We start from the raw sequence: 57,671 nt of genomic DNA, 5'->3' as shown, positions 1-57,671 counted from the left end.
CTATGATCATCGACCATGGCTATGGTGTGAGCTCGAGTTTTTTGCATTTGAGTAAGCTCTATGTCCAAGCGGGTGACACCGTAAAACAAGGTCAAGCCCTTGCTGAAGTGGGGGCGACGGGACGCGCCAATGGGCCACATTTAGATTGGCGGGTAAACTGGTATCAAATGCGCCTCGACCCAACGACCCTAGTACCACCCATGGCGACTGTGCTCGCTAAAGAAAAAGCCGCTAAAGCAGCCGTCAGCCCAAAGTAATGGGATACAAATTGAGTAACCTAAGCTGTAGGAGAGGAATAAAGTTTCATACTAAACAGTCAAGTAACCCTGTTCGTACCGTTTTAGATTAGACGTGACCAGAAATATAGATTCATACTGATTGCTACAAGCAAGTCTACATAGAGCTATAACTTAGCATTAAAGTATCATACTGGTTGTATCTCATTTGGGAACAAAAGAGCGTTAAATATTGAAAGACAAATATCATTGCTTGGTTATTGAATGCAGACCATATTTAAGGGCGAGCCATGGCATTTGCTCAACGACACGCAGCAAGTCCTCCTTGGATGCTCGACCGCCCCGTCCATGGGGCGGACGGTCGTCTCGCTAATCACCATGGCTCACCTGTTTAGCATTGTCGTAGCCTGTTGGCTTAATAATCTTACTCAGCACGCTTTGGGACAAAAGCGAGCTAGGTTTTCTATTCTAATCCGTGGAGTTCGGATTAAAATTTCTATGGATTAATGCCGCCTATAGCCGCCTAGCGCAGCGAGGTCAAGCGCGCAAAGATGCTTGGCTTTGTTATATGTGTGATAGAAGGTAAGAACCATATTCATCTTGAACAACGCCTTGGTTTACAAAATTGAGCGAACTTATACCCAACTCTTTAGTCGCATTCTCGATATTTTCAGAATGTACCACTTTGACCGGCTCATAGTACTCACCTGTTGGAGAGTCAAAGGTATAGATATCTAGGTAATCTTCTGAACCTTGGTCATAAACTTCCCAAAGACTACCGCTAATACCTTTCTCCGTCTTTGCAAACGAAGCCCAACGAATGCACCTTTCATCATTGAGAGTGAACCCTCCGATGAATATCTCAACTAACTTTCCGCGATGCAATGCGGAATTCGCTTCTTCAATGGTGAGGTATCTACGAGTCATAATTTATCCAAAATTGAATTGCCACTGTTACTTTAGTCACTTTGAAGTATTACTAAAATTTGTTTAACTTGCGGATTACTTGCAAAGTGCTGATGTGGCACAAAAATCATTTTGGGGCATGTGCGCTCTCACGAAGGTAGTTCTATATGAATGGCTTCAGCCTTTTAGCCATTAGGCGTCAAAGAGATGCTTACCACTACATTAATTTTCCACCCAAAACTCGCGTTCAAATTTATCCAACTCGTTGAGGCGTTCAGTGATAAATTGCATGATTTCATCTTCAGTCATTGCTCCAACTTTAGTTCGATAACCACGATAACAACCTTTTCCTTCAACCCAACGCTCCACCTTACAATCGGTGAGGATAATCGAATCGGCTCTATGTTCCCCAAAATCACCTTCTAAGTGAGCATAAACATTAATCGATGATTCGCCCTTGTCACCAGATAGAAACAGCACTACATCAGACTCGGTATCTTTCCAACTGGATAAAGCAAATCGCAGTGCTGGATATCCTTTCCAATGGTGCAGACGGATCACAACATCTTTACCTAACTCTTTTTGGATGGCGGATTGTAAACGTTGATGGTATTCGTCAACCACTTGCTTTTTGGTCTCCTGAATATCATTGATTGTAGAAAGATTATTTAAGATAAAGTCGATGGTATTCTGATTAACGGAAGGTTGAGACATAAGACTCTCCAAATGCAAGATGAACTCACGCAAAAGTAAAGTCCATTTATTGATAGGTTGGGAAAGGAATTGCTCTGTTAGCTCATATTTTAAAGCCGTAATGAGGTCGGGGTAACTGATACCGTGCCATCTAGGTGGTAAAACGTCTCCAGAGGGGGAAAGCACAACAAAAATAATCTGTTTGCCATCAAACCGAGCTTGATTTCGCTCTTCTTGGATAAAACACTCGTAGTCATCAAACGGATTATTTTGCTGATGGTAGATTTTATTTTCTAACACCATTACCCAATCATTACTCTCCAACAGCAAATCGATCCGCTTTCCTGCTTCAGTTTTTACTTCACGTTCTGGCGTTTCAATTAGTGAGTTATCCAATGAGTGATATTCCTCGGGAAGGCAATGAAGTAACGCCTTTAGTGCTGTATCGCCAAGTTGATGTCGCCCATTGCAATCGCAAAAGAATGCCAATATGTCTGTGGTAGGGTTTTCATAATAGCCTTTACTACCAATGCTAAAAATGGATGGTTCTGCCACCACTACAGGCTCAAGTTGATTGAACTCAGCCAGCAGTTGTTCAAACCTTGTTAGTTGTGTATCCATACCAACCTTGCATATTTTTATATGTTGAAACCGCTATTGCTCTAATCAGCAATCGGTAAGCCCCTAGTTCCCTAAAAACTTTGTATCATTACTAAAATTTGGTCAACTTATTACTGCCACACTGAGTTTGTTCAGTGGTGAGTAACAAGGAAAGGGGCATAAACCTTTTAGAAATGGCAGCGTACCTATGTGATCGCTGCCATTTCAGTATGAAACTTTAATACTTAGTATGAGACTTTATTACTCTCCCACATAAGCAGATAGATAATGGCACCTAAGGTGCCATTATTGTTGATGAGGTGGCGTTAACTGGGCTTACATGGCTATTTGAGTAAAGGGTGATCGGCGGGCAGTTGACGGCTGATCCACAGGATCAACTTGTGCTTCATATTGGGGCCATCTTCTTTGTCCTTGGCTAAGGGCTGGATGAGGTTATCCGTCACTAGAAGACGATAAATGCACTCCACTTTATCTTTGGGTGAGACACCGCGATCAAACTCATCAAATCCGCGTTTTTTGGCATAACCTACACCGATTTCGAGGGCAAATTTTAACAATTGCGCTTCATTTTTATGTGGCTTCATATTCAGCTTCCTTTTTTGCATGGGCATCTTTGATGCTGTGCTGTGCAATAAAACCCAACTCGCTATATGGTATCAACTTGTTCACTGGCGATCACTGCCTTAATGCCATGGGGATGAACCTTGATACAGACATCTTGGTATTTAAAGGCAATCGTAGGATTAGCTAAACGCTCTTTCTCTCCCTTGGGCGAACTCATCTTGATGTGAACCGGCTCGCTCGGATCTGATAATGGCTCGCCAGATAACAGTGGCGTGAGCCTTGGACACAAAAGCCTAAGATCTTGGCTTAGGATCTCGCAGTCCTGTGCCTGCGATGGGATAACCAGCTCAATATGCTCCCAGCCTTCTTGAGGATAAAGTTTATCGCTTGGATAGGGTAATTCAACACAGGGGATGGAAAACTCACCTAAGGTCAAAGGGGTGTTCAATTCGATGATAAGAATACAGCGACCATTGATTTGGTTATCGGAGATGATGTGGCCAAGCTGACAAAACGCTTGGCGCAGAGCATCGGCACTGGCAACGGAATTCACCCTTAGGGCAACATGATCGCACTCGAGTTTCTTGTCCGCGAGATCTAACTTTGCCAGTAAGCTTAAGATCTTAGCTTCAAATTGGGGCCAAGAGTGCAGTAAATCCATATAACTTAGGTTGGGTTGAGTTGGGCTTGTGCCTAGCATCTTTGATGATGGCATAGGGACTCCTTTGGAATAGTAAACTTAGACGGAGAAATAAAAACGCCCATTTAACTGGGCGTGAGGGCTTAAGCTAGGTATCACTTAGGGCCAGATTTCAATCGGGGTGCCTTCATCAACGGCTTTCCACACTTCGTCCATTTCAGCATTAGTAATGGCGATGCAGCCATCGGTCCAATTGTATTGCTGAGCCTGCTCGGGTGGCAGGGGGGATCTAGGATTTTGGCCATGGATCATGATCATCCCGCCGGGTTTAATGCCAAGGGCCTTTGCCCTAAGCTTATCCTCTTCATTTGGATAGGATATATGAATCGATTTGTAATAGGCGCTATCGGATTTTTTATAATCGAGAATATAGCGGCCCTGGGGCGTGCGCTGATCACCTTCTTTGAGTTTATGCCCTGCGGGTAAGTCGCCCATGGCAATCCGGTATTGTTTGAGAATTTTGCCATCGCGCAGCAATGCCATATTAGATTCTGATTTAGTAATCACTACTAAGTCGACTTTGCCCATACTCGATGACGCAAACACTTGGGGTGAAGCGAATACCGCGAGGGTCACTGCGAGTGATGTCAGTGTGGAGAGTAAGGTAACGCGCATGTCGTCCTCTAAAAAATTAACAGATGATTATCTTTTTCGCGCATCATACCGCAAATTTCACTCTCTGTGACTAGATAATTTTGAGCTAGTTGCAATTGCGTGTCAGACTTGTTGAAATTCGATGATTGCGAATATTAACCCATCTAGTGAGGATGTTTTAAGCCCTATGTCTGAAAAAATCCCCGAGAAAGTTGACTTAGAAACTCCATTAAAGCGCCAACTACGTATCATTATTTTTGGTACAGATACCCCAGCGGGTCGTTACTTCGATATCGGTTTGATGATTTGTATTGTCCTCAGTGTGGCGCTGGTGTTTCTCGATACTGTGGAGTCGTTCCACCACGACTATGGTGAGGTGATCCGTGTGCTTGAATGGGTCTTCACCCTAATTTTCACCCTCGAGTATGGCCTGCGACTCTATTGTGCAACCCATCCAGTGCTCTATGCCCGTAGCTTCTATGGTCTGGTGGATCTCCTCTCTGTGCTACCGACTTATTTAGCTTTATTTATTCCAGGGGCGAATTTTACGTTAGTGATCCGGATACTGCGGCTCTTTAGAATCTTTCGCGTGCTGAAATTACTGCGCTACTTAAGTGAAGGCAATTTGCTGCTCAGGGCCATGATGCAGTCTAGCCGTAAGGTCTTTTTATTCTTTTTCTCGGTCAGTCTGATCATTATGGTGCTCAGTGCTGTGATGTATGTTGTCGAAGGACCCGAAAATGGTTTTAGCTCTATTCCAAAGTCGGTCTATTGGACAATCGTCACCATCACCACGGTTGGGTATGGTGATATCACGCCTAAAACCGGATTAGGCCAAGCAATTGCGGCTTTTACCATGTTGTTGGGTTACTCCATCATTGCGATACCAACCGGGATCTTGACGGCGGAAATATCCCAAGAAGTGGGGCGCCACCGGGATTTACGCTCATGTAATCAATGCCATAAATTAGGCCATGATCTGGATGCCATGTACTGCAGTCGCTGTGGCTGTGAACTCGACAGGATTGAGCATCCCAGATCAAAGGGAGATAAATAGTTAAAAACAGATAGTTAGCTTGCAACCGCTTGGACAGGCTCTGGGGTGTCTTGCTTTGCATCCACGCCCTTGTCACCGTTTGTCCCTAGGTTAGACACGAGTTGTAGCGTCATCCCTAAGCTAGACATTTGTTTTTGTTCTCGCTGTAAATCTTTCATAAATAGGCTGATTTTTCGTTTATGGCTGGGGATAAACAATATCAACCCGCCTTCGACCACTTGGATCTTGTCCAAGGTCAGTGTTTTGGCAATGCGGCCAAGATTAAGCAGTACAGCGAGACGCAATAGGCAAAGTAAGCGGATCAGCGCCAGTTTATGATGAGGTTCTACTTCGGTCTGCAGCAACTCGGTGGGCTTCTTTCTATGGTTGGCGATAAGCCTAGCTAAATCCTGTTGTAGCGCCTCACTAAATCCAGGCATGTCGCTGTTACTAATGATATAAGCGCCATGTTTATGCAATGCCTTTGAATTGATGTGTAGCCCTATTTCGTGCAGGGTGGCCGCGTAGGCGAGCAGACGGGCATGGGGTCTTAATGCCCACTCATCGGCGACTTGTTCAAACAATGCCATGGCGGTATCTCGTACTTTCGTGGCATGGGGTATATCGACGTGGTAAAGCTGGGCAATACTATCGACGGTACGATGACGGATATCTTGATATTGCCCGATTTTTGCAAGTTCATAGAGCACACCCTCACGCAGTGCGCCAGGGCTAAACTCTAACTGCTGAATAGGTAAGCGTCTAAAAAAAACTGATTAAAATGGCAAGCCCGGCAGGGACAAGAGGGATGCGTTTATCATCCACATTCGCAAACTGGATCTGGTTGATATGGCCGTATCGAATGAGTGTTAGCTTGAGTTGCTTTAGCCGTGGCAAGGTGATGGTTTCATCGCCGTGTTGTTCTTGAATCGCCTCGCAAATGGCTTTGACTGTGCCAGAGCTACCTAGGACTAAGTCCCAATCCCCACTAAAGTATTCTTTTGATAATGAAGCAAATTGCTTATCGGCGGCGCTTTGGGCGGCGCGGAAGGAGGCGGGGGTGATTTGCCCATCGATAAAGAAGCGCTCGTTAAAACTGACGCAACCACAACGCAGGCTAGATAAATGGGTTGGGGTATTTTTCTGCCCGAGAACGACCTCGGTTGAACCGCCACCAATATCAATAACAATATTTCGTTTACCTAGCACTTGGCTCTGGGCGATACCATTGTAGATAAGACGGGCTTCTTCGTGGCCAGAGATGACCTCGACGGGATAGGGCATAATGTTTAAGGCCGCCTCGATAAACTGCTCACGATTCTTGGCCACTCTGAGGGTATGGGTGGCAACTAGCCGGACTTGGGCTTGATCTAGATTTGAGAATCGCTGGTTAAAATCTCGCAGACAGTTGAGGCCACGCTCCATCGCTTCTTGGCTTAACATATTCTGGGCATTTAGCCCTATAGCGAGTTGAACCTGTTGTTTTTCCTTGTGTAATATCTGCAAACTACCGTCTTGTTCACGGGCAATGACGAGGTGAAAACTGTTCGAGCCCATGTCGATGGCGACAAAGTGTCGCGGCTGTGAATGTGTGGCAACCAATCGGATTATCCTTAGGCAATCAAGACGATAATAAAGCCAGCGCGATCAACTGGCTTTGGCCTGTAACTCGGGCGTAAACCTTGCGGCCAGTGTGCCTGAGGTTTGCTCTGCCTCAACCTTTGCGGCTTCAAGTAAGGCATTAAATTCTTGCTGTTGGCGCTTCTCATAATTAATCAGATATTGATAAATGGCAATTTGAGAACGCACTTTTCGCTTGTTTCCCCGGTTTCTATAGGGGTTACTCTGCTCCTTATTGATGATGCGAGCCTTAGTATTGTCATTGAATTGTAAAGATAAAATGTCCATTATCATCTGTTTTAGGTTGAGATCATAGATAGGCGTACTGACTTCAACACGATTATCAATATTGCGGCTCATCCAGTCGGCTGAGCAAATAAAGAGCTTATTTTCCCCACCCGCATGGAACAACATAACGCGGGAATGTTCAAGGAACCTATCGACAATACTGTAGACTTCGATATTGTCACTGATCCCTGGAATTTGGGGGATAAGTGAACACATTCCGCGAATAAGTAACTTGATTTTGACCCCAGCGGCTGAGGCTTCGTAGAGTTTCTGAACTAAAGAATCATCGAGTAAGTTATTGAGTTTCAGGGTAATAGCCGCTTTGATATGACTCTTAGCATTGACAATTTCCTGATCGATCAAATGGGCTAGCTTTTGCCTAGCATCGTAGGGGGAGACTATCAGGTGCTGGAAGTTGTCACGGCGATAAGGATGTTCGATTAAGTCAAATACTTGTTCAACTTCGCGCGCGATTTCTTGATTCGCCGTGAACAGTGACAAATCGGTGTAGACCCGCGCAGTTCCTTCGTTAAAGTTGCCCGAACCCACATGGCAGTATAGCTTCATCTCGCCTTGTTCTTCACGACCAATTAGGCATAGTTTAGAGTGCACTTTAAGGCTAGTGATCCCATGGTGAACCTTCACACCAGCCTCGGCTAAGATACGTGTCCACTCGATATTGGATTGCTCATCGAATCTGGCCCGCAGCTCAATGACTGCGGTCACTTGTTTGCCGTTCTTCACTGCATCGATAAGCGATTGCATAACATGGGATTTTTTAGCCACACGGTATAAATTAATCCGGATAAAACGCACCGCAGGATCATAGGCCGCTTGGCGAACCATTTCGGTGAAATGTGAGAATTTATGGTACGGATAATTGAGCATAATATCGCCCATCTTGATCGCGTCAAAACTGTTGGCACAGCGGCCAAAACCGGCGCTATTGAGTGCGGGGAGCTTTTCATTCTCGAGATAATCGCGGCTCGGATTCGGAAAATCGATAAAGTCCTTAAAGCTGTGATAGCGACCCCCAGGAATTAAACATTCGGTGGAGCTGATATTCAAATTCTCTTTAAGCATCACTAGCATGTGTTCAGGCATTTCTTTGTCATAAACTAAACGCACGGGTTCGGCGGTGAGGCGTTTTTTTAACCCTTTGGTCATTTTTTCGAGCTGGGTTTGTTCTAACTCGTCTGTGATGTCGAAGTCGGCATCACGGGTGAGTTTCATCGAGTAAACCTCAATGGCGTCGTACTCAAAAAAGGGGCCAAAGAGCTCATTAACACAATGACGAATAATATTATCCAACAAAATCAGGTGTTTTTTGGCTTTACTTTTTTCAGCGGGCAACTCGATAAAGCGGGGCACATTTTTCGTGGGGACTTCGACTAGGGCATACTGGCGGCGCGCTTTAGTGTATAGGCAAACACATAAATAGGTGGCATCGTCGTTAATATGCTTAACAAGATCGCTGTTATTATTGACGATAAGTGGGGCGATATGGCGCTTAAAATGATCCCTAAAGTGCTTTTTAAGCCAATTACTGTGGAACTCGCTTAATTGTTTCTCGTTGATTAATAAAATATTACGGCGAACCAGTTCACGCATCAGATCCGTATAAATGTTATCGAAACGCTCCTGCAGGGCCATCACTTTAGATTGGATTTTGGCCATAAGATGGCGGCTATTGCTCCGTCCTTCCTGCAGTGAGGACAGTAAAATCGAGCGTCTGACGGCCGCCACCCGTACGCGGAAAAACTCATCCATGTTGTTGGAGAAAATGCCAAGGAAACGTACCCGCTCGACTAAGGGGACATTGGGATCACAGGCCTCTTGCAACACCCGCTCATTAAATGACAACCAAGAAAGTTCTTTATCGATCGAAAGTTTATCGGTATTCGGGGACACTGCACAGCTCCTTTAAGCAAGCGTCATGGCGCAATATACAATAGCATTCATCCACCGTTGTGCAATCAGATTTACTGCCGACAAGTGAAGGAATTTAAATGATAAATATTGCATGTATGTAAAAATCTGCCAAAGATTTATCAATTTATGTGGAACTAAAGATACGAGGGAAATATGTCAGATTGATGACGAGTGTGACAGAAATATGACCCTAAGATGAAAGTCCGAAGGAGTGGTCCACTTTCCTCGCTGCGAATTGTCATCCAGTCCATGCTTACGCTTTGACACTCATCTATAAAATAAGAGGCAACCCCATTAACGCCTTGGGCATTATGGCAAACTATGTTACCTTGCTCGGCTTTTTATCGCGGGAGTAAAGGTATGTTTGTCGGATTTGATTATGGTAGTGCCAACTGCGCCGTTGGAATGATGCAGGGGGAGAGTGTCCAACTATTACCCTTATCAGAGGATTCTACTTATTTACCTTCGACACTCTATGCGATGGACAGGGAGCTTATCGCCGAGGCCGTATATCAAGCACTTCCCCTCGAATGTAAAGCGGATTATGCCAAGAAACGTGCCGCACAATTGAGCCGTGCCCGCATGGTTCGCCATGAACTCGATCTCGATCCCGATACCCAAGCCGTATTTGTGGGCGAACAAGCGGTGAAAGCCTATCTAGAAACACCCGAAGAAGGTTTTTATGTCCGTTCGCCAAAATCCTTTTTAGGTGCAACGGGACTCAGGCCCGAGCAAATTGCCCTGTTTGAAGATATTGTCACCCTGATGATGCAGTACATTAAGGTGCGGGCCGAATCGATACTGGCCCAAAGGGGCCTGTTTGATTCAGGCGCTAAGGCCATCACCCATGCGGTGATTGGCCGCCCAGTAAACTTCCAAGGTATCGGTGGCGAGGAGAGTAATCGTCAGGCTGAAGCCATTCTTTCCCTCGCGGCAACCCGGGCCGGTTTTTTAGAGGTCGCCTTTTTGTTTGAACCCCTCGCGGCTGGCATGGATTATGAGGCGAGCCTTAAGGAAGATAAAACCGTGCTGGTGGTCGATGTGGGCGGTGGTACGACAGATTGCTCCGTGGTTAAGATGGGACCCTCCCATAAAATGGCACAGGATCGCGCCGCCGATTGCCTAGGCCACAGCGGCCAGCGGATCGGGGGTAATGATTTGGATATCGCCCTTGCGATGAATGCGTTTATGCCGCATTTTGGTTTAGGCTCATTGATGATCAATGGTAAGCCTATGCCGAGCAATCCCTTTTGGAATGCGGTGGCCGTCAATGATATCAGTGCACAACGTGAGTTTGCGACCCTAAGTACACGTAAGTTGATCGATGAATTGATAAAAGAAGCCGAGCAGCCACAGTTACTGCTCCGTCTGTTAAAAGTGCAGCGTCAGCAATTGAGTTACCAGTTAGTCCGTTTGGCTGAACGCGCCAAAATTGCCCTATCGGATCACAATAGGACCGATATTGAACTCGATTTTATCGAGGCAGCCCTTCGAGCGGCGGTAAGCAGGCAGTTGTTTGAAAATGCCATCGAGCCTTCGCTAACAAAAGTAGAAGCCCTGATGCACCAAGCACTTAGCCAAGCGGCTAAGACGTTAGCAGAGCTAAGCTTATCCCCTGATGCCTTGTCTAGTGATGCTGCTCAGGTAGAATGTCTACCCGATGTTATTTATGTCACTGGTGGTACGGCACGAAGCCCAGCCATTTACGACAAAATTGCCGGGATCTACCCCAATATTCCGGTCGTGGTTGGCGACCACTTTGGTTCAGTCACCGCAGGGCTGACCCGTTGGGCCCAAAAGCTATTTATTAAACAATGAGCTATACCCAAACAACCTGAAGCTGAAGATACAGGATTCAGCGGGAATTTAACGCACTTTAGGCAAGGCGGTTATTTGCAGACCTAGCGGGCTAAGTTAAAAATAAGTATATAAGGATGTGAAATGAGAACTCTGTTAAAAATGGCAATGGCCACCACTCTGGTGTTATTTGTGGCTGGTTGTGGTGATGATGTGGGCAAGGTCAGCTTGGGGTTGTTTACGACTAAGGATGTGATTATCGATGCTAAGCAGGATCCTAAAATACCCGGGGTGACTTGCCATATTAGCCGTATCGAAGCGAATTTGGACTTTGCTGATCCCTCCGATATGGGGATCAGTTGCCGCCAAACCGGGCCTATTACACCAGCCGATATCGCCAAGATAGATATGGGAAAACAGGGGGAAGTGGTTTTCACTGAGTCCTTGAGCATTCTCTTTAAGTCATTAAAAGTGCGCCGGATTTATGATGCGCAAAACCAAACTTTGCTGTATTTGTCCTATTCGACCAAAGAGACTAATGGCAGCCATAAACATGCGCTCTCAACTGTGCCGCTCTATGGCTCGCAGGCTTGGGCCGATCCTGCACTCAGTATGGGAACGAAAGCGAATTAATCGCCGTAGAGTTTATAGCTGTGCAGTGTTTTTGCTGTAAGTGTTGATAAGCGAAAGGGGCGGAATAACTATTCCGCCCCTTTTTGTTTTTATAGGCTGCTAGCTCTTAGCCGCTAATGGCATAACTCAATAAATTTGAGCCATCTAATATCCTAGCTTTATCAATCATTATCGCTACTTAGCTTTGGCCGCCAGTACTGCATTAAAGCGTTCAAAACCTGCGCTGAGATCGGCGATTAAATCCGCGGGATCTTCCAAACCAATATGCAAACGAATTAACGGTTTGCTTGCATCCCATTTGGTCGCCGAGCGGATTTTTTCAATACCGAAAATGCCGAGGATTAAACTCTCGTAGCCGCCCCAAGAGAAGCCCATCTTAAAGTGACTCATATTTTCAACCAATGCGGTGACCGCATCGGCATCACCTTGTTTTAACACGAAGGAGAACAAGCCATTTGAAGCGCTAAAGTCGCGTTTAAAGAACTCGTGACCGGGGCATGTATCGAACGCTGGGTGGCGTAGATGGTCTACTTCCGGACGCGCCTTTAACCAGTTGGCGACCTCGAGGGCATTTTTTTCATGTTGCGCCATACGCACGCCTAAGGTACGCAGGCCTCGGGCGGCAAGATAAACATCATCGGGGGAGGTGGTTTGTCCCATCAAATAGCTGTGTTCACGCAATTGTGGCCAGTATTTTTCATTGGCTGTGGCCGTGCCTATCATCACATCCGAGTGACCGACGATATATTTGGTCGCCGCCTGAATCGAAATATCCACGCCCATGTCAAAGGGTTTGCTATTGATGGGTGAGGCCCAAGTATTGTCGAGTATAGTGATCAGCCCATGCTCGTGGGCGATACGGCAAAGTGTCGGCACATCCTGCACTTCCATGGTGATGGAACCGGGAGACTCTAAAAACAACACCTTTGTATTGGGGCGAATAAGGTCGCGAATACCTGCGCCAATTAGCGGATCATAGTAAGTGGTTTCGATACCAAAGCCACCCAAGATATGGGTACAGAGATCCCGTGTGGGTTCATATACGCTATCGACCATTAGCAAATGATCGCCCGCCTTTAAAAATGACAACAGTGCCGCGCTTATCGCCGCAGCGCCAGAGGGATAAAGTGCGGTGCCTACACCACCTTCAAGCTCGGCAATCGCGGCCTGAAAGGCAAAATGGGTTGGGGTGCCGCGGCGGCCATAAAACATCTCACCATTGGTTTTATTTTTCGCGGCGTGGCGCATGTCTTCCATAGTCTCAAACACTATGGTCGATGCGCGAAACACGGGTGGATTGATCACGCCTTTAGTCCACTTTTTGTCTCGACCTAAGCTGACGATTTGGGTGGCGAGCTGGTGTTTATCTGTCATAGGGAATTACCTTGGCGAGTCAGTTTTTGGGTTTAAAATTCATTGTGATGGCGGTCATCTTAGCATCTGTTAGCCAAAATGGCAGGAGGATGAATATGAGTTTGACTCATGTTCATCCAGCCTTATTCTTGAGCCTGTTTTACACTATGTTGCCGTATTTTTTAGCTTATGGGCTGTGTCACTCTTAGCTCAAAGGCAGCGTTACTAGGATATCTACCCCTTTATGATCGCTGCGGTTATGGGCAAGGATTTTACCTTGGTGAAACTCAGCGATCAGCCGTGCAATGTATAAGCCTAGCCCTAAATGGGGTTTATCTTGGGCTTGGTTTATCCGTACTGAGACCATAGAATCAAAAATCTGCTCTGACATGTCGACAGGTAATTCTGGCCCTAAATTACTGATAAGTAAGGTTGCTTGTTTGCCTATAGGGGTAAGCGTGACTTCGATGGCGCTACCCGTGTCACAGAACTCCAGCGCATTGGCAATAAGTTTATCCATTAATTGGGCGATATACTCGGGGACCCCTTGCATCATCAGCGGCTGTTCGGGCACTTTAACGCTAAAGTGTTGTTCTGGATAGGTCATTTGATAGCCTTGCATACAACCGCTCACCACCTGAGACAGCGGAAATTGCGTGAGTTCCGCCTGTGTTAAGCTTTGTTCTAGGCGAGTCGCCTCACTCATATTATTTAAGATCATGCTTAGGCGGCTGACACCTTCCTGGGCGCGATCAACGTATTTTTGAGTGTCTTTATCTAAGGTTTGCAGATTTAAGTGCTCGAGGGACGAGCGCACCACGGCGACGGGTGTGCGTAGCTCGTGGGATAGGCGCGACGACATATTCTCAAGGTAATGGGTGTACTGACCTAGGCGCCCGACAATGCTGGAGAAACTGCGGGAGAGATCGCCAATTTCATCCCGCGCTTTAGAGGGCTTAAGGTTATTACGGACTCGACCTTGGCTATCGATGGCATTTTCTGCCTCGTCCCGCAGTTTGCGGATGCGGTTAGAGATACTCGAGGCGAAGAAAAACAGTGCCAGAGTGCCCATGCTCATAATGGTTAGGATGACATTAAACAACTTTTCCAGAGCACGGTTGCGTAGGGTTCGAATGCCGTGGGTGGTTTCTTCGGCAACGACGGCCCCCATCACATTGTTATCAATCCAAATAGGGCTAGCGGCGGCGAGCACCACAGCCTTATTATCTGGGGTCAACCGCCATGTCGAACTTTGCTGCCCCGCGAGGGCCTTACGAATATGGCTGCCGTCGAGTTCGGTGGAGTCCTGTAGTGAGTCGATAAAATCCTTTGGTGGCTTAGTCAGAATTTTATAGTAAAGCGGATGCAGGTAATTGCGCTTGAAACTCTCCCACAGGGAGTTTGATGCCTCATCTTCTAAGGTGCGGGTCCAGACGCTACTATTGGCACGAATATCCCCGGATTTTGCCAGTACACGGCCGTGTTTATCCACCACCCAAACCCGCGAGCTGTAATGGCTCATCCCTTTGATAATATTTTCAATCTCTGGTGATGGCACTAGGACAGTTCCCAGTTTATCGACAGTGTCTAAGGCGGAGGTGCCCACAATGGCGCTGACATCGCGGTATTTACTGTCATTCACATCATTGATGGCAAAGCCGAGTTTGCTCCCCACCATGTCGAGGGGGATCCGCAGTTCAATATTGTAGCCCACATCCGTCGCGGCCCATTGCCCTTGAATGCGTACCTCTGGGGTGACGGGCACCGTCTGCTTAGGGTTGGCGGGCAGTTCGAAGGCGCTGATCCAGCCGGGTTGGGTCGTAGCGACAATATAGCGCTTGAATTGATTGTCGGGGGCGAGGGTGGCGATGGAAAGATGATCGTTTCTATCGACGCTCAGCGCATTTTTTCCTCGATAAACTAAAGTGGGATCGACGACTTGAAAGAAGGCATACAGATAACCATCGTACTGGCCCACCATATGGGTAAAACTTAAGGTCAGTGGTATGTTGGGATCGGCTCGCATGATCAGGTTTGTTTGGCCATATTGAATAAACCTATGCTGGTATTCCTGCCATTCATTGAGTTTTCCATCGAGCAAAATGGCCCCCGCCAGCGGGTAGGCATAGAGATCGCGGCTTTTTTCCACCTGTTTTAAGAAACTTGCTTGGCCATCGAACAATTTGGGACGTTCGTGCAGGGCGGTGGCCAATGCTTGGGTCGTGCCTTCTAGGGTGCGCTCCTGGCCGTGGCGTAGGTATTTTTCCATCTCCCACACATATTGATACCCCAGCCAAGGTAGGCAGAGTAAAAACAGGCTGAGGCCAATGACTTTGGTACGAAGACCGAAGGGGAAACGTGTCATAAATTCGAGGTTAACATCCCATAGCAGCTTGATTAAGCAAGGCTCATGTTAAGCGAGGCTATCCCAGCGATAGCCCATGCCGTAGACGGTATCGATACAGTCAAACTCAGGTGCCGCTGCCATAAATTTTTTACGGATACGCTTTACATGGGAGGTTATGGTGCTGTCATCGACGAAAATTTTTGCCTCCTGCATTAGTTCGTGGCGACTGCGCACATGGCCAGGGTGTTTGGCGAGGGCATGCACCATCCAAAATTCGGTGACAGTCAGTTCGATGGGGTGTTGATCCCAATATACCTGCATGCGGTTAGCATCGATCGTCAGTGGACCGCGTTCGAGTAGGTTTTCCTTCGGTGTTTGGCTGGCTGCCAATTCCGAGCGGCGAAACAGGGCGGCTAAACGGGCGGTTAAATGGGGGAAACTGACTTCTTTGCTTAAATAATCATCGGCGCCTAAGCGCAGGCCGCAGACTGTATCGAAGTCACTGTCGCGGGCGGTTAGAAAGATGATGGGCAAGGTATTGGACATGGCCCGCAGGGATTGGCACAGCATAAAACCCCCGTCGATCTCGTTGCCTAAGCCTATGTCAATAATGGCCAAATCCGGTAAACGCGTGTTAAAAGCCAGCATGGCCGAGGGTCTGTCGGCATAGGTTTGTACGCTGTAGCCGTGCTGTTGCAGCACATCCTTATAATTTTCGCGAATGGCGGCCTCATCTTCCACTATGGCGATACGTTTCATAGAACCCGATTCCTATTGACTGCTGGGATTAAGTTTTCGTGACTATACAGGATTTTACCTGAGAAAAAAGGCCTCAAATGCCATTGCCATTTTGTTGCCACAATTGATACTCGCATTGCCATTTTCCATCCCCTGCGATGCCATTTCACTTGTGTTTAATAGCCTCATTCAATGTTTCCCTAATGAAATCATGTTGCCAAGTAGCCGTTATCACATTTTTCATTGGGATAGCACTGTATTTAACATCAGTGTATTCAACATCAGTGTATTCAACATCAGCGTATTTAAGATCAGGGAGTCTTTGTGATGACCACAGGGAAAAGAGTTAGAGAAGTCAGTGAGGCCGTTGCAACGTTAGTGATAGCCGTCGCTATTTGTTGGTGTTTACCCTTTGTGGTGCTGGCTTCACCCAATAGCCCCGGGGCTATTGGCGTAGGGACTGTTAGCACTGGGATGACGTCAATGCTGGATGGGCTACAACAGCCATCGATGTTCGATTACCAGGATGTGACTCAAGGCATCTTGGTATACCACAAACCAAACGGTGTCTTAGTGCCTTCCTTACCCTTAGACACACAAGTGTCGATGCATGTATCAGGCCTCAGTAATAGGGTGAGTGTTAAGCAGGTTTTTCACAACAACAGCGAATTTGTGCTCAATGGTCAATATCTGTTTCCTCTGCCGAATGAGGCGGCGGTGGATTCGCTCCGGCTGCATATAGGTCAGCGTATTATCGAAGGCCAAATTCACCCAAGGGCCGAGGCAAAACAACGCTTTGAGCAAGCCAAAGCCGAAGGGAAGCGTGCGAGCTTAGTGAGTCAGGAGCGGCCAAATATGTTCACGACGGAAGTGGCTAATCTTGCGCCTGATGAGCAATTAGTGGTCGAAATCAGTTATCAAGAAGCCATTAAATATGAAGATGGTTTGTTTAGTCTACGGTTTCCCTTAGTCGTGGCACCGCGTTATATCCCCGGAAATACGGCTGATAACGGAGCCAATAATGACCGGGTGACCAGTGCCCAAGTGTTTGATGCCGAGCGAATTGTCGCCCCTATTCGAGGGACCGACGAGGGGGATTCCCCTGAGCTTAAGGTCGATATTTGGGTCGAACTGGGGGAGGGGGTCGATACCCGTGCGGTTGAAAGCCCGTACCATCAAATCAAACTCAGTGAGAAGAGGGGTTCAACGATGGTGTCACTCGCCAATTCTGTGCCTGCAAACCGTGATTTTGTCCTGCAGTGGCGCTTAAAACAAGGCAATAGTCCACTCGCTTGGGTGTTCAATCAAAGGGGGAAAACCCACCAGAATGAGAGTGATGTTTTATCCCAAGAGGCAGGGAATGCCATCGATGACAGTTACAGCTTAGTCATGGTATTACCGCCTAAGGCGGATAAACATTCTCAGATGCGTCTGCCCCGTGAGTTAATTTTAGTGATAGATACCTCGGGCTCTATGGCGGGAGATCCCATAGTGCAGGCGAAAAATGCCCTCTTATATGCCCTAAACGGGTTAACTGCCCAGGACAGTTTTAACATCATCGAATTTAACTCGCAGATGTCACAGTTATCACCAGCATCACTTCCGGTTACGTCGTCAAATTTATCCCGTGCCCGTCAATTTGTTAACCGTCTACAGGCCGATGGTGGCACTGAAATGGCATTGGCGTTGAATGCGGCATTCGCGGCAAATTATCAGAATGTCACTCAAGAAACGCAGTCCCTACGACAAGTGATCTTTATGACCGATGGCTCGGTGGGCAATGAACAAGCTCTATTTGATTTAATCCGTTATCAAATCGGCGATAGCCGCTTGTTTACCGTGGGCATTGGCTCTGCGCCTAATTCGCATTTTATGCAAAGGGCGGCGGAACTGGGGCGCGGCACTTTTACCTATATTGGCAAAGTAGAGGAGGTCGATGAAAAGATCAGCGAACTACTGAATAAAATCCAATACCCAGTATTGACCGATATCCATGTGCGTTTTGACGATGGCAATATCCCCGATTATTGGCCATCGCCCATCCCCGATCTTTACCAAGGTGAACCTGTGCTCGTCAGCCTTAAGCGTAGTGAACGCGAGTCTAAGGGGTTAGTGATCACGGGCCGTCAAGGGCATAAAAACTGGCAGCAATCCCTGTCATTAATGGATAACTTGGCAGCGATCCCCGAGCAAAATGTCGGTTTAGACTTGCTCTGGGCCAGAAAACAGATTGCGGCGCTGGAGCTCAGTAAGAACGGTGCCAATGATGAGAGGGTCAAACAGCAGATCACCGCATTATCCCTCAATTACCATTTAGTCAGCGCCTATACCAGTTTAGTGGCCGTGGATTTGACGCCAATTGAGTCCAATGCCATGGGCCGTGATGCGGTTGTACGTCAGCATTTGCCCTTAGGTTGGCAGCCATTGGGCATATTGCCACAGACGGCGACGGCGAGCCGCCTCGATATATTACTCGGTGCGATAAGCTTATTCATCGCCATGTTGCTCGCCGCCTCAATACTGAAGCAACGTCGGGTGGAGAGGGCAAACCTACTCGCACTTAATACTGAGCCACAGGTGTGAGTATTAAAGCTATGCGTTGGCAGCAAGCACAGTGGTGGTTGTTAGCCGGATGGTTATTACTCGGCGGCACTTTGTTAGGAAAAGGACTCTATATGCAAGCTAAAGCACACTTTGCCCAATATTTGATTGAACAGGCCTGGACTAAGACCTTAGAGGATGGTCAATCCCATAAGCCTTGGTCATGGGCGGATACGTATCCGGTGGCGAAATTATCGTTCCAGCAAAATAGCCAAGTGAGCCATTTTGATCGCATCGCCTCAAACGATAGCCTCTATGTGCTTGCTGGCGCATCGGGGCGCAACTTAGCCTTTGGCCCAGGTTTAGTGTTATCGAGCGCGAGGGCGGGGGACTCGGGTAATACTGTGATTGCCGGACACAGGGATACACATTTCTCGATTTTAAAGGGCATGACAGTGGGCCGACAATTATCGCTGCAAACCGCATCGGGAAAGGACATTCTTTATCAAGTGGTGGCAACAGAGGTCGTGCATGAATCCCAAACCGAATTTATGGCGCCCAGTAGCGACGACCGATTAACCCTCATTACTTGCTATCCCTTCGACGCACTTGAAGGTGGGGCTGAACTGAGATTTGTGGTGCAGGCGATCCCTGTGACGCAGACGCTATTAACACTGAATTAACTTATTTAGTTTAATAACATTAATCGCTTCAACGACTAACTTTTGACTGTGCCGCCCTTAAGGTTTTATGGGCGGCACTATCGACGGCACTATAGGAGTAGAGATGATATCAGTTGCTGATCGGCATAACCCGATTGCGGCCGAGACGTTTGGCTTCGTAAAGTAACTTATCAGCTTTTTCAATGAGTTGAATTCCAGTTTGTTTATCTTGCCACTGGGCAACACCAAAGGATGCGGTGATATTATCGATACGCTCGTCTTTTCTTCTATCCTTAATACTGAGTTTTTCGAGCCCGCGGCGCATGGCCTCGGCGAGTTGCCTGGCGATCCGCAGTTGGCTCTTAGGGACGATAATGGCAAATTCTTCTCCGCCAAATCGGTATAGCTTAACCCCCTCTCGACAGGACTCCTGTAGTCGCCTAGCGACAGCCCGTAGGACTTGATCCCCCAGCTGGTGGCCATAGTTATCATTGAAAGTTTTAAAGTGGTCGATGTCGGCCAAAATAACACAAGTACCTTCGGGGGCTTGGGCTAGCATGCCACTGAAATCGGTATCGAAGGCGCGCCGATTCAAACAGCCCGTTAAGGCATCATAAAGTACATCTTTCTCGGTTTGTTCGAGTTTCAGCTTTAGTGCATCGATTTCGGTTTGTGCCTTTTGCAGTTGCCCAGTAAAAAATGCCGTACTCGAGCGGATACTGTCGGACTCTTTTACTAAATTGCGGACAAGCTCCAACACTTGCTCGACGCTGAAGGTCTCTTCTTCGATACGATTGAGTTTGGCGAAGTTGCTGTCTATGCGGGATTGAAATTCGTTGGCATCCTGATTGGTATCTTTGAGTGATTGGGAAAGCTCCGTCACCATGGCCTCTAAGCTTTGACGCATCTCGCGCACATCCAACTCAAGGGGATCGGCTACATATTGACGATAGAGTAGTTCGCTGCTCACCGGTGGACAGGTGTTGTAATAGGCAATCACAGTATCTAATTGCTGATTCAATGCGGGATTTTGCTCGCCTACATAGGTATACCAAAGTGCATAATTGATAGGTGTGGTTGGGATTTTATGTTTGAGCATTAACGGAACCGCTTTTTTAAGATTCAGCGCCGCGGTTTGCAATAATTCTCGTGACATGTATTGACCCTAATGAATAAAAATAAGACTAACAAAATGGATGAACTGCGGCTTGCCTTCTACTCGAGTGCACTTGTGAGAAATGGCCAGCACGCTTTGTCAAACATATCTCAATCATCCCGTCACAAGCTGTGAGGTATATGGTAAAGTTTATCCTCAAAATCAAAGAATGATAATAACTTGGGAGAAAGTCGTGAAAAATTTCATCCTAGCCGGTGCCTTGGGTACTTTGCTGTCCTTGCCTGCCATTGCTGCGCAATCCTTTGCGGATAATCTTGATTTGGCGCAGTATCGCACCGACGTAAAAACCTTAGCCAGTGATGCTTTCGGTGGCCGAGCGCCGCTATCTGAAGGCGAGCAACTGACAATAGCCTACCTTGAAAAAGCCTTTAAAGAGATGGGGCTGAAACCCGGTTTTGGCGACAGTTATTTACAGGCTGTGCCACTGGCGAAGATAAGTGCTGATCAACAAATGCAGCTCGATATTGGGGGGCTCAAATTTGCTAACGGCAGTGAGTTTACCGCCAGAACCCAAAGGGTGGTCGATAAGGTTTCCTTGACTAATAGTGACGTGGTGTTTGTCGGATATGGTATTAATGCCCCCGAATACCATTGGAACGATTACCAAGGCATAGATGTAAAAGGTAAAACCGTCATAGTGTTAGTCAACGACCCAGGATTTGCGACTCAAGATCCCAAGGTTTTCAAAGGCAATGCCATGACCTATTACGGCCGTTGGACCTACAAGTATGAAGAGGCCGCTCGTCAGGGAGCCGAAGCGGTATTTATCGTGCATGAAACGGCGCCCGCCGCCTATGGCTGGGGTGTAGTACAAAATTCAAATACGGGCACTAAATTCACGCTGGTCGATGGCAATAATAACCGAGGACAAGTGGGAGTGATGGGCTGGGTGCAACATGATGTCGCGCAAAAAATCTTCGCTAAGGCGGGGATGGATTTCGATGCGTTAAAGCAACAGGCCGCTAAACCAAACTTTAAAGCACAACCGCTGAAATTACAGGCACAGCTGACCTTAAAAAACAGCATTGAACGTGCTGAGTCCCATAACGTTGCCGCCATTTTACCGGGGGAAACGCGCGCGGATGAAGTGGTGATGATGCATGCCCACTGGGATCACTTAGGCACTGTGATTGAAGACGGAAAACCACAGATCTTAAATGGCGCGGTGGATAACGCCAGTGGTGTGGCGGGTGTTTTAGCCTTGGCTCGCTATTTTAAGCAACAAGCACAGACGGCGCCATTAGCACGGTCGATTATGTTTAGTGCTTTTACCGCCGAAGAAACGGGCCTGATTGGTGCCCAGCATTTTGCACAATACCCCAGTGTACCCACTAAAAATATTGTTGCCTTTTTAAATATTGATGGCATGAATATGAATCAAGGTGTTGATTATATTCTACGTTATGGTGAAGGTGTTTCTGAGTTAGAACATTATTTAGACAAAGCAGCTAAGGCTCAGGGCCGTGTCGTAAAAGCAGATCCGCGGCCACAAAATGGTTTGATGTTTAGATCAGATCACTTTGCGTTAGCCCAGCAAGGTGTGCCAGGTCTGTTGTTTATGAGTCTTGGGGACACAGATCCCGATTATATTGCCCATAAATATCACCAAGGTGCCGACGATTATGATCCTAATTGGTCATTGGCTGGGGTCAATCAAGACTTAGATCTGATCGCCAGTATATTAACAACACTAGCCAACAGCACTGATTGGCCGCGTTGGTTAGAACTGTCTGATTTTAAGGCTAAACGTGAGCAAGATGGCCGCAACTAAATGATAAAAAGGGCGCCTTTGGCGCCCTTTTTATCTATGTCTTTCAAGCTTAAAAGGTATAACTTACGGAAAGCATCGGCCCAATAAAGCTGTAGTTAATATTGTAATTAGCAACTTGAGTGTCTTTATAGGCGGACTTTTGAGCAATATCCACATCCACTTTGTAATAGTTATAGGCTACGCTCATACGCCAACTAGACGTAATTTGTGCATCAATTCCTAATTTCACATCGACGAGCTCACCTTTAACATCATCGAGTTTGATATAAAAATACTGGGCGTGACTGGTTAACTCCCAACCGGGTGTAAACTCATAATTAGCGTACAGACCAATATCTGGCAGTGGGGCCGTAACACTTTCATCGACTATGCGAGGAATCGCTTGGCTGCCACAGACATTATTTAACAATTCAGAAGCATCACAAACGCCGATAACGCCTTCGAATCCCATTTTGATGAACATAGTGTGTAAACCAAGTGACACGCCAACGTCGTAGTTACTGCCCTGAAATACGTCATAGCCATAGCCCAAGCGCAGTATATCAATGTTCAGGGTTGAGTTGAGCTTACCACCCGCCTTAATATCATAAATAGTGTCATTGATTTCAATCTGAAAGGGCTTACTTAAGGCAAGTGTTTCGGCGCTACGGTGAAGTTGTTTCCAATCAAAATAGATGTTGTGACGTTCATTAAAGTGATAATTTAATTCAACAAATGGAAGAAACTTGTTCTCAGCTAATTGCAAGTCTGATTCATAATCTAAGGTGAAGTTATTACCCGTAGATGGGTTGGTGACTTGCATATTAGAGTCAGATTGTGAATAAAAACCACCCAATTCGATAGTAAAATCGCCTGCTTGTACTTGAGCACTTGCCAATGCGGCTAGCAGCAGTGGTAATAAACGGTTCGGGCTCAAACGTGACTCCAGCATTCTTCTTATTATGTTTAGCGATAACATCAGACTTTAGTGCCATAAAGAAGCACATTTGGAGTGTAACAGCAAATTTCAGAATGTGAATAAAATGTTTTAAAAAAGTATGTGGTTTTATGATGTAAAACAAAAGCAGCATGAATTCTTGAACGCTATAGGTAAAGTGCGCACTAGATCACAGCAATGCTGGCGCGAAATGGAGAGGAAAGCAGAGATGTTAAATCTTGCGGCGATAACAAACGTTAGCGCCGCAACTTGTATCATTCACTTTTATTGGAAGGGGAGATCTCGCTAGAGGTAGTTTTATCGTTAAGAACCGAAGAGGTCACTTCACCTATCACCATTTTGGGGCTACTAGGTTCATCCTTATTAAACATACCAAGGCGAATACGAATAAAGTGCAAAATTTGGGCGGCGATATCCACGTTTAAACAAGACTCCAATCCTTCGAATCCGGGGGATGAGTTAGCCTCACAAATTTTATAGTGGCCGTTATCGAACAGGAGGTCGATACCGGCGACATCGAGATCGAGAATATTCGCCGTTTGTGTGGCGAGCCATTCGATTTCTGGGGTGATCTCAAAGGGGCGCGCCGAACCTCCTGCGCTGACATTGGCCTTAAAACTGTCTTCCTGTCCCCGTCTTTCATAACAACCCGCAACCCGACCACCAATGGTAAAGACCCGCAGGTCTCGGCCATGGCTGTTGGCGATAAACTCCTGCAAAATAATGTTGGCGTTTTTATTGGTCGCTTCGATTAGCTGCATTAAGTCGTCAAATTCACGGGCTTTATGGGATAAGAACACGCCGCTACCCTGTGAGCCAGACAGGGTTTTGATCACCACGGGGAATCCCAAATGGCGTTCAACCAGTTCGATATCGACCGGGAATTTAACCAGCATAGTCTTAGGGGTAGGCAAATTTTTCTCGGCCAACAGTTGTTGGGAGAATAGCTTGTCTTTGACTATCTCAATGGCCTTAGAGGGGTTGAGGCAATACACCCCTAAACGCTCTAAATGACGAATTATCGCGAGGGCGAAATAGGTGGTACCAGAGCCCATGCGCGGAATAATAAAATCAGGCAACTCAACTGCTTGCCCGTTCAATAAAATACTCTTGTTGTCTTCTCTGGTGACAGTAAGATCAAATTCATCTGGTGCGTATACTTCCAACTCTATGTTGTCAGCCTTTGCAGCTTCCAGTAGACGCTCAATTTCATACAATTCAGGTTTTAGCTGAGTCGCGGTTTCTTTATATAAAATCCACCCACGCATTTAATCGCAAACCTTAATTTTCATTCTTTATCCTCGGGTTCAGGTTCGTCCTGAACATCATCTTCAACATCGACATCAAATACTGCTTCGGGCTCGACCTCGGGTTTAGTCGCAGGCAAATGTACTGTGCCAACGACCGCGTAAAAGGGTTTACCTAGGGCGAGTTTGCGGTACTTTAACCAGATCTGCTCTAACAAGCTACTGGGAGCGATATTTCCTTTGATGACTTCGACAAATTGCGCTTCATCGGCGGTGCAAGGTCGCGTCTTGCCCTCGGCAAGATTTTTCATAGCATAGCCATGCAATTCAAGGAGTTCGGCTTCTTTACTGGTGAAGTCACCACTGCGTTTAAAGCCTTTAGGGAAGTTTGCATCATCATAAAAACGTTTGTGAGATACAAAGCTGGCTGCTGAGCCGTTAACCGTCTCAGAACCCTTGTTAGCGTTTGAAAAAGACTGTTCAGACATGGCAGTTACCTTCTAGTTTTTGATATACAAAGATTTGCAACTGGAGTATTGGCTAGTATTATTGATTTATAAATCAAAAAAATTTGCCAATGTTGGTCAAGAATTTTTATGGATACCGATTTACTTAAGACCTTTCTCGAAGTCTCCCGTACCCGTCATTTTGGCAAGGCGGCGGAAAATCTTTATCTCACCCGCAGTGCGGTCAGTTTTCGGGTTAAACAGCTTGAGAGCATTCTGGGCGTCGCGCTGTTTGAGCGGCAACGTAATAACATTCAACCCACTCCCGCTGGTGAGCGAATGCTTGGCCATGCCGAAGCGGTGTTAACCGCATGGGAGCGCGCTAAACAAGATGTCTCCTTAAGCCAATTACAGTCGACCCAATTGGCTATCGGCGCAGGTCCTAATATCTGGGATGCGTATCTCCAAGGGCACTTACAGCATTTGCATGTCGGTTTACCTGGGGTAGCACTGCGAACCGAAGTCTTACCTTCTACAGTCATGACACGACAATTGATGGATAGAACATTGGATATTGCGATTTCCTTCGACCCTCCTAAACTGGACCAATTTGAGTTAGTACAGTTAGGGCAAATCAATTTACTGTTAGTGTCGAGTGTGGCTGATATTGTGGTTAATGGTGTGGCACCGGGACAATATGTGAAGGTGGATTGGGGGACGGCGTTTAATATTATTCACGCTCAGGAATATGCAACGCTTCCGGTGCCGACATTGCATACTAGTTCTGCGCGTATCGCCTTAGACTTTATTTTAAATAATGGAGGCTGTGCGTTTTTGCCAGAGCACCTAGTACAGCAGCTGTTGCGTAATGGGGAATTACACCTTGTGCGCGGAGCCAATGCCATTTCGCGCAGTGTGTATGTGGCGTACTGGGCTGAAAATGATCGGCTGGAGCAGATTAAACAGGCGATTGACTTTTTGATCGATGACGGTATTTAAGTTAGCGACATCCCTAAATCTTGAAATTTTAAATCGCCTTTAATGTTTAATATTAAAGGCGATTTTGTCTTTACGGATTACATGAATAGAGGCGCTAAGATGGCAAGCCAAGTGATACCGCATAACGTCAGAGTTAAAAATACTGCCGCAGAGGCGATATCTTTTGCTTGGCCGCTGAGGGGGTGAATTTCGCTTCCCACACGGTCTACTACGGCTTCAATCGCAGAGTTGAGTAACTCAACAATTAACACCATAAACAGGGTTAATATCAGCAGTAATCGTTCAACTGTGCTTACATCGACCCAGAGTGCGATGGGGAGCATCACGATTGCCAGCATTAATTCTTGTCTGAAGGCGGCCTCGTGAACCCAGGCGGCTTTTAAGCCTTTCATCGAAAATCCTGTGGCTCTAACGATGCGCTTAATACCGTGGTTGTTGGCTGGTTTCATAGTATTTCCATTGACTTGAGCTATAGATAGCTAAGGTTTATCCCGTTCAGATTCAGCTATAAACATGAATGTGTTATGTCGCATTTGAGCGGGCAGATAAAATTGGCCGCAGTATAGCCCGAGATCACAAGTGCATAAATAGTTAACGCTATTAATTCATTGTGGAACCCATCCCTTCAGGGTTAATTCGCCATCCTTTGATCTTCAATCTAAGCTTGGAGCTGGACAGGTTTTACCCAAGAGGCAAGGGAATGACTCATACAAACAAAGCACTTTTTTCAACATTGAGACCTTATCTGCTATTGCAATGGTGCTGCGGCATCTTACTGCTGATCTCTTTTGTGCTTCACGCCAATCCCCTGATACCCAATATTCAACTTGCCACTGAATTTACGACGGATGAGCAAGCATTAGATATCAATGAGTTTTTAATCAGTGAGAAGCTCGACGGTGTTCGTGGTTATTGGGATGGTCGCCGTTTTTTGACCCGTCAGGGGAATCCGATTGCAGCCCCAAAGTGGTTTACGGCGGATTTTCCTCCTATCCCCATCGACGGAGAATTATGGCTTGGGCGAGGGCAGTTTGAGGCGATATCGAGCTTAATCCGCCAATCCGCCGCGAAAGAGGACGACTGGCGGTCGGTACGTTTTATGGTGTTTGATTTGCCGGAAGCGGCGGGCAACTTTGAACAGCGTTATCAACTCGCACTCAGCCTTCTTACCGGGAAATCGCCCTATATTCAAGTTATTGAGCAGGTTAAATTGGAAAGTATCGAGGCGCTATATCACAGACTAGATACCTTAGTGGCTCAAGGCGCAGAGGGCTTGATGTTGCATAGGCGCAGTGCCCAATATATGGTCGGTCGCAATCCTAACTTAATGAAATTGAAACCATATTTTGATGCCGAAGCAAAAGTCATTGGTCATATTGCCGGTAAAGGCCAATTTGCAGGTCAAATGGGAGCCCTAAGGGTACAAACATCCGATGGCCGTATTTTTAGCATAGGCACAGGGTTTAACTTGGCGGAGCGGCAGCATCCACCCGCAGTGGGCGCAATTATTACCTACAAATACTTAGGCTTAACCGTTAATGGGTTACCTCGATTTGCTAGTTTTTTGCGGGTAAGAACCGATATAGTCGAGTCCCCATTGGAGGGCAGTGTTAATATTTCAGGACAATAGCGGGTTAATCCCTTACCGATACTGACTAGGCAGTGAATCTTGGTTCTGCAAACCGGACATGGTTTCTTGTTGAGCATGAAGGTTGCTTGTACTTGAATGCAAATAAGCCAAGTCACATCATTACCCATGGCCAAATTTAGTCGACTACTACATTCGGCGCTTCAGTCATAAAGTCAATGAAAGCTCTCAGCCTGTGCTGATGACGCAAATCCTGATGATAGCCTAGCCAGATCTGTCTTGGAGGTGGTGGAATGTCAACAGGCAGTTGCCGTAATCCCTGAATTTGATTTGCCATCCTCACTGGTAATACGGCCAGCCCGAGTCCTGCAAGACATAATCTAGCTTGTGCTTCCCTGCTATTACTTTTAAAGACGATAGGTGCACCTGGAAAATGGGTTTTAAGCCATGTTACATCAGGCAAATCACTAAAATAACTGTCCATACTAATAAGGCTCAATTTCTCTGGTGTACTGAGTAAATTGAGATCGAAGTCGAAATGAGCATACAAGCCATAATCCAGCTGCATTAGCTTGCGTTGTGCTATATCTGGTTCGTCAAAAGATTGCAGTCGAAACACTAAATCGGCTTCGCGTCGTGCCAAACTTAGCAATCGATTATCAGTTAAAAGCTCCAGACTGACTTGTGGGTGCAACTTTAGAAAACCAGCACAATAGTCAGACAACACGTAGTGACTGAACCAGTCGAAAGAGGAAATACGTAAAGTACCAGTTAATTTTGATTCTTGTCCTGCAAGTTGACGCAGTGCAGCATCCGCTTCTTCAGCCATGCGTCTAGCAGCAGGCAATAAGGCTTGTCCTGCGTCGGTCATCAGGAATCCCTCTGCCGTACGTTGGAACAGTTTCTGGCCAAGACTCCGTTCCAGACTCTGAATACGCCGTCCTAAAGTGGGCTGAGTAAAACCCACAGCACGCGCCGCGGCCGTTAACGTACCTTGTTCAGCGACAGCCAGAAATAATCGAATATCGCTCCAGTCTAGATGTTTCATACTTTATCTATACATTTTTGCATGACATGAATTCATTTTAGTTGATTTATGTTTTTTTTTGCATAGCCAATACTGAAATCACCCCAATAAAGGGCGTTTCACTAAATTAGAGGGCTAAATAATGCACACCCCAATGACAATGCAGGCACTAGAGATCACAGAGACAAATGGCAATTTTATTTTGACCGACCATGTAGTAACACAACCTAAGTCAGGCCAAGTTTTGGTTAAGGTTATCGCAAGTGGAATTAATCCGTTGGATTTGAAAATCAGAGCAGGGCAAGCTGCTCATGCCAAGCAGCCATTTCCTGCTGTGCTTGGAATTGATATGGCGGGTGAAATCATCTCCATTGGGCCAGATGTAAGTAACTTTAAAGTATCCGATCTGGTATATGGGATGACAGGGGGCGTGGCAGGCCAACAAGGCTCTTTAGCCCAGTATCAGGTAGCAGACGCTCGTTTATTAGCGAAAGCACCGACCAATATTAGCCTGCTCCAAGCCGCAGCTATGCCTTTGGTGGTTATCACTGCATGGGAAGGGTTAGTGGATAGGGCTAAAGTGGCTGCTGGGCATAAAGTTTTAGTACAAGGCGGAGCTGGAGGGGTTGGGCATGTCGTCATTCAACTGGCAAAAGCGTTCGGCGCTGAAGTATTTGCGACAGCCGCGGCCAAAGATGCTGATTATATCCGCTCATTAGGAGCAATCTATATCGACTATCAAAGCACGTCAGTCGAACAGTATCTGGAGGAGCTCACGGATAACGAAGGCTTTGATATTATATATAACACCATAGGCGGGGTCAGTCTGGATCAAGCATTTCAATCTGTAAAAAGCTATACGGGTCACGTTGTTAGTTGTTTAGGATGGGGCACACACAGCATTGCTCCGTTATCATTCAAGGCCGCAACTTACTCGGGAGTTTTTACTTTGATGCCATTATTGACAGGGAAAAGCCGCGAGCACCATGGGAAAATTTTATCCCAGGCCAGTTTGCTCACCGAACAAGGACTGTTGAATGTCCGTCTTGATCCGCAGCAGTTTGATTTTGGCAGTATCGAGCAGGCTTATCACAAGGCCGCATCAGCAACTAATATAGGTAAAGTAGTTGTAACTGTTAGCAAAGCCTAATCTAAAACTAGACGGCTTAACCACGAACAGGAATGGTAAGAAGCAGTGCATGCACTGCTTCTTACTTGGAACTGGCATGCTTTATCGCGTTGTATTATGGGCATTGATCATATATGCAGCAAGAATCCCCTTTTAGTCCATTTGAACAAGGAGAACGGAGACTCCTGTCGTTAATAGCGCAGTAGTTAACCTCTGGTTAAACATCGTTTAAGTTTGCCCGCTGCAACATTAATCGTTATGGCGTTTTCCCGAGCGTTTGAGTTTTTCTGCGGCCAGTTTAGCGGCTTTTTCAGCTTCTTTTTCAGCCAGAATACGTGCCACTTCCAGCTTTTCAATTTCGGCCATTGCAGGGGTTTCTAAGGATAAGAGTCCGATTTTACCTGAGCGATATTCGTGTAATAAAAGCTCCGATGCCTTATGTAAATCGATACGCCCGCCTGGGCGAAGGGCGCCGCGTTTGCGGCCAATTTCTTCGAGCAGCGCCATATCATCCACTGGCAATTCACTGAGGTTATAACGCTCACAAATTTCTTTGGGGTAGGCGCTAAGGAAATATTTTGCCGCAAACAGCGCGACATCTTCATATTCCATTGCGGTGTCTTTGATGGCTCCCGTGACAGCAAGACGATAGCTGCTGGCCTCGTTATCCACTTTAGGCCATAAGATGCCCGGGGTGTCCGAGAGCACAATGCCGTTGCGTAGGTTGATGCGCTGTTGGGTCTTAGTGACTGCGGGTTCGTTACCGGTTTTTGCGATGACGCGGCCTGCCAAGGTGTTGATAATCGTAGACTTCCCTACGTTTGGTATGCCCATGATCATAGTGCGGATGTCTTTTTCGGTTTTATCTCGGCTTGGCACGAGTTTACGGCAGATATCGGGGATTTTTTTTACCATGGCTGCCTGTAATGTAGTGATGGCCGTGGCTTTAACGCCTTGCTCGCGTTCTAGGTACTCAATCCACTGCGCCGTGACTTCAGGATCCGCAAGATCCGACTTATTGAGCAGTTTGATACAAGGTTTGTCGCCACGAAGCTTAGCCACCATGGGGTTTTCACTACTGTAGGGAATGCGCGCGTCCAGCACTTCGATAACGAGATCTACCTGAGGCATGGCCTCTTCGATCTCTTTGCGTGCCTTATGCATATGCCCTGGATACCATTGAATTGCCATGATAACGCCTTGTCCTAAATAACTTAAAGAATGGCTATTCTACCTTGAAGGTAGCGAATGTCATAAAAAAAGCGCCCTAAGGCGCTTCAATCGCTTAATCCTTGATGCTTTCTTGGATTAAATTGTCGCTGTGGATTAGATCACCCCGAGTTCGCGCAGTCTTTCCATCAGATAACTGTCGGCGGTATAACGCTCTGACAACACAACCGCGGGGTTGGGATGCAAAAATAACGGCAAAGAGATCCGTGATTTGGTTTTATCCGTGCCCTCAGGGTTGATCACGCGGTGGGAGGTCGATGGGAAATAACCGCCGGATGCTTCCTGCAACATATCGCCGATATTGATGATAATGTTGCCAAAATCGCTTGGGACATCTAACCAAGTACCGTCCTTGGCTTTCACTTGTAGCCCGGGCTCATTGGCAGCGGGCAGTACAGTGATAAGGTTGATATCTTCGTGGGCCGCGGCGCGAATGGCGCCCATTTCTTCATCGCCCGTCATTGGCGGGTAATGCAGAATGCGTAGCAAAGTTTTCTGGCTATCGGCGATCATCTCGGGTAATGGCATCGAAAACTTGGCTTTAACGTCCTCTGGCGAATAGGTTTCTATCCACTCTAATAGCTCGGCGGCCAGCGCGTTGGCTTTAGCGTAATAGGTAAGAATATTGGCACGCAGCGAGTCAGGGATGCGTCCCCAAGGGTACACGTGGTAATACTCTTTGATGTCTTTGACCGTGTTGCCCTTAGCGGTTTCTGAAATCGAAGCGGGGAAGAAACCATCGTGGGTTTCCTTTTTAAACATAAAATCGTTTTTGGCTTCAGAATTGAAAAAGGCTTGCCACTCGGCGTAAATGCTTTCGACCAGATCCTTATCGATAGGGTGGTTAGAGAGTACACCAAAGCCCGTTTCGCGTAGGGATTCTACAAAGCGTTTGGCGCTACCGGTGGCGCGATAATCAATGGTTTCTAATTTCATATTGTTTCTACTTGTTATATATGGTTGTTAACCAAACACTTTCTAAGGATAAAGGTAAGCAGTCATAGCTGCTTATCTCATTATCGGTATGGCGTGTTAAGCCCTAGTGCCAAAGCCGCCAAAATAGAAAGGATTGGGGTAGAGAATTGACCCGCAGCAAGTGTAGCTTTGCCCTGTGTTTGGTGCAAACACTCAAGACTATGGGCTGGAACTCTTGCTGAATTTTTCTTCAGTTATTTAAGCAACGACTCAATCAACAGGATTTTATCGACCAAAGCGGCTACTATGCCAAAAAGCCAATTGGGGCCTAGGCGAAAGAAACCTGAGATAGAGGCGGTCTTATGCAGGCTTATATCTTGGGAGCTAAAGGAGACTTTTATGAATAAGTTGACAGACTTTGAACGCTATGTCATTGAAGAGAAAGGCACTGAACGCCCCTTTAGCGGAGAGTATTATCAGCACGATGCCAAGGGGCTCTATTTATGTAAGAAATGCCATGCTCCCCTGTATCGTTCCACCGATAAATTTAATGCCCATTGTGGTTGGCCTGCCTTCGATGATGAAATCCAAGGGGCGGTAACACGGAATGTCGATGCCGATGGCCGCCGAACGGAGATTGTTTGTAGCCAGTGTGGTGGGCATTTAGGTCATGTATTTGAAGGTGAGTTTTTAACCCCTAAGAATATTCGCCACTGTGTCAATTCGGTTTCTTTAGTCTTCCAAGCACAGGACGAGGAGCAGATACAGACACAATCTCCCTATGCCTTTGCTACCTTAGGTGCCGGTTGTTTCTGGTGTGTTGAGGCCATTTTTAAAAGCCTGCAGGGGGTGATTAATGTCACCTCGGGTTATGCGGGAGGGGAGGCCCATGAGGCGAATTATCAGTCCGTCTGCTCGGGTAAAACCGGGCATGCGGAGGTGGTTCATATCGAATTTGACCCTCTAAAAATCGATTTTATAACGCTTTTACAGGTCTTTTTTGAAAGCCACGATCCGACCACGCTTAACCGCCAAGGCAATGATAAGGGGCCGCAATATCGCTCAATTGTCTTTGCCCATACGGCAGAACAAATAGATCAAACCAATAGCCTGATCGATCAATTAACCGCAGCTAAGGTTTTCGATGCGCCCATAGTGACACAAGTCTGTGCTTTTGAAGCGTTTTACCCCGCAGAGAACTATCACAATGATTATTTTGCATTACATGGTGAACAGCCCTATTGCCAAATAGTGGTTCGGCCTAAAGTGGAAAAAGTGAAAGCCTTGTTTGCACGCCTGCAGAAAGCCTAAGCGATTAAGTGCATTAGACATTAAACATAAAAACGCCACCGATAACAGTGGCGTTTTTTATGGGATTTTTAAAGCGCAAAACCTAGTTTTATTGACTAATAGTTTAACTTTTAGCTTCGTAGCTTAGCTATTGGCTTAACGATTAACGTCACTTTTGGCTTAGTTACCGAGGTCACTATCGGCTCTCGGCTAACCATTGGGCGTATTGTTTAGTGTAATAGCTAACAATCAAATCCGCTCCCGCACGCTTTAAGCCGACAAATGTTTCTGTCACTACTGCACGCTCATCCAGCGCGCCTGCAAGGGCGGCAAATTTAATGCCCGCATATTCGCCGCCGACTTGATAGGCGGCGAGCGGCAGGTGGGTTTCTTGTCTTAAACGACTTAACACATCCAAGTAGGGCGTACCGGGTTTAACCATCAGGATATCGGCGCCTTCGGCTTCATCTAATGAGGCTTCTAACAGGGCTTGGCGACCGTTGGCATAGTCAAGTTGATATCCCTTGCGATTACCGCTGAGTTCACAATCGACTGCGGCTCTAAAAGGACCGTAGAAGGAAGAGGCGAATTTTGCCGAGTGGGCCAGAATCGCCACATGCTCAAAACCTGCGGCATCGAGCCCTTGGCGAATGGCTTTCACTTGACCGTCCATCATGGCCGATGGTGCTAGCATGTCGGCGCCTGCTTTGGCAGCAGTCACCGATTGCTTAACTAAATTTTCGACTGTGAGGTCGTTGCAGACTTCATTATTGTGCACCACGCCGCAATGGCCGTGATCTGTGTATTCACAAAAACAAATGTCGGGGATCACCATCATCTCGGGCACGGCGGCTTTAATGGTGCGCACCATGCGGGCGAGTAAGCCATTGTCGTCCCAGGTGTCGCTGCCCTTATCATCCTTAGTGTGGGAAATCCCAAAGGGCATCACATAGCGGATCCCGAGGGCGTAAAGTTCGCGCACTTCATCCGCAAGTCTACTCTCAGGCAAGCGGCTGATACCAGGGAGTGTGGCGATGGGCACTGCGTGGGGGATGTGCTCTTCAATGAACAGGGGATGGATGAGATCGCTCAGCGAAATATGGGTTTCGCGCAACAGATCGCGCATCGCTTCTGAACTACGTAAGCGTCTTAGGCGACGCAATGGAGGCGTGATTAACATGAAATATCCTTATCGTACAATGGTAAAGGAATGGCAAGGAATGAATTCAATCCAGACTTGTCAGCTCAGACAAGCAGAGTTGAAAAAGTTTCCCCAAGATAGCGGTATTCATTAATGAGTTTATCGATCATTGACTTAGATCACATAAATCCTTCATGTCCTGATTTGCTACTGGATATCATGCGGCTGCTATTTTAGCTGAGTTGTTTGCTTAGCCCTTTGTTTTCGGGCATTTGATGTTATTATTTGCGTCAGTTTTTCCATGGCATATTCGCACAATACAGATTAGATCAATTTGATACGAAATCTTGCCCGCTAATCCGGTTTTTAAATGACAACAACACAATCACATTCAGCTTGTATTCTCGCATTAGACACTTGCACCGAAGCCTGTTCGGCAGCGCTCTCCTATCAAGGGCAGGTTTTTTCACAAATGGCCGATGCACCCCGGGAGCACAGTCAGCGCCTCTTGCCTATGGTGGACTCGGTATTGAAACAAGCGGGAATTGGCTTAGATAAGCTCGATGCCATCGCCTATGGCCGAGGTCCAGGCAGTTTTACTGGTATTCGCATTTGTACCAGCATGACCCAGGGGCTGGCGTTGGGGCTAGACTTACCTGTGATTGGTATTTCAACCCTTGCGGCAATGGCGCAAATGGCGATCACTGAACATCAAGCCGAGCAAGTGCTCTGTACTATCGACGCCCGTATGGGGGAGGTATATTGGGGGCAATTTGTGGCGGTCGATGGTATTGCGACGCTGATCGGTGAAGAAGTTGTGAGTGCACCCACAGAGGTGAAGCTTGCGTTAAATCTTGAGCAACCTATCGTTGGATGCGGCACTGGTTTTGACGCTTATCCTGATTTATTGGCACTTGGCGCTGGGATTTTAGTGCTGAATGCCGTGAAATATCCCGATGCTCGGGCTATGCTCAAACTTGCGGATGTGGGGATAAAAGCGGGCTTTGGCACCGCAGTCGATGAGCTTGAACCTGTCTATTTACGTGATACAGTGACATGGAAAAAGTTACCGGGCCGTGAATAATCTGTTCACCATAGGGCGCGGCGTTAGGACGTTAGGATCTGAGCCTCGTTTCGCGCTTGTATGGCAGCGAAAGCAATACACTGGAACTCACCTAGGCTGAGTGTTTAATAGGCATCTTGATGCAGATAAATGTGAATCAAATGAGTTTGACCAATGCGGTGGCGAGTAATAGACCCGCTATTGCCCAGGGGCTTAGCGCACCTGAATTGTCGCGCCCAGTGATTGAGCAAGATGCCGTTGCAGCCCTAAATTTAGATGGATCTTCATCCCCTTCAGCAAAAAATTTACAGTCAAGACTCGGTGCTCAGCTCGAGTATGAGCAAGATACCCGCGGCCACCAAGGGGCGATAGCCCAGTACCTACAGACTCAGCATGCCGCCAAGCGCGAAGAAATTCAGCAAATGGTGGGCGTGGATGTATATGCCTGACAGCCAAAAAAACCATCAGATCCAGTATTTTCTGCTAAAAAGCCAACGGATTTGACCTCCTCAGGTATCCCAAGTCCTGGGTTGTTTATCATAGAACTGGTTTTGGCTTTGCTATTAACTCGCATACCCTATCTCAGTGTGCCATTCAAATGGCTCGAGAGTTATTTCCATGAATTATCCCATGGTATTGCAACCGTCTTAAGTGGCGGTCTTGTGAGCCATATTCAGCTGTTCCCCAATGGGGCCGGTTTTTGCTTTAGCCAAGGCGGTTCGCCGCTGTTTATTGGTTTTGCTGGGTATTTGGGGGCGGCCTGCTGGGGATATTTAATCTACTTATTAGCAACGTGGCCAAGGGGGATCAGAGTCAGTTTTGCTCTTCTTGGAGCGTTAGTCGTGCTGAGTGGGTTGCTCTGGGGGAGGGATGTGCTCACGCTTGCCATACTCGCCGTGTTGGCAATTATCTTTTTATTACCATTAAAGCTGAATAAAAACAAAATACTAACCCAGTTTCTACGGGTCGTAGGACTGATGATTATGCTCAATGCCCTAGCTAGTCCAACCGTGCTTCTAGGCTTGGATGGGCAAGGGGATGCGGTATTGTTGGCCGAGCACTCATGGATCCCGGCGTGGATTTGGGTCGGCCTATGGCTACTTTGCAGTGCCTGCGCCTTGTTTTTAGCTTGGCGCCGAGTCGATTTAGCCACTCGCCATTAATCCAACCTGATTGTCGAAACAGGCTGAGGCGCAAATTTCACAAATATTTACACCGCAAGTCATGAACTTATTGTGCTATTCCTTGGATTTTTAAGCATTAGGCTGCTAGCTTAAGTGTTCGGTATCCAAGGAGAATTACGATGAAAAAAGTCACATTAGTCGCCAGCATGCTCATTGCTGGCCTGTGTTCAGGCATAGTTTACGCCGATGATGGATTGGACAAGGCTATCAAGAGTGAATTTCGCCAAGCTAAAAACGCCAGTCGAGATATCTATCGTCACCCCGCAGAAACCCTGACATTTTTTGGCATATCCCCCAATCAAACTGTGGTCGAACTATGGCCTGGTAATGGCTGGTATAGTGAAATTTTGGGGCCATATTTAGCCAAAGAAGGCCAATATATTGCGGCCAGTTTTGAGACTCAACCCGCGACCGATACCCCAGGAAATAAATATCGAGCCAATGCAGGTAGTAAGTTTGAAACTTGGATGACGGCAAATAAAAGCTTGTTTGGAAAGGCTAAAATTGTCACATTTGATCCGCCCCATAAGATGGAACTCGGCGCTGACGGCAGTGCCGATCTGGTGTTAACCTTCCGAAATCTACATAACTGGGCATCGACAGATCAGCTGGAAAATGTGTTTGCTGCTTCCTATAAAGTGCTCAAAGACGGTGGTGTGTTTGGTGTCGTTGAACACAGAGCCAATAAAGGGATGAGTTTTAGCAGCGGTTATATGGATCAAACCGAGATGATTGCCTTAGCCGAAAAAGTCGGTTTTACCTTAGATCAAAGTTCAGAGATCAACGCCAACCCGAAGGATGCTAAGGATTACACTAAGGGTGTTTGGACACTTCCCCCCTCATATGCCTTGGGCGATACCGATAAAGCAAAATACCAAGCGATCGGTGAAAGTGACCGCATGACGCTCAAATTTATCAAAAAAGCACGTTAATTACCTGACATCAGAGACAATATGTGGCAATCTTTCGCCCCCAAAAATCAAGTTGAGTTTGTATTACCCCATATCAAACTGAGTGGTCGATTATGGGGGGCGAGGGATAAGCCGTTATTGCTTGCCTTACATGGCTGGTTAGATAACGCCAATAGTTTTGAACCGCTCGCTGAGTATTTACCTCATTATCAGGTGCTTGCCATCGATTGGCCCGGACACGGATTTTCAGCCCACAGGCCGGGCCATTATCCGCTGCATTGGATTGACTACTTGTATGATCTGGACGCCTTGTTGACTGTCTTACCACAGAAACCGCTTGCCATGGTTGGACACTCACTCGGGGGGATCATTGCGTCGGCCTACACGGCGGCATTCCCTGAAAAAGTCAATAAACTGATTTTGATTGAAGCGTTAAGCCCATTATTTGAATCACCGACGCAAGCTAAGGCGCGCTTACGAAAGAGTTTTTATCAACATGAAAAGCACTTAAGCCAGCAGCATCGGCAGATAAAAATCTATGACAGTATCGAAATTGCGGTGCGAGCGAGGGCACATTTAACGGGGTTGGCAGAACCTTGGTGCCGATTGTTACTTGAGCGCAATATGTGCCCACAAGCGAATGGAATAGGTTGGCGAAGCGATCCAAGGTTGAAATTGGATTCACCTATGCGATTAACGTTCGCCCAGGTTGATGCACTCATGCAGGATATCTCGGTGGCAACGCTATTGATTTGCGGGAAACAGGGATTTAACCAATTGCAGAGTGCATTGCCTAGGGCGCGAGTGTGGTTCAAACATCTCTCTGAACACATTATCCAGGGGGATCACCATGTTCATATGGATAATGCGCAGGGGGTGGCGCAATTGATCCGAGATTTTGTTGAATAGTGACTTTTGCTAACCAAAAAAGGCACTAGGTTTTTGTTTTTTTATGTGATGATGATCAAAATTAAAACGCTCGTATGATTTATGGCGAGTTAATCAATAACAAGAAATGTAAGCCGGTATTTTAACTCGGTATTTATCGAGTGTTGACGGTTGTATGGATACCGTTTCCGCAGTTGTGGGGATTTAGGAGAGAGTTGTGGATCAGCCTTGGATTAATCATTTACCAAAAGATGTACCTGCTGAGATAAATGTGGATCAGTATTCATCACTCGTCGATATGTTTGAGACGGCGGTGGCTAAATATGCGGATCAACCTGCATTTATCAACATGGGAGCTATACTCACATACCGTAAATTAGAAGAGCACAGCCGTGCTTTTGCCGCCTATTTACAAAATGAATTAAAGCTCGAAAAGGGTGACCGTGTTGCCTTGATGATGCCCAATTTATTGCAATACCCCATTGCCCTCTTCGGGATTTTACGTGCGGGTATGGTGGTGGTTAACGTCAATCCTCTCTATACTCCCCGCGAGCTTAAGCATCAACTAATCGATTCTGGTGCCAAAGCCATAGTCGTTGTCTCGAATTTTGCGCGCACCTTGGAAGAGGTGGTTGAGCAGACGCCCGTTAAGAGCGTGATCATTACTGGTCTTGGTGATCTGCTGAGTGCCCCGAAACGCACTTTAGTGAATTTTGTTGTTAAATACATTAAAAAACTAGTGCCTAAATACGATTTACCCCACGCACTTTCAATGCGCGACACACTTTCCCGTGGACGACGCATGCAGTATGTCAAACCCATTATCACTAATGATGATCTTGCCTTTTTGCAATATACCGGTGGCACTACTGGGGTATCTAAAGGAGCAATGCTGACCCATGGAAACGTGGTCGCTAACGTGTTACAGGCCGATGGTGCTTATTCGCCAGCCTTAAATGATGGCAGTGAGTTTGTCGTTACGGCATTGCCTCTGTACCATATTTTTGCTTTAACAGTGAATTGCCTACTGTTTCTGCACAAGGGCAGCCAGAATCTGCTGATCACTAACCCCCGTGATATTCCAGCCTTTGTCGCGGAACTTAAAAAATACCCTTTTACCGCATTAACTGGGGTGAATACGTTATTTAATGCCCTAGTAAACAGTGAAGATTTTTCACAACTTGATTTTTCCCGTCTAAAATTGTCGATTGGTGGCGGCATGGCAGTACAAAGAGCCGTGGCCGATAAGTGGCAAAGCATCACTAAAACCCGTTTGCTCGAAGGCTATGGATTAACCGAAGCCTCGCCGTTGCTGACTTGCTGCCCATATAACTTAGACGGTTATAACGGTTCTATCGGTTTCCCTGCTCCTTCGACACTCATCCAGATCCGCGATGATGATGGTAAAATCTTAGCTCAAGGTGAAACCGGAGAACTGTTTGGTAAAGGCCCTCAGGTCATGAAAGGCTACTGGCAACGTCCAGAGGAAACGGCCAAAGTGATCGATAAAGATGGCTGGTTAGCCACGGGCGACATTGGTTATATGGATGAAAAAGGCTTTTTCTATATTGTCGATCGTAAAAAAGACATGATTTTGGTTTCTGGTTTTAACGTCTTCCCCAATGAAGTGGAAGAGGTCGTCGCCCTGCATCCTAAGGTTATCGAAGTGGCCGCCGTGGGTGTACCCAACGACGCCAGTGGTGAATTAGTGAAGGTTTTTGTGGTGGCAAAAGATAAATCTTTAACCGCAGATGACATCATTAAGCATTGTCGTATTCATTTAACGGGATATAAAGTACCGAAGCTGGTAGAATTTAGGGACGAGTTACCTAAAACCAACGTGGGTAAGATCTTGCGACGAGAGCTTAGAGACGAAGCTAAGCGCGCGTAGGATTGAAGCCGGCAATTAGCCGGCTTTTGTTTTTATGGACTGTGATTGACCCCACAGGAACTGGAGAAGAATTTGTCAGCGTTTCACTATGTGAGCGATGCAGCGAGCCTTAATGCCCTCGTCGCCCAATATCAACAGAGTAAAATACTCGTCTTAGATACCGAGTTTGTTCGTACTCGTACTTATTATGCAAAATTAGGACTCATTCAAGCCTATGATGGCCACACCTTAGCCTTGATCGATCCTGTGGCATTACCCGATCTATCGCAATTTTGGGCCTTGCTCGATAATCCCAATATTATCAAGTTAGTGCATTCTTGTAGTGAAGACTTGGAAGTGTTTGCCCATTATGGCCAATGCCAGCCTTCGCCACTCTTTGATAGTCAGATTGCTGCCTCTTTGTGTGGTATGGGCCATGGCGTGGGTTACGCTAAGCTGGTGGAAACTTGCCTTGGTGAAGTGATCGATAAGGGAGAGTCCCGTACCGATTGGATACGACGTCCCTTAAGTGAAGCGCAGCTGACCTATGCCGCGAACGATGTCCTCTTCTTATATCAACTCTATCCGCAACTTGAAGCCAAATTGAGTGCCCAGGGGCGATTAACTTGGTTATACGAGGAAGGCCTGCGGATGACAGAAGGGCGCTTAGCCGCCCCAGATCTAGATACCGCCTATTTAAAGGTTAAAAATGCCTTTCAATTGAATGAGATCCAATTAGCCTATCTTAAGGTGTTAGCTAAGTGGCGCCTCGAGAAAGCCCTAGCCCGTGATCTCGCCTTAGGTTTTGTGATTAAGGATCATGGGCTGATCGCCCTTGCGAAAAAACAGCCTAAAAGCATCGCAGAGTTACTCAAACTTAACGACTTAACCGAACAGGAAAAGCGTATTCACGGTAAAGAGATACTGCGAATCATGCAAACGGCGGATCTGGTTAATTTACCCGAGTTAGTCGATGTATTAGCATTAAAATCCGGCTACAAATCGGCTTTTAAGAGCATTAAAACCTGTTTAGCTGAATTGTGTGAACGTCATGACGTTCCACAGGAAATGCTAGCGTCTAAACGGCATATCCATGAGTACCTGCAGTGGCGTTGGGATAATCAGCAGGGGGACTTACCTGCAGTGTTATGTGCTTGGCGTGGTGAATTAGCCGCGGAGTCATTAGCAAAACTTGAGCTTTAGTCTTCAGGTAAAACACAGGCGGCAAAAAACGTCATCCCCATTTGGAGATGACGTATATACCCAGACTCGCTCGAGATGACAAAGTTCACACCTTGAACTAGCTTGGGATAAGCCCAACTTATCTGTCGGGCAGAGTAACGTTAAGCTCGAGTACCGACAGGTTATCGTCGTTTTGATCTAACTGCACTGACACTTGATCATCAGAAATCTGCACATATTTGCGAATAACCGCAATAATTTCTTGTTTCATCTGTGGAAAATAATCGGGGGTGTCCCGCTGACCACGTTGATGAGCCACAATAATTTGTAGGCGCTCTTTTGCCATTACCGCAGTGCTAGGCTTTTTCTTGCTTTTGAAATAGTCGAGTAAAGACATAATTAGCTACCAAATATCCGTTGTAAGAAACCTTTCTTCTCTTCCGTAATAAAGCGTACTGGGACATCTTCACCCAATAGGCGCGCGACCGTGTCACTGTAGGCGAGGCCCGCATCGCTTTCTTGATCGATAATCACAGGCACGCCTGAGTTTGAGGCTTTGAGTACTGATTGTGACTCTGGGATCACTCCTAACAATTCAATTGCAAGGATTTCCTTAACATCGTCAACACTTAACATTTCACCGGATTTTACACGACTTGGTGAATAGCGAGTCAGCAGTAAAAACTCTTTTATGGGCTCTAAATTAAGCTCTGCACGGCGGGATTTACTCTGTAACATGCCTAATATACGGTCTGAGTCGCGCACCGAACTCACCTCTGGGTTGGTGGTGACAATCGCGATATCGGCAAAATACAGTGCCATCATTGCGCCTTGCTCAATCCCTGCTGGGGAGTCGCAGATGATAAATTCAAAGTCTTTTGCTAAATCATCGAGCACACGACCCACGCCTTCTTTGGTTAGCGCATCTTTATCGCGGGTCTGCGATGCGGGTAACACAAACAGTTTTTCGCAGCGCTTGTCTTTGATGAGCGCCTGATTGAGATTGGCTTCACCGTTGATCACATTAACGAAGTCATAAACGACACGACGCTCGCAACCCATGATCAAATCGAGATTTCGTAAACCGATATCAAAATCGATAACGACAGTCTTGTGTCCTTGCATTGCGAGTCCGGTGGCGATCGCAGCACTCGATGTGGTTTTACCTACACCGCCTTTACCTGAAGTGACAACAATAATTTGTGCCATGTTTCTCTCTATCCTTTGTTCTGCCATTTAGAGGGGCAATGATTCAACCATAAGCGACTCGCCATTTAAGCGAATGCAGCCGCTTTTATCTGTGCTATGTTGTTGTAGATTTTCAGCGAGCCAATATTGCCCGGCTATCGAAACGAGTTCGGCCTCGAGGGAGTGGGCTATGATGACGGCAGTCGGATCTCCCGCCGCGCCAGCCATGGCTTTTCCCCGTAATGCGCCATAAATATGAATGCTACCATCGGCAATGACTTCAGCGCCATTACCTACCGCACCAAATATGATTAAATCACCATTTTTTGCGTAGACCTGCTGACCCGAGCGGATATTCTGCTTGACGATCTTGGTTTGGCGCGGAGCAGGGGGTGGGGTAGTACTTTGTTTTCCGGCTTTTACAATGGCTAATCCCAGGGCTTTAGCCTGATTGCTGAGCACAGTCGTTGCCCCGGTGATCCCCACGATGACTAAGTGACGGGAAAGCAATAACTCTTTTAATCCATGTAAATTGAAATCGTTATCTTGTATGGCACTCAGATTAACGACTAAAGGAGCACCCAGAAAAAATTGAGGGGCTTGTGCCAATTTGCTATCTAATTCAGCCATGACAGCATGTAAGTCGCTGCTATTAATATGAAGTACTGAAAGAGTAAAAGAAGCACCTTTTAACTCTAAGCTAGGTTTTGACATCCCGGCACTCTTCTTAAGAAATCATCAGTCGGTTCGCTGATTTTACAATTAAATTACTAGGCGACCATGTTATAGTGTGCCCCATTGACTGGCAAGTTTGAACTATTGGATATTGATACTCTTATGCTATGTGCCGTTTATAAAAGTAGTCGAAAAGCTGACACTTACTTATTCGTGAAGAAACGAGATTGTTTTGAAGATGTCCCCGTTGCCTTGATGGACATGTTTGGTGTGCCACAATTAGTCATGGTATTTCCTATCGCTAAACGTGAGTCATTAGGGATGGCGGATATTCATAGGGTCAGAACTGAGATGGAAGCGAATGGCTACTATTTACAAATTCCGCCGCCACAGGTTAATTTATTGGCCGAGCATAAACGCAGTCTTGGGATCAAAGACTGATAAATAACCACAGCGGAAAGGGATATGCCAAAAACAATCATTTACCGTGTTGCAGCATGTACATTCGCTATCTTGCCCCTGATAAGTCTGCCAGCGCTGGGGCAAGGGGATCGCGAAGATCTTAGCTTTAACGATTATCTTATGCAGTTAAAACAAGAGGCAAGTGCAAAGGGCATAAGCCAAACCACCTTAGATGCCGCTTTTCCCCAAATAAAACGTTTTAAAAAAGCCGTTGCTGCGGACAATACCAAGTCAGAAGACGCTAAAAATCTCGATACTTTTTTACCCGAAGTCGTGCCCGAATGGAAAGTGAATACTGCACGGGTTTTGTTTAAAGAACATGAGCAAGTGCTTAATCATATCGCTGATAAATATCAAGTTCAGCCTAGGTTTTTGGTCGCGCTGTGGGGATTAGTCGCCGATTTTGGTGAGGCCGCGGGGAATTACCCCGTATTATCTGTGACGGCATCACACGCCTTTAATGGCGAGCGGCAAGACTTTTATAAACAAGAATTTATGGCAGCATTGTCGATAATGGATAAAGAGCATTTGGGGTTTGACGATCTTAAAAGCAATTGGAATGGTGCAATGGGACAAACCCAGATTATGCCGACGGATTTCCTTGCCTATGCTCAAGATGGTGACGGCGATGGTAAGAAAGATATTTGGCGTAACCTAAGTGATGCGTTTGCCACAGCTGCAAATCTGCTAAACCAGCAAGGTTGGAAAGGGGATGATACCTGGGGAAGACAAGTGCAAGCGCCTGCCACCATTGATTTAGCGCTAGTGGGTTTGGATAAACGTCAATCCTTAGCTAAGTGGCAAGGTCTGGGTGTTCGCAAATTTGATAATACGGACCTCCCCAATCGTGAAGATCTCAACGCCTCACTGATTATGCCCGATGGGGTAAAAGGGCGAAAATATTTGGTTTATGGCAATTATCGGGCCCTATTGCACTGGGATAACTCTGGCAGGGGTAACTCCGACTATTTTGGTATTTCTGTTGTGCATTTATCGGAGAGAATTAAGCATCCCCAATAAATTAGTGTAAAATAGCCCGCATTAGGCGGGTTTTTTATTGGAAGATAGTCTCGAACATGGCATTTTGGCAGAGCAAGACATTAGCGCAGATGACAGCAACAGAGTGGGAATCCCTCTGCGATGGTTGTGGTAAATGTTGTTTAAATAAATTGATCGACGATGAAACCGAAGACTTGTATTACACCAATGCGGCCTGTTTGTTGCTTGATCATCAGACCGCCAGTTGCCAACATTACAGTGACCGTTTTAACTATGTCCCCCAATGCACAGTGATCACCTTAGATAATATCCATCAACTGACGTGGCTGCCCGATAGCTGCGCCTATCGCCGGCTTGCCGCAGGGCGCGAATTGCCCAGTTGGCATCCCTTAATTACAGGATCTAAAGAGGCGATGCACCTTGCGGGCATGTCAATTCAAGGTAAAGTAATTGATGAGCGCAGGGTAAAAGATATCGAAGATCATATAGTGTTATGGCCGCTCAAGGATATTGATTGACCAATTAAAAACAACTAAGGGAGCCATAAGCTCCCTTAGTTGTTTCTCGCCATATTCCGTGAAATTAACCTGTAATAGTCACTTTCTCGATAATAATAGGTTCGCGTGGCACATCTTCATGGCCTGCTACCTTAGTGGTTTTGACCTTTTCAATTTGCTGCACCACCTCAAGTCCTGCGACCACTTTACCAAATACGGCATAACCCCAACCATTATTTGTGGTTGCGGTATGATCTAGGAAATCATTATTCGCGGTATTGATAAAAAACTGCGCCGTGGCAGAGTGTGGTGCATCGGTACGGGCCATCGCAATAGTGCCAAGGGTGTTTGAAAGCCCTTTATTGGCTTCGTTGACTATGGGGTCGTGGGTCGGTTTTTCTTTCATCTTGGCGGTAAAACCACCGCCTTGGATCATAAAGCCTTTGATCACTCGATGGAAAATGGTGTGTTCATAAAACCCTTCTTCGCAGTAGCGGATAAAGTTTTTTGAGGTGACAGGTGCATGCTCAAAATCGAGTTCAATGCCGATCTCGCCGATATTAGTCGTGAAAATAATCATAGTATTAGCTTCTATTCGATTGAATTATTTGGTTTTAGGTCCACTGGTCCAGGGATTAAAGGGGACGCCACCATCTTGTCGCTTTGGACTTTCCGGAGCGGCTCGTGTTGGACGTAAAGTTGCGTTCGGCGTTTGCTTTAGCTGCGACTTTGCACTGCGATGCTTTTTCGCCTTAGCGGTCTCGAAAGTGCCTTCCTTTCCACTGCGATAAGTACCCGTAGTCGATGCTGTTGGGCGAAACGTTTTTTCAGGCTTATGTTTAGGCACAAAATCGAGAATGGATATGGGCACTTCTTTTTTAGGGGCAAATCCTTCGATTTCTTTACGCACTATGATATGGCCTAAGCGGCGTTCAATCGCACACAGATTTTTAAAGTCATCCTTTGAGACAAAGGACAGGGCTTCACCTTGCTCACCTGCGCGGCCAGTACGCCCAATACGATGAATATAATCATCGGCTTCATCGGGCAGATCATAGTTAACTACTCGGGTGAGGGCATCGATATCTATACCGCGGGATGCGACTCCCGTTGCCACTAAAAACGCCAGTTTACCGGACTTAAAATCGGCTAAAAGCTGCTCACGAACCGCTTGACTGCGGCCACTGTGGAAGGCTTCGGCTGTAATCTGCCGTTTTTCAAGCTGACTGACTAATTTGGCTGCACCTTGTTTGGTCTGGATAAAAATTAACGCTTGATCCCATGCTTGCTCTTTAATTAGATGGCTGAGTAACGCAGACTTTTTATCTTTATCGACTGTGGTGAGCCACTGATCAATTTGTGGTGCTGTGGCTGCGTTTCGTGCAATTTCAATCTCTATGGGATTTTCAACGGCAGTTTTAGCTAATACGCGCACTTGCTTTGATAGGGTGGCCGAAAAGAGCAAGTTTTGCCTTTGTGGCGGTAATTTTTCGATGATTTTATTGATATCTTCAATAAATCCCATATCGAGCATTCGGTCGGCTTCATCTAATACCAACACAGATAACTCATCGAAATGTATGGCTCTTTGGGTATACATATCGAGTAATCGACCAGGAGTCGCCACTAGGATATCTACGCCTTCAATTAGGCGTTTTTTTTGCGGCGCAGCATCGACGCCACCGTACATGGCCATGGAGGTCAGCGGCAGATATTTTGCATATTGGCGGATGTTTTCCTCAACCTGAACCGCAAGCTCTCGGGTAGGGGTGAGGATAATGGCGCGTACTCGCTTAGGTCGAATTTTGGGGCTATCGGCAAACATTTGCAGTAGCGGTAACACAAAACTGGCGGTTTTACCTGTGCCCGTTTGTGCTGCACCGAGCACATTTTTACCACTGAGGATAACGGGGATCGCCTTAGCTTGAATGGGAGTTGGAGTCGAATAACCGAGTTCAGTAATGGCTTTTACAATCGGTTCGCTTAATCCAAGTGTGGAAAATGGCATTGGGTGTCTCAAATAAATAATTCATAGGCAAACTGTTAAGTTTGGCTTAACAGCGAAGCAGCTCGGTATTATAGCAGGCAGTGGAAAATAAAAGGCGAATATTGCAGGATTTACCAGAAATGATCTTTGTTCATCCCGCTTTATTGTTTTTACTTTCTTAGATAGGTGACGGTTATTGACTTCTTCGGGGGGGCGCTATGCTTGAAGTACAAATTTGTAACTGAGCATGTATTCTGTGGCCACATAGCTGCAATTATTGAAGCAATATGATTAACTTAGTGCATTTTTAATTGCCACACTTGTGTGTTACAGCGCTTGGCATTGTTTAGGTGAGCTGATTTAAAGTGTTAAGTGATCTGATTTAAATCTTGAGCTCGAACATCATGATACAAAGGACGAAATATAATGAAAAAAACTACGCTCTCCCTTGCAATATTGCTGTCGATCGCCAGTGTTGCTGGCTGCCAATCACAGACAAATACAAGCGCACCCTCGGCTGTCGCAGAAGTTCAAGCCACATCCTTTGCACAATTTAGCAATACATTTATTGATTCCCTATGGGAGTTATCACCCACTTGGGCACTATACAGTGGTAAGCATGTCAATGATGGCTACCTTGATATACCGAATGAGGCCAGCCGTGCTAAAACCTTGGCTTTTGTTAACGTCCAACAGGCCGCTCTTGCCAAGTTTGATCAACAATCCCTAACGGCTAATGAGTTGATTGATTACCACTTAATCAATAACTTATTGGGTAGTATGGCATGGGACATCACGACTTTTAAATCCTGGCAGTGGGATCCCTCTAACTATAATGTTGCGGGTGGTTTTGCCCAGATTATTAACGAAAACTTTGCTCCGCTAGATGATAGATTACGTTCGGTGCTGGCGCGTATGGAAAATATTCCAGCTTATTACGCCGCGGCGCAGGCTAACATCAATCAGCCCACACTCGAACATACAGAACTTGCCGTCATGCAGAACCAAGGTGCATTCTCTGTTTTCTCCGATGATTTATTAAAGCAAGTTGCCGATTCTGGTCTAAGTGACAGCGAAAAAGCCCTATTTAAGACACGTTTCGATGCGGCAACAGTGGCAATCAACGAGCATATTTCATGGCTTAATAACCTCGTGGTGCAGCTTAAAAAAGACGGCGCTCGCAGCTTTAGGATTGGGGAAGCATTATACGAACAGAAGTTTGCCTTCGACATTCAAGCGGGGATGACAGCAAAACAACTCTACGAAAAGGCCGTGGCCGATAAAGAAAGAGTTCAAGGTGAAATGGCCAAGATCACCGATAAACTTTGGTCCAAATATTTCACTACGCCAAAACCGGTTGATAATAAAATCGCCATTCGCCAGTTAATTGATAAATTGTCATCTCAACATGTTAAACGTGATGATTTTGTGAATGAGGTCCGTAAACAAATTCCACAGCTAATCGAATTTGTTAATCAGAAAAACTTAGTGACCCTCGATCCTAAAAAACCTTTAGTGGTGCGTGAAACCCCTGAATATATGCGGGGCTTTGCGGGGGCATCTATCAGTGCCCCTGGTCCATATGAAAAATTAGGTAATACCTATTACAATGTGACACCACTCGATGATATGAGCGAAGAGTCCGCTGAAAGTTATTTGCGTGAATATAACCATTGGATTTTGCAGATCCTCAATATCCATGAGGCTATTCCTGGGCATTATACTCAACTGGTTTATTCTAATGAGTCGCCAAGCCTAGTGAAGAGTTTATTTGGTAATGGTGCTATGGTTGAAGGCTGGGCAGTATATACCGAACGCATGATGCTTGAGGAAGGCTACGGTAATTTTGAACCTGAAATGTGGTTGATGTATTACAAGTGGAACTTGAGAGTTATCTGCAATACGATTTTAGATTACAGCATCCATGTAAAAGGAATGACTGAAAAAGAGGCGATAGCCTTGATGATGGATGAAGCATTTCAGCAGCAAGCTGAAGCTGAAGGCAAGTGGCGCCGCGCAACACTAAGCCAAGTTCAGTTAACCAGTTATTATTCTGGTTATCGTGAGATCTATGATTTCCGTGAAGAATACAAAAAGGCCGAGGATAAGGGTTTTGATCTTAAAACCTTCCACGAAAAATTCTTAAGCTATGGCAGTGCGCCAGTGAAATATATTCGTCAGCTGATGCAAGATAAATAACACTTTAGGCTTAGGAGGCTCGATATTTTTATCTAGCCTCTTTTCTTTTACATTACCAAGATATCATTGACTAAGTGAGGTTAATCACCCCGATGTTACAGGGTAAATCTGCGTGTATATGAACAGCGCAAAAACACTTAAAGATGAGATTATTTTTTATTAGCTAACTCTGCCATTATGGCTAAGACATCCTCATAGGAAATGTTAAATTCCCGAGACAAATTGATAATCTTTGTTTTGTAGGTTTGAACATGTTCCTGCAATGCAAGTTGATGTTTCTTTTCTTCGACTAATTCGTTAACTGTTTCTTGCAATATCAATAGTCGACGTAAACTATAGTCGAGGGATTTGATATATTTTCCCATCTGTTGTTTGTTACGTGCTTGCTCAAGATCCGCTGAGACTTTTTTATCATATCCATATTCATCAAGAGCCGCGATTGCGCTCTGTAAATCAAGATCAGTAGTCATTTGGTTTTCGCTTTATAACAAAGAAAATAGAGGAACTAAATAATGAAATCACTTAGGTAAAAAACCTAAGAGGTTGTCACAGGACGTTAACTATCACAGATTATAATGTGAATGCTAATTTTCACCAAGCAATTAGAAGTCAAAATTAAATAAAAACTGTACCGTTTTTGCTTTGGTCTTGTCGAGGTCTACAATAATAGGTAGTCTAAACTTTTAATCTGCGCGGAGATTCAAATGCTTGATCTATTACCTGATTTATTCGATCACTACCCCACGAAGCTCACGCTATTACCGCTGGCTTTTACTGCATTTGGTGGGAAACGGCTTTTTTGGGGCGAAATTGTGACGGTGAAGTGTTTTGAAGACAACTCCAAAGTAAAAGAGGTGCTCGCACAGGATGGACAGGGCAAAGTGTTGGTTGTCGATGGTGGCGGTTCTGCTCGTCGAGCGCTACTCGGTGATCTTATTGCTCAAAGTGCGTTAGATCATGGCTGGCAGGGAGTGGTGATCAATGGCTATATCCGCGATGCGGCGAGATTGGCGACCTTTAACCTTGGAGTCTATGCATTAGGTGCTATGCCGATCAAGACAGATAAATTGAACCAAGGTCAAGTGAATGTGCCTATAGAAATAGGGGGCGTGATCGTTAAGCCTGGGATGATGATTTATGCGGATGAAAATGGGATCGCCATCAGCGAGGAGTCGTTGAACTTTGCCTTTTTAAATTAAGGCTGCTACATCAATGTAAGATGTTATTGATAAGGATGTTTATATGAAATTGATTAAATGGTTTTTGGCTATTTTGGTGGCCTTAGTATTAGTCGTTACCTTATATCTCACGGTATTTTTTGATCCGAATGACTTTAAACCTGAGATAGTCAACGCAGTGAAAAAACAAACGGGTCGAGAGTTAGTGATTAGTGATGATCTCTCATGGACATTTTTTCCGACTATTGGCATTAATTTAGGAGGGATTTCTCTCTCAAATCCTGAGGGATTTACACCTAAGTCAATGGTTGAAGTGAATAAAGCCATTGCGGAAGTGGCCTTGATGCCACTCCTTAGTAAAGAGATTGAAATTGCTCAAGTGAGCTTAGACGGCGCTAAAATCAATTTAGTTACCCGTAAGAATGGCAGTTCAAGTTTAGATGGGTTAACGGGAGATTCTGATGGTAAATCCAGCCCCTCCACTGAAACGGCCTCTAAAACTCAGCCTGCCAGTATCGAGGTGGGCGGTGTTTCTATCACCAACACTCAAATCAATATGATCGATGAGGCTAAGGGACTAACTCAAACATTCACGCTAGATAGCTTTACTTTAGGCGCATTTTCCCTCGATAAATTTGCCCCAATAGCCTACGAATTTACGGCTTCCTTAGCCGAGATGAAAGTGAGCAGTAAAGGGGAGGGTGAAGTTAAACTGAGCCGAGATTTCAATCAGTTAGTCATTGATAAATTCAACATTGACACTGTGATTGAAGGTGACAGTATCCCCAACAAAAAAGTGATCACCACAATTAGCCTAAATACCCAAATAGCCTTAGATAAAAAGCAACTGTCTGCGGATATTGTGAAGCTGAGTGCCGCGGATATGAGTGCTTCGGGCCAATTAGCACTGAATTACGGCGCGAAAGTACCGCAGATTGATGCTGATTTCCAAGTGGGTGATATCGATCTTGATGCTCTGATGCCAACAACGGAAACCTCTGAAGGAACTGCAAAAACGGCTCAGACAACCACCGCGAAAGCCTCAGAACCTGATTTGAGTGCGCTTAAGTCCCTCGATATGAAGCTTAAGTTGGCGGTGAAATCCATTAAGGTCGCCAATCTTTCCACACAAAACTGGCTGCTGGACTTAGGGATCAAAGGTGGAGTCGTTGACCTTAAACAACTGACCGCCGATTTGTACCAAGGCAAATTGCTGGTCAACGCGCAAGTGGATGCCCGTCAGGGAGTGGCGAGTTATCAATTTGATAAGCAAGTGACGGGTGTACAAGTTCGGCCGTTACTGCAAGATCTTGCCGAGGTGGATTTATTAGCTGGAACGGCCAATATTAATATCAAAGGAAAAGGTAAGAGCTTGATCCCTGAGCAGTTAAAGAAAAATCTGCTCGCTAATGGTCGCTTTGATATAACCGATGGCGCCCTCTATGGTGTCAATATTCCGCAGATGATCCGCAGTGCTCAGGCTAAGTTAAAGGGAGATTTATCGGCAGAAACGAAAGAGGAACGTAAAACCGATTTTTCGAGTCTGACGGGTAATTTTTCCGTTGAAGATGGTATAGCTACCAATCCCGATCTTGCTATGTCCTCACCCTTACTACGGTTAGCGGGCAAGGGCAATGCGAACATCTTGACGGAAACCCTAGATTATAAATTGACGACCAGTTTGGTTAATTCACTTAAAGGTCAGGGGGGAAGTGAGAAAGATGCCTTGGTGGGGATCGATATCCCATTAGCCATTACTGGGACTTTCCAGAAGCCAGAATATGCCTTGGATACTCAAGCATTACTCAACAATCAGTTGAAGGAAGAAACAGATAAGGCCAAGGAAAAGTTAAAGGATTCGCTGCTGAAAAAGTTAGGTGGCTTTTAATGGCACGCCCTAAAAGCCGTTCCCACTAGTCGAGCGCTTTCGTGCATAGCACTAACAACAAAGGCAGCGTCCTGAGGTTCGCTGCCTTTGCTTCTCTGTCGAGCTTAACCGTCAATCAATTAGGCGTTTAACTTGCTCTCATCAACCACCAGTTTTAACACTTGACCGGGTTGGATGTATTGCGATGGCGTTAAGCTGTTCCATTCTAATAACTCGGCTACCGTGACGTTAAACTTGCTGGCGATCCGCGCTAATGAATCACCGGATTTCACCTTATAACTCACTGTTCGAATTTGTTCAGCCGACACTGTAGCCTGTGGCGCTATTATGGTGAGCTGTTGTCCAGCATGCAGTTTGCTGTTTTTATTCAAATGATTCCATGCTGTTAGCTGTTTTATACTCACCTTATGATGGCGTGCAATTTCCCATAGGGTATCTCCAGATTGCACTTTGTAGGTCATCTGAGGACCCGTTGCCACAGCTCGCGTTTTCTTCGGGAGTTTTTGGCTCGTTGATATGGCATACAGCTGTTTATCATCCGCAGATACCGGGATGATCAAATGTCTACCTGCAACAATAGTATTGTTTTTCATACCATTAGCCGCACGAATTGCTGCAATGGTCGTATGATGATTTTTTGCGATAACCCCAATGCTATCGCCAGACTTAATGGTATATCTCAACCAACTGACCCGCGCTTCGCTCTCTGTTTCTGCGAGGGCTTTTTTGAATTCTTCAGATTTATCAATTGGTAGCACTAAAGTATGCGGTCCCAATGGCGAGGTTGCCCAACGGTTATAACCTGGATTGAGTTTTTGCAGCTCCAGGGTTGTCATATTGGCGAGCCCAGCTGCCATCGCAAGATCAATCTGGCTATCGATATCCACAACTTCAATAGAAGGACTGTTCTCAATTGGGGCTAAACTGATGCCATATTCATCCGCATGTTTGATGACTTCGGCAAGTGCGAGCAATTGAGGGACATAACGCTCGGTTTCTTTTGGTAAATTGAGAGACCAAAAATCGGTTTTTAGCCCTTTTTCCTCATTGCGTTTAATGGCATTGAGTACTCGGGATTCGCCCGAATTATAGGCGGCAAAGGCATAGAGCCAATTATTATTGGTTTTCTCATAGAGGTATTCCAACATATCCAACGCCGCAACTGTGGATGCCGGAACATCGCGGCGTCCGTCGTACCACCAGTTCATTTCTAGGCCAAAATGGTTGGCCATAGGCGTAGTAAATTGCCATAAACCCGAAGCTGCACTTGCCGATGAGGCCGAAGGATCGAAGGCACTTTCAATAATGGGCAATAGGGCGATTTCAATTGGAAGATGACGCTTTTCAAGCTCTTCCACGATCATATACATATAGGGTGCCGCACGCTCTGAAATAATTTCTAGGTGCTTTGGGTTCTTAATGTACCAATCACGGTATTGATTAACCAGTTTTTGATCCGGGATAGGTAATTGCATTCCCTGACGGATCCGTTCCCACACATCGTTAATTTGAGCCGATTCGGCTGGGGATGCGAGGTAATACTGTGGGACTGTATTTTCGATTGCGACGGTTTCAGCTTCTGGCTTAGTAACCTCGTGGTTGTCTAAGGTTTGACAACCAGTGAGCAGGGTAAATCCCCCTACTACAACATAAAGTGATACTCTCATGGAAAACGGTAGTCCTCTGTTAGTGCATTGTCAGGGCTTCATTTATGTCAGTTCTATTGTTAACCGAATAATTTTAATGAAGGTAATGACAACACAGAGCGCAAAGTATTCACGCAAAAACGAGCCATTCTATGGGATCTTTTCTATCTTGTCCCTTAATTATCTTACATAATGTAAGGCCATTTTTGACTTACATCATCAAAAATGGAAAAAACTGTATAAATTTCAATCTGAAATAAAACTGTTTCTGCTAAAAAATATCTTTCCACTGTCTAAGCAGGGTAAAGCAGGTGAGTTTATCTAATTTACTGGGATCTTGAACGCTGAAATGCTGTTTTATGCTACTCAATATATTGAGGTCATCTGTGCGTAAAAATGGATTAACAGCTTGTTCTAATGCAATGTTAGAGGGAATCGTTGCCTTACCTTGGGCACGCATATCAGCAGCTTGCTGAGCGTATGTCTTTAAAGCGGCGTTGTTTGGATCGACCGTTAGAGCAAATTTAAGATTAGCTAGGGTGTATTCATGGGCGCAGTAGACTTTGGTATTGGCGGGCAGGTTTGCCAGTTGGGTGAGAGAGTGGAGCATTTGCTGGGGCGTACCTTCAAACAAACGGCCACAGCCAGCGCTGAATAAAGTATCACCACAAAAAAGAGCATCTTCGATAACATAGGCTATATGGCCTGCGGTGTGGCCTGGAACGCTCAGTATTTGCATTTTATGCTTGAGGAAGGGAAGTGAGAGTTCCATCGTTGCGACGGGATCGAGTGGTACATTGATCCCGTTAATGGCTTCACTGTGTGGTCCATACACCTTGAGGACACTCTGGGTTGTTTGCTTTACGTATTCCACTAATTCCGCAATACCGTCCGTATGATCCCTATGGTGATGGGTGAGTAAAATGCCCGCAAGTTCTAGTCGATGAGACTCGATATGGGCAATGACCACTTTTGCATCGCCAGGGTCAACCACATAGACCTGAGCTAGAGTTCCTTGCCGTAACACCCAGATATAATTGTCATTAAAGGCATTAATCGCTGTTATAGTGAGCATAGGGTCACCTATGGCTGTATTTCGATTTAAAGATAAGGTTATTATCCACAAGTGGAAGGTGCTTGGCGACTGTTGTCGTTTTGATGAAAGCGATTGAATGGGGTGATGTTTATACTCAAACAACCTGAAGATGCTGAAACTCATATTTTCAGGTAGCTTGGGTATATGCCTAGCATGATCCCATATGGATTCATCTATGGCAGAGTTTTATGGTGGAAGGAGGAACTTTGTGTCGTATTTCAGTACTGAACGCAAACCCGAGCAATGGGAAGACTTGCCTAATGGTTCCACCTTACAGCAAGCTGTTGCTGAGAAGTTAGCCCATTGGTGGCCAAGAGTTTTTGGTTATCATTTGTTGAAGCTCGGCCCTTTAAGTGCAGCCCTGTCGAGTATGGAATCACCCGTTGCACACCACTTTTCCCTCACTGCCAGCGACAATGCATCCATAGTCGGGGATTTTTGTCATCTGCCGCTGCAAAATGGCGTTATAGATGCGGTGGTGATGAGTCTACTACTAGAGTTTGAGCCCGATCCCTACCGCATTTTACGTGAAACAGACAGAGTGCTTATCGCTGGGGGATATCTGTTTATTGTGGGGTTCAATCCGTTAAGTCCGATTTTTTTAGGCAAGCTATGGCCTAAATATCAAGATTGCCTCCCTTGGAATGGGCGTTTTTTTATGCCGTCACGGGTACGAGATTGGCTTGGTCTTTTAGGATATCAAGTGGTGAGTGACGAGCGTTTAGTGTATCACCCTTTAATTGGCGAGTTTAATGAAGGGCGTTTTATGCAGCAAACCTTGGCTTCTTGGTTGCCGAGTGCGGGCAGTTTATACCTGATTGTGGCGCGTAAATTAGAATCGCCATTAACGCCAATCCGCGATAAACGCAAAGTGTTGCAACCTAACTGGACCGCAGCACCTACGGCAGGACGTTCAGAACATTTATCCGAACATGTAAAATAACTCAGTGTATAAACGAGTGTGATATGCGAATTACCTTAAGGCAACTTGCTGTTTTTGAAGCTGTAGCACGCAATGGCCAAGTTGCTAAAGCAGCGGAGCAAGTCAATCTATCGCCTCCGGCCACTTCTATGGCATTGGCCGAATTAGAAAAACAACTCAATGCGCGTCTATTTGAACGGATTGGTAATCGACTGCAGCTGAATTCTCAGGGAAATTTATTATTGCCACTGGCAACGGAGTTGCTTCATCGAGTCGAACAAATTGAGCAGGCTTTTACCTCTCAAGGCGGGGATTTGGTGGGGCACTTAAGTGTCAGCGCCAGTTCAACTATCGGTAATTATCTCCTTGCAAAGGCGGCGGTGGCTTTTTGCCAGCAGCATACCCAAACCCATGTTGATGTGGCGATCACTAACACACAAGATGTGATCCAATCCGTGGCACAGTTCCGTTCGGAAATGGGATTTATCGAAGGGCATTGCACCGATAACCGTCTTAATGTTGAAGCATGGCATAAGGATAGATTATTGGTATTTTGCCATCCTGCACACCCTTTAGCCGGGCAAACCGTTACGCCTTCTATGGTGAGAGGTCAATCCTGGGTGCTTAGGGAGGAGGGCTCGGGTACGAGGGAATATTTTGTGAATGCGGCCAATGAGCTGGATATGCAGCCCGAGGCCAAGTTCTGCTTTACTACGCCCGATGCGATAAAACTTGCTGTTAAGCAAGGTGCGGGCTTAGGGGTATTATCTGAGCTCACACTGGATAAAGACATCAGTCGTAAGGAATTAGCCCTAGTGACAATTGAAGGCTTAGTCTTGGAGCGGCAATTTTATCGCATTACCCATAAGAGTCGCCAAGCGACGTCTTTAGGGCAAGCATTTGTACAATTTTGTGGAAATTTCTTTAATATTGCCTAGGCAAAATGGTGAGGGCATTGACCAAAGTAACCAAAACAGCTTGATACATTAAGGTTGGTAGCCTTCGTCAGCTTGGGTTGGGTTTGTTTCTGCGGCAGTTCGGGCGAGGATGTCGCAGCGTTCATTTTCCGCATGCCCCGCATGGCCTTTTACCCATTGCCAATCAATCCTATGTATTTGTGAGGCCTTATCGAGACGCTTCCACAAATCCACGTTTTTGACTGGCGTGCGGTTGGAAGTTATCCAGCCTTTTTTCTTCCAGTTGTGGATCCAAGTCATGATCCCTTGGCGCATATATTGGCTATCGCTGGTGAGCACCACGCGACAGGGCTCTTTTAAACTTTCCAGAGCGATGATAGGCGCCAGTAATTCCATGCGATTATTGGTTGTGAGGGCAAAACCGTCGGACATCTCCTTTGTATGGCCTTTATAATTCATTACAATGCCATAACCACCAGGACCGGGGTTGCCTAAGCAAGAGCCGTCGGTGAAGATGTGGATCAGTTTTAGTTCAGTCATCGAATTGTTACCATTACCGAGAATTTCGGCCGAGTATAACTAAAAATTGTCATAAGAAGCGCATAAAAGTATGAATATTATCTCAAACGCCAGTCGTCAGATTATTCTGGATACTGAAACTACTGGTATGAACCAGGGCAGTGGTGCCGTCTATTTGGGGCACAGAATTATCGAAATCGGCTGCGTTGAAGTCATCAACCGTCGCCTGACTGGACGCTATT

At 46.1% G+C, this 57,671-nt stretch carries 54 protein-coding genes and 1 pseudogene (2 of these 55 cut by a window edge); 27 read left to right on the top strand and 28 right to left on the bottom strand.

All coding sequences use genetic code 11. The features are described from left to right. Positions 1–257: the final stretch of a M23 family metallopeptidase gene (locus SOHN41_RS10250; protein ID WP_086017349.1), read on the top strand. It extends 565 nt beyond the left edge of the window; the window shows 257 of its 822 coding nt (coding positions 566–822); the start codon falls outside the window, past its left edge; its stop codon occupies positions 255–257. A gap of 543 nt (positions 258–800) precedes the next feature. On the opposite strand, the gene SOHN41_RS10240 is transcribed toward SOHN41_RS10250, so the two are convergent. From SOHN41_RS10240 to SOHN41_RS10220, 5 genes are all read right to left on the bottom strand, one after another. Further along, the gene (locus tag SOHN41_RS10240) at positions 801–1,163 is read right to left on the bottom strand and encodes a hypothetical protein (protein ID WP_007648521.1); all 363 of its coding nucleotides are present in this window, start codon (positions 1,161–1,163) and stop codon (positions 801–803) included. 201 nt (positions 1,164–1,364) lie between these two features. Further along, positions 1,365–2,456 carry a PD-(D/E)XK nuclease family protein gene (locus tag SOHN41_RS10235; protein ID WP_007648519.1) on the bottom strand — a complete coding sequence of 364 codons (1,092 nt, stop codon included), beginning with the start codon at positions 2,454–2,456 and terminating at the stop codon, positions 1,365–1,367. A gap of 323 nt (positions 2,457–2,779) precedes the next feature. Beyond that, positions 2,780–3,040 carry a DUF5062 family protein gene (locus SOHN41_RS10230; RefSeq protein WP_007648517.1) on the bottom strand — a complete coding sequence of 87 codons (261 nt, stop codon included), beginning with the start codon at positions 3,038–3,040 and terminating at the stop codon, positions 2,780–2,782. A gap of 62 nt (positions 3,041–3,102) precedes the next feature. After that, entirely contained in the window at positions 3,103–3,735 is a 633-nt protein-coding gene (locus tag SOHN41_RS10225; protein ID WP_007648515.1) for a VOC family protein, read from the bottom strand. Positions 3,736–3,819: 84 nt separating this feature from the next. Further along, positions 3,820–4,335 carry a L,D-transpeptidase family protein gene (locus SOHN41_RS10220; RefSeq protein WP_007648513.1) on the bottom strand — a complete coding sequence of 172 codons (516 nt, stop codon included), beginning with the start codon at positions 4,333–4,335 and terminating at the stop codon, positions 3,820–3,822. 166 nt (positions 4,336–4,501) lie between these two features. Between SOHN41_RS10220 and SOHN41_RS10215 the strand changes: the two genes are divergently transcribed. After that, entirely contained in the window at positions 4,502–5,371 is an 870-nt protein-coding gene (locus SOHN41_RS10215) for an ion transporter (protein WP_037458750.1), read from the top strand. A gap of 14 nt (positions 5,372–5,385) precedes the next feature. Here the strand turns inward: SOHN41_RS10215 and ppx are convergent. Further along, positions 5,386–6,952 (bottom strand): annotated as a pseudogene (gene ppx, locus SOHN41_RS10210) (exopolyphosphatase). 45 nt (positions 6,953–6,997) lie between these two features. Next, the gene (gene ppk1 / locus SOHN41_RS10205; RefSeq protein ID WP_007648501.1) at positions 6,998–9,169 is read right to left on the bottom strand and encodes a polyphosphate kinase 1; all 2,172 of its coding nucleotides are present in this window, start codon (positions 9,167–9,169) and stop codon (positions 6,998–7,000) included. 381 nt (positions 9,170–9,550) lie between these two features. Between ppk1 and yegD the strand changes: the two genes are divergently transcribed. Together yegD and SOHN41_RS10195 are read left to right on the top strand one after the other, a co-directional pair. After that, positions 9,551–11,008, top strand: a complete 1,458-nt coding sequence (gene yegD, locus SOHN41_RS10200) for a molecular chaperone (RefSeq protein ID WP_037458748.1) — start codon at positions 9,551–9,553, stop codon at positions 11,006–11,008. Positions 11,009–11,131: 123 nt separating this feature from the next. Next, complete coding sequence (locus SOHN41_RS10195; protein WP_007648497.1) at positions 11,132–11,620, top strand: CreA family protein; 489 nt, start codon at positions 11,132–11,134, stop codon at positions 11,618–11,620. 174 nt (positions 11,621–11,794) lie between these two features. Here SOHN41_RS10195 and SOHN41_RS10190 read toward each other — a convergent pair whose 3' ends face one another. From SOHN41_RS10190 to pdsR, 3 genes are all read right to left on the bottom strand, one after another. Further along, positions 11,795–12,994 (bottom strand): cystathionine beta-lyase, encoded by a 1,200-nt coding sequence (locus SOHN41_RS10190; RefSeq protein WP_007648495.1) that lies wholly within the window; start codon positions 12,992–12,994, stop codon positions 11,795–11,797. Between the two features lie 184 nt (positions 12,995–13,178). After that, positions 13,179–15,338, bottom strand: a complete 2,160-nt coding sequence (gene pdsS / locus SOHN41_RS10185; RefSeq protein WP_007648494.1) for a proteobacterial dedicated sortase system histidine kinase — start codon at positions 15,336–15,338, stop codon at positions 13,179–13,181. A 48-nt stretch (positions 15,339–15,386) separates the two neighbouring features. After that, positions 15,387–16,079, bottom strand: coding sequence for a proteobacterial dedicated sortase system response regulator (gene pdsR / locus SOHN41_RS10180; RefSeq protein ID WP_007648493.1), 693 nt, complete (start codon positions 16,077–16,079; stop codon positions 15,387–15,389). Between the two features lie 306 nt (positions 16,080–16,385). Here pdsR and SOHN41_RS10175 point away from each other — a divergent pair, with 306 nt between their 5' ends. Together SOHN41_RS10175 and SOHN41_RS10170 are read left to right on the top strand one after the other, a co-directional pair. Beyond that, positions 16,386–18,641 carry a marine proteobacterial sortase target protein gene (locus SOHN41_RS10175; RefSeq protein ID WP_007648491.1) on the top strand — a complete coding sequence of 752 codons (2,256 nt, stop codon included), beginning with the start codon at positions 16,386–16,388 and terminating at the stop codon, positions 18,639–18,641. An 11-nt stretch (positions 18,642–18,652) separates the two neighbouring features. Next, positions 18,653–19,282, top strand: coding sequence for a class GN sortase (locus SOHN41_RS10170; RefSeq protein ID WP_007648490.1), 630 nt, complete (start codon positions 18,653–18,655; stop codon positions 19,280–19,282). A gap of 109 nt (positions 19,283–19,391) precedes the next feature. Here the strand turns inward: SOHN41_RS10170 and SOHN41_RS10165 are convergent, their stop codons facing one another. After that, positions 19,392–20,417 carry a GGDEF domain-containing protein gene (locus SOHN41_RS10165; protein WP_007648489.1) on the bottom strand — a complete coding sequence of 342 codons (1,026 nt, stop codon included), beginning with the start codon at positions 20,415–20,417 and terminating at the stop codon, positions 19,392–19,394. Between the two features lie 169 nt (positions 20,418–20,586). Between SOHN41_RS10165 and SOHN41_RS10160 the strand changes: the two genes are divergently transcribed. Further along, positions 20,587–22,209, top strand: coding sequence for a M28 family metallopeptidase (locus tag SOHN41_RS10160; protein WP_037458723.1), 1,623 nt, complete (start codon positions 20,587–20,589; stop codon positions 22,207–22,209). A 49-nt stretch (positions 22,210–22,258) separates the two neighbouring features. On the opposite strand, the gene SOHN41_RS10155 is transcribed toward SOHN41_RS10160, so the two are convergent. The 3 genes from SOHN41_RS10155 to SOHN41_RS10145 form a co-directional block, all read right to left on the bottom strand. Next, positions 22,259–23,140, bottom strand: a complete 882-nt coding sequence (locus SOHN41_RS10155) for a DUF481 domain-containing protein (RefSeq protein ID WP_037458720.1) — start codon at positions 23,138–23,140, stop codon at positions 22,259–22,261. A 260-nt stretch (positions 23,141–23,400) separates the two neighbouring features. Beyond that, complete coding sequence (locus tag SOHN41_RS10150; protein ID WP_007648475.1) at positions 23,401–24,414, bottom strand: ATP-grasp domain-containing protein; 1,014 nt, start codon at positions 24,412–24,414, stop codon at positions 23,401–23,403. Between the two features lie 20 nt (positions 24,415–24,434). After that, on the bottom strand, positions 24,435–24,881 hold the full coding sequence (locus SOHN41_RS10145) for a DUF413 domain-containing protein (protein ID WP_007648473.1): 447 nt from the start codon (positions 24,879–24,881) through the stop codon (positions 24,435–24,437). 108 nt (positions 24,882–24,989) lie between these two features. Between SOHN41_RS10145 and hdfR the strand changes: the two genes are divergently transcribed. Then, positions 24,990–25,838 carry an HTH-type transcriptional regulator HdfR gene (gene hdfR, locus SOHN41_RS10140; protein WP_007648471.1) on the top strand — a complete coding sequence of 283 codons (849 nt, stop codon included), beginning with the start codon at positions 24,990–24,992 and terminating at the stop codon, positions 25,836–25,838. A 77-nt stretch (positions 25,839–25,915) separates the two neighbouring features. On the opposite strand, the gene SOHN41_RS10135 is transcribed toward hdfR, so the two are convergent. Beyond that, positions 25,916–26,287: a diacylglycerol kinase gene (locus SOHN41_RS10135; protein ID WP_007648469.1), complete on the bottom strand. Its 372-nt coding sequence runs from the start codon at positions 26,285–26,287 to the stop codon at positions 25,916–25,918. A gap of 251 nt (positions 26,288–26,538) precedes the next feature. Here SOHN41_RS10135 and SOHN41_RS10130 point away from each other — a divergent pair, with 251 nt between their 5' ends. Next, positions 26,539–27,468: a DNA ligase gene (locus SOHN41_RS10130; protein ID WP_007648468.1), complete on the top strand. Its 930-nt coding sequence runs from the start codon at positions 26,539–26,541 to the stop codon at positions 27,466–27,468. A gap of 136 nt (positions 27,469–27,604) precedes the next feature. On the opposite strand, the gene SOHN41_RS10125 is transcribed toward SOHN41_RS10130, so the two are convergent. Beyond that, entirely contained in the window at positions 27,605–28,474 is an 870-nt protein-coding gene (locus tag SOHN41_RS10125; RefSeq protein ID WP_007648466.1) for a LysR family transcriptional regulator, read from the bottom strand. 121 nt (positions 28,475–28,595) lie between these two features. On the opposite strand from SOHN41_RS10125, the gene SOHN41_RS10120 reads away from it, so the two are divergent. Then, positions 28,596–29,603, top strand: a complete 1,008-nt coding sequence (locus SOHN41_RS10120; protein WP_007648465.1) for a zinc-dependent alcohol dehydrogenase family protein — start codon at positions 28,596–28,598, stop codon at positions 29,601–29,603. Positions 29,604–29,831: 228 nt separating this feature from the next. On the opposite strand, the gene ylqF is transcribed toward SOHN41_RS10120, so the two are convergent. Together ylqF and SOHN41_RS10110 are read right to left on the bottom strand one after the other, a co-directional pair. Continuing rightward, positions 29,832–30,773 carry a ribosome biogenesis GTPase YlqF gene (gene ylqF / locus SOHN41_RS10115; protein ID WP_007648463.1) on the bottom strand — a complete coding sequence of 314 codons (942 nt, stop codon included), beginning with the start codon at positions 30,771–30,773 and terminating at the stop codon, positions 29,832–29,834. A 135-nt stretch (positions 30,774–30,908) separates the two neighbouring features. After that, positions 30,909–31,748 (bottom strand): isopenicillin N synthase family dioxygenase, encoded by an 840-nt coding sequence (locus SOHN41_RS10110; RefSeq protein WP_007648461.1) that lies wholly within the window; start codon positions 31,746–31,748, stop codon positions 30,909–30,911. A gap of 378 nt (positions 31,749–32,126) precedes the next feature. Between SOHN41_RS10110 and SOHN41_RS10105 the strand changes: the two genes are divergently transcribed. Further along, positions 32,127–33,038, top strand: coding sequence for a bifunctional methionine sulfoxide reductase B/A protein (locus tag SOHN41_RS10105; RefSeq protein ID WP_007648459.1), 912 nt, complete (start codon positions 32,127–32,129; stop codon positions 33,036–33,038). Between the two features lie 175 nt (positions 33,039–33,213). On the opposite strand, the gene hemB is transcribed toward SOHN41_RS10105, so the two are convergent. Then, a complete protein-coding gene (gene hemB / locus SOHN41_RS10100; RefSeq protein ID WP_007648455.1) occupies positions 33,214–34,197 on the bottom strand; it encodes a porphobilinogen synthase in 984 nt (327 codons plus the stop codon). Between the two features lie 331 nt (positions 34,198–34,528). Here hemB and tsaB point away from each other — a divergent pair, with 331 nt between their 5' ends. From tsaB to rnd, 7 genes are all read left to right on the top strand, one after another. After that, complete coding sequence (gene tsaB / locus SOHN41_RS10095; RefSeq protein WP_007648453.1) at positions 34,529–35,242, top strand: tRNA (adenosine(37)-N6)-threonylcarbamoyltransferase complex dimerization subunit type 1 TsaB; 714 nt, start codon at positions 34,529–34,531, stop codon at positions 35,240–35,242. A 119-nt stretch (positions 35,243–35,361) separates the two neighbouring features. Then, entirely contained in the window at positions 35,362–35,670 is a 309-nt protein-coding gene (locus SOHN41_RS10090; protein WP_007648448.1) for a hypothetical protein, read from the top strand. A 51-nt stretch (positions 35,671–35,721) separates the two neighbouring features. Beyond that, positions 35,722–36,384: a M50 family metallopeptidase gene (locus SOHN41_RS10085; protein ID WP_050801834.1), complete on the top strand. Its 663-nt coding sequence runs from the start codon at positions 35,722–35,724 to the stop codon at positions 36,382–36,384. A gap of 140 nt (positions 36,385–36,524) precedes the next feature. After that, positions 36,525–37,337, top strand: a complete 813-nt coding sequence (locus SOHN41_RS10080) for a class I SAM-dependent methyltransferase (RefSeq protein ID WP_007648444.1) — start codon at positions 36,525–36,527, stop codon at positions 37,335–37,337. Between the two features lie 21 nt (positions 37,338–37,358). After that, positions 37,359–38,225 (top strand): alpha/beta fold hydrolase, encoded by an 867-nt coding sequence (locus SOHN41_RS10075; RefSeq protein WP_007648442.1) that lies wholly within the window; start codon positions 37,359–37,361, stop codon positions 38,223–38,225. A gap of 196 nt (positions 38,226–38,421) precedes the next feature. Beyond that, complete coding sequence (gene fadD / locus SOHN41_RS10070; protein ID WP_007648441.1) at positions 38,422–40,095, top strand: long-chain-fatty-acid--CoA ligase FadD; 1,674 nt, start codon at positions 38,422–38,424, stop codon at positions 40,093–40,095. A 72-nt stretch (positions 40,096–40,167) separates the two neighbouring features. Further along, positions 40,168–41,277 carry a ribonuclease D gene (rnd, locus tag SOHN41_RS10065; protein WP_037458716.1) on the top strand — a complete coding sequence of 370 codons (1,110 nt, stop codon included), beginning with the start codon at positions 40,168–40,170 and terminating at the stop codon, positions 41,275–41,277. A gap of 118 nt (positions 41,278–41,395) precedes the next feature. Here the strand turns inward: rnd and minE are convergent, their stop codons facing one another. Genes minE through minC form a run of 3 tightly spaced genes read right to left on the bottom strand, consistent with a single transcriptional unit; the run spans position 41,396 to position 43,158 of the window. Continuing rightward, positions 41,396–41,653: a cell division topological specificity factor MinE gene (minE, locus tag SOHN41_RS10060; RefSeq protein ID WP_007648439.1), complete on the bottom strand. Its 258-nt coding sequence runs from the start codon at positions 41,651–41,653 to the stop codon at positions 41,396–41,398. Positions 41,654–41,655: 2 nt separating this feature from the next. Further along, on the bottom strand, positions 41,656–42,465 hold the full coding sequence (gene minD, locus SOHN41_RS10055) for a septum site-determining protein MinD (RefSeq protein ID WP_007648438.1): 810 nt from the start codon (positions 42,463–42,465) through the stop codon (positions 41,656–41,658). Positions 42,466–42,492: 27 nt separating this feature from the next. Then, a complete protein-coding gene (minC, locus tag SOHN41_RS10050) occupies positions 42,493–43,158 on the bottom strand; it encodes a septum site-determining protein MinC (protein ID WP_007648437.1) in 666 nt (221 codons plus the stop codon). Between the two features lie 123 nt (positions 43,159–43,281). Here minC and SOHN41_RS10045 point away from each other — a divergent pair, with 123 nt between their 5' ends. The 3 genes from SOHN41_RS10045 to SOHN41_RS10035 are packed head-to-tail and all read left to right on the top strand — an operon-like array spanning position 43,282 to position 45,098. Continuing rightward, positions 43,282–43,560 carry a YcgL domain-containing protein gene (locus tag SOHN41_RS10045; protein WP_037458741.1) on the top strand — a complete coding sequence of 93 codons (279 nt, stop codon included), beginning with the start codon at positions 43,282–43,284 and terminating at the stop codon, positions 43,558–43,560. 24 nt (positions 43,561–43,584) lie between these two features. Next, on the top strand, positions 43,585–44,601 hold the full coding sequence (locus SOHN41_RS10040; RefSeq protein ID WP_037458714.1) for a lytic murein transglycosylase: 1,017 nt from the start codon (positions 43,585–43,587) through the stop codon (positions 44,599–44,601). Between the two features lie 56 nt (positions 44,602–44,657). Then, positions 44,658–45,098: a YcgN family cysteine cluster protein gene (locus SOHN41_RS10035; RefSeq protein ID WP_007648433.1), complete on the top strand. Its 441-nt coding sequence runs from the start codon at positions 44,658–44,660 to the stop codon at positions 45,096–45,098. 64 nt (positions 45,099–45,162) lie between these two features. On the opposite strand, the gene SOHN41_RS10030 is transcribed toward SOHN41_RS10035, so the two are convergent. Together SOHN41_RS10030 and SOHN41_RS10025 are read right to left on the bottom strand one after the other, a co-directional pair. Then, positions 45,163–45,657, bottom strand: coding sequence for a peptidylprolyl isomerase (locus SOHN41_RS10030; RefSeq protein ID WP_007648428.1), 495 nt, complete (start codon positions 45,655–45,657; stop codon positions 45,163–45,165). A 24-nt stretch (positions 45,658–45,681) separates the two neighbouring features. Continuing rightward, the gene (locus tag SOHN41_RS10025) at positions 45,682–47,085 is read right to left on the bottom strand and encodes a DEAD/DEAH box helicase (RefSeq protein ID WP_007648427.1); all 1,404 of its coding nucleotides are present in this window, start codon (positions 47,083–47,085) and stop codon (positions 45,682–45,684) included. A 405-nt stretch (positions 47,086–47,490) separates the two neighbouring features. Between SOHN41_RS10025 and SOHN41_RS10020 the strand changes: the two genes are divergently transcribed. Further along, positions 47,491–49,263: a DUF885 domain-containing protein gene (locus tag SOHN41_RS10020; protein ID WP_007648426.1), complete on the top strand. Its 1,773-nt coding sequence runs from the start codon at positions 47,491–47,493 to the stop codon at positions 49,261–49,263. A 149-nt stretch (positions 49,264–49,412) separates the two neighbouring features. On the opposite strand, the gene SOHN41_RS10015 is transcribed toward SOHN41_RS10020, so the two are convergent. After that, the gene (locus SOHN41_RS10015; protein WP_007648425.1) at positions 49,413–49,733 is read right to left on the bottom strand and encodes a hypothetical protein; all 321 of its coding nucleotides are present in this window, start codon (positions 49,731–49,733) and stop codon (positions 49,413–49,415) included. Between the two features lie 234 nt (positions 49,734–49,967). Between SOHN41_RS10015 and SOHN41_RS10010 the strand changes: the two genes are divergently transcribed. Continuing rightward, positions 49,968–50,462, top strand: coding sequence for a putative 4-hydroxy-4-methyl-2-oxoglutarate aldolase (locus SOHN41_RS10010; RefSeq protein WP_007648424.1), 495 nt, complete (start codon positions 49,968–49,970; stop codon positions 50,460–50,462). Between the two features lie 43 nt (positions 50,463–50,505). Further along, complete coding sequence (locus tag SOHN41_RS10005; RefSeq protein WP_007648423.1) at positions 50,506–52,329, top strand: AsmA family protein; 1,824 nt, start codon at positions 50,506–50,508, stop codon at positions 52,327–52,329. 119 nt (positions 52,330–52,448) lie between these two features. On the opposite strand, the gene SOHN41_RS10000 is transcribed toward SOHN41_RS10005, so the two are convergent. After that, a complete protein-coding gene (locus SOHN41_RS10000) occupies positions 52,449–53,996 on the bottom strand; it encodes a LysM peptidoglycan-binding domain-containing protein (RefSeq protein WP_007648422.1) in 1,548 nt (515 codons plus the stop codon). A 250-nt stretch (positions 53,997–54,246) separates the two neighbouring features. Then, positions 54,247–55,050 (bottom strand): hydroxyacylglutathione hydrolase, encoded by an 804-nt coding sequence (gene gloB, locus SOHN41_RS09995; protein WP_007648420.1) that lies wholly within the window; start codon positions 55,048–55,050, stop codon positions 54,247–54,249. Positions 55,051–55,279: 229 nt separating this feature from the next. Between gloB and SOHN41_RS09990 the strand changes: the two genes are divergently transcribed. Both SOHN41_RS09990 and SOHN41_RS09985 read left to right on the top strand, forming a co-directional pair. Continuing rightward, a complete protein-coding gene (locus SOHN41_RS09990; protein WP_007648418.1) occupies positions 55,280–56,014 on the top strand; it encodes a class I SAM-dependent methyltransferase in 735 nt (244 codons plus the stop codon). Positions 56,015–56,037: 23 nt separating this feature from the next. After that, positions 56,038–56,931, top strand: coding sequence for a LysR substrate-binding domain-containing protein (locus SOHN41_RS09985; RefSeq protein WP_007648416.1), 894 nt, complete (start codon positions 56,038–56,040; stop codon positions 56,929–56,931). Positions 56,932–56,979: 48 nt separating this feature from the next. Here SOHN41_RS09985 and rnhA read toward each other — a convergent pair whose 3' ends face one another. Then, on the bottom strand, positions 56,980–57,450 hold the full coding sequence (gene rnhA, locus SOHN41_RS09980; protein WP_007648414.1) for a ribonuclease HI: 471 nt from the start codon (positions 57,448–57,450) through the stop codon (positions 56,980–56,982). 70 nt (positions 57,451–57,520) lie between these two features. Between rnhA and dnaQ the strand changes: the two genes are divergently transcribed. Beyond that, positions 57,521–57,671: the 5' portion of a DNA polymerase III subunit epsilon gene (gene dnaQ / locus SOHN41_RS09975; protein WP_007648412.1), read on the top strand. 578 nt of this gene lie beyond the right edge of the window; only the first 151 of its 729 coding nucleotides appear in the window; the start codon lies at positions 57,521–57,523; its stop codon lies off the right edge, out of view.

This window comes from Shewanella sp. HN-41 (genome assembly GCF_000217915.1).
Taxonomy (GTDB): Bacteria; Pseudomonadota; Gammaproteobacteria; order Enterobacterales; family Shewanellaceae; genus Shewanella.
This window is presented reverse-complemented; position numbering and strand designations above follow the sequence as displayed.

What these genes read in the sequence shown, in the direction of transcription:
- SOHN41_RS10080 (WP_007648444.1), top strand. Translation starts at nt 36,525, where the DNA reads ATGAAAAAAGTCACATTAGTCGCCAGCATGCTCATTGCTGGCCTGTGT.
- SOHN41_RS10190 (WP_007648495.1), bottom strand. Translation starts at nt 12,994, where the DNA reads ATGACAGATAAACACCAGCTCGCCACCCAAATCGTCAGCTTAGGTCGA.
- SOHN41_RS10235 (WP_007648519.1), bottom strand. Translation starts at nt 2,456, where the DNA reads ATGGATACACAACTAACAAGGTTTGAACAACTGCTGGCTGAGTTCAAT.
- SOHN41_RS10160 (WP_037458723.1), top strand. Translation starts at nt 20,587, where the DNA reads ATGATAATAACTTGGGAGAAAGTCGTGAAAAATTTCATCCTAGCCGGT.
- SOHN41_RS10145 (WP_007648473.1), bottom strand. Translation starts at nt 24,881, where the DNA reads ATGTCTGAACAGTCTTTTTCAAACGCTAACAAGGGTTCTGAGACGGTT.
- SOHN41_RS10220 (WP_007648513.1), bottom strand. Translation starts at nt 4,335, where the DNA reads ATGCGCGTTACCTTACTCTCCACACTGACATCACTCGCAGTGACCCTC.
- SOHN41_RS10030 (WP_007648428.1), bottom strand. Translation starts at nt 45,657, where the DNA reads ATGATTATTTTCACGACTAATATCGGCGAGATCGGCATTGAACTCGAT.
- SOHN41_RS10090 (WP_007648448.1), top strand. Translation starts at nt 35,362, where the DNA reads ATGCAGATAAATGTGAATCAAATGAGTTTGACCAATGCGGTGGCGAGT.
- SOHN41_RS10155 (WP_037458720.1), bottom strand. Translation starts at nt 23,140, where the DNA reads ATGCTGGAGTCACGTTTGAGCCCGAACCGTTTATTACCACTGCTGCTA.
- SOHN41_RS10150 (WP_007648475.1), bottom strand. Translation starts at nt 24,414, where the DNA reads ATGCGTGGGTGGATTTTATATAAAGAAACCGCGACTCAGCTAAAACCT.
- hdfR (WP_007648471.1), top strand. Translation starts at nt 24,990, where the DNA reads ATGGATACCGATTTACTTAAGACCTTTCTCGAAGTCTCCCGTACCCGT.
- SOHN41_RS10010 (WP_007648424.1), top strand. Translation starts at nt 49,968, where the DNA reads ATGCTTGATCTATTACCTGATTTATTCGATCACTACCCCACGAAGCTC.
- SOHN41_RS10195 (WP_007648497.1), top strand. Translation starts at nt 11,132, where the DNA reads ATGAGAACTCTGTTAAAAATGGCAATGGCCACCACTCTGGTGTTATTT.
- SOHN41_RS09985 (WP_007648416.1), top strand. Translation starts at nt 56,038, where the DNA reads ATGCGAATTACCTTAAGGCAACTTGCTGTTTTTGAAGCTGTAGCACGC.
- SOHN41_RS10135 (WP_007648469.1), bottom strand. Translation starts at nt 26,287, where the DNA reads ATGAAACCAGCCAACAACCACGGTATTAAGCGCATCGTTAGAGCCACA.
- minD (WP_007648438.1), bottom strand. Translation starts at nt 42,465, where the DNA reads ATGGCACAAATTATTGTTGTCACTTCAGGTAAAGGCGGTGTAGGTAAA.
- minC (WP_007648437.1), bottom strand. Translation starts at nt 43,158, where the DNA reads ATGTCAAAACCTAGCTTAGAGTTAAAAGGTGCTTCTTTTACTCTTTCA.
- pdsS (WP_007648494.1), bottom strand. Translation starts at nt 15,338, where the DNA reads ATGACACGTTTCCCCTTCGGTCTTCGTACCAAAGTCATTGGCCTCAGC.
- ylqF (WP_007648463.1), bottom strand. Translation starts at nt 30,773, where the DNA reads ATGGCAATTCAATGGTATCCAGGGCATATGCATAAGGCACGCAAAGAG.
- SOHN41_RS10025 (WP_007648427.1), bottom strand. Translation starts at nt 47,085, where the DNA reads ATGCCATTTTCCACACTTGGATTAAGCGAACCGATTGTAAAAGCCATT.
- hemB (WP_007648455.1), bottom strand. Translation starts at nt 34,197, where the DNA reads ATGTTAATCACGCCTCCATTGCGTCGCCTAAGACGCTTACGTAGTTCA.
- SOHN41_RS10130 (WP_007648468.1), top strand. Translation starts at nt 26,539, where the DNA reads ATGACTCATACAAACAAAGCACTTTTTTCAACATTGAGACCTTATCTG.
- SOHN41_RS10035 (WP_007648433.1), top strand. Translation starts at nt 44,658, where the DNA reads ATGGCATTTTGGCAGAGCAAGACATTAGCGCAGATGACAGCAACAGAG.
- SOHN41_RS10075 (WP_007648442.1), top strand. Translation starts at nt 37,359, where the DNA reads ATGTGGCAATCTTTCGCCCCCAAAAATCAAGTTGAGTTTGTATTACCC.
- SOHN41_RS10230 (WP_007648517.1), bottom strand. Translation starts at nt 3,040, where the DNA reads ATGAAGCCACATAAAAATGAAGCGCAATTGTTAAAATTTGCCCTCGAA.
- tsaB (WP_007648453.1), top strand. Translation starts at nt 34,529, where the DNA reads ATGACAACAACACAATCACATTCAGCTTGTATTCTCGCATTAGACACT.
- SOHN41_RS10165 (WP_007648489.1), bottom strand. Translation starts at nt 20,417, where the DNA reads ATGTCACGAGAATTATTGCAAACCGCGGCGCTGAATCTTAAAAAAGCG.
- rnhA (WP_007648414.1), bottom strand. Translation starts at nt 57,450, where the DNA reads ATGACTGAACTAAAACTGATCCACATCTTCACCGACGGCTCTTGCTTA.
- gloB (WP_007648420.1), bottom strand. Translation starts at nt 55,050, where the DNA reads ATGCTCACTATAACAGCGATTAATGCCTTTAATGACAATTATATCTGG.
- SOHN41_RS10020 (WP_007648426.1), top strand. Translation starts at nt 47,491, where the DNA reads ATGAAAAAAACTACGCTCTCCCTTGCAATATTGCTGTCGATCGCCAGT.
- SOHN41_RS10215 (WP_037458750.1), top strand. Translation starts at nt 4,502, where the DNA reads ATGTCTGAAAAAATCCCCGAGAAAGTTGACTTAGAAACTCCATTAAAG.
- SOHN41_RS10045 (WP_037458741.1), top strand. Translation starts at nt 43,282, where the DNA reads ATGCTATGTGCCGTTTATAAAAGTAGTCGAAAAGCTGACACTTACTTA.
- minE (WP_007648439.1), bottom strand. Translation starts at nt 41,653, where the DNA reads ATGTCTTTACTCGACTATTTCAAAAGCAAGAAAAAGCCTAGCACTGCG.
- SOHN41_RS10000 (WP_007648422.1), bottom strand. Translation starts at nt 53,996, where the DNA reads ATGAGAGTATCACTTTATGTTGTAGTAGGGGGATTTACCCTGCTCACT.
- SOHN41_RS10005 (WP_007648423.1), top strand. Translation starts at nt 50,506, where the DNA reads ATGAAATTGATTAAATGGTTTTTGGCTATTTTGGTGGCCTTAGTATTA.
- SOHN41_RS10225 (WP_007648515.1), bottom strand. Translation starts at nt 3,735, where the DNA reads ATGCCATCATCAAAGATGCTAGGCACAAGCCCAACTCAACCCAACCTA.
- SOHN41_RS10125 (WP_007648466.1), bottom strand. Translation starts at nt 28,474, where the DNA reads ATGAAACATCTAGACTGGAGCGATATTCGATTATTTCTGGCTGTCGCT.
- SOHN41_RS10105 (WP_007648459.1), top strand. Translation starts at nt 32,127, where the DNA reads ATGAATAAGTTGACAGACTTTGAACGCTATGTCATTGAAGAGAAAGGC.
- SOHN41_RS10015 (WP_007648425.1), bottom strand. Translation starts at nt 49,733, where the DNA reads ATGACTACTGATCTTGATTTACAGAGCGCAATCGCGGCTCTTGATGAA.
- SOHN41_RS10120 (WP_007648465.1), top strand. Translation starts at nt 28,596, where the DNA reads ATGCACACCCCAATGACAATGCAGGCACTAGAGATCACAGAGACAAAT.
- SOHN41_RS10170 (WP_007648490.1), top strand. Translation starts at nt 18,653, where the DNA reads ATGCGTTGGCAGCAAGCACAGTGGTGGTTGTTAGCCGGATGGTTATTA.
- SOHN41_RS10040 (WP_037458714.1), top strand. Translation starts at nt 43,585, where the DNA reads ATGCCAAAAACAATCATTTACCGTGTTGCAGCATGTACATTCGCTATC.
- SOHN41_RS10110 (WP_007648461.1), bottom strand. Translation starts at nt 31,748, where the DNA reads ATGAAATTAGAAACCATTGATTATCGCGCCACCGGTAGCGCCAAACGC.
- pdsR (WP_007648493.1), bottom strand. Translation starts at nt 16,079, where the DNA reads ATGAAACGTATCGCCATAGTGGAAGATGAGGCCGCCATTCGCGAAAAT.
- yegD (WP_037458748.1), top strand. Translation starts at nt 9,551, where the DNA reads ATGTTTGTCGGATTTGATTATGGTAGTGCCAACTGCGCCGTTGGAATG.
- SOHN41_RS10240 (WP_007648521.1), bottom strand. Translation starts at nt 1,163, where the DNA reads ATGACTCGTAGATACCTCACCATTGAAGAAGCGAATTCCGCATTGCAT.
- SOHN41_RS10175 (WP_007648491.1), top strand. Translation starts at nt 16,386, where the DNA reads ATGACCACAGGGAAAAGAGTTAGAGAAGTCAGTGAGGCCGTTGCAACG.